Source organism: Actinomadura spongiicola (genome assembly GCF_003432485.1).
Lineage (GTDB): Bacteria > Actinomycetota > Actinomycetes > Streptosporangiales > Streptosporangiaceae > Spirillospora > Spirillospora spongiicola.
In genome coordinates this window covers 55,614-110,136 of sequence record NZ_QVNQ01000010.1, presented here as the reverse complement: position 1 = coordinate 110,136, position 54,523 = coordinate 55,614, and the positions used below count along the sequence as shown (strand labels likewise).

Annotated in this window: 59 protein-coding genes (2 of these 59 only partly in view); 34 read left to right on the top strand and 25 right to left on the bottom strand. The window is 70.4% G+C overall.

The annotated features are described in order from the left end of the window. A protein-coding gene (locus D0T12_RS28115) for a GNAT family N-acetyltransferase (protein WP_117403222.1) crosses the window boundary here: on the bottom strand, window positions 1–364 show its 5' portion. Its footprint begins 176 nt before the window's first position; the window shows 364 of its 540 coding nt (coding positions 1–364); it begins with the start codon at window positions 362–364; its stop codon lies off the left edge, out of view. Window positions 365–432: 68 nt separating this feature from the next. Here D0T12_RS28115 and D0T12_RS28110 point away from each other — a divergent pair, with 68 nt between their 5' ends. Next, window positions 433–912: an RrF2 family transcriptional regulator gene (locus D0T12_RS28110; RefSeq protein ID WP_233526329.1), complete on the top strand. Its 480-nt coding sequence runs from the start codon at window positions 433–435 to the stop codon at window positions 910–912. Window positions 913–985: 73 nt separating this feature from the next. Further along, on the top strand, window positions 986–1,435 hold the full coding sequence (locus D0T12_RS28105; protein ID WP_117403219.1) for a carboxymuconolactone decarboxylase family protein: 450 nt from the start codon (window positions 986–988) through the stop codon (window positions 1,433–1,435). Window positions 1,436–1,439: 4 nt separating this feature from the next. Here the strand turns inward: D0T12_RS28105 and fahA are convergent, their stop codons facing one another. The 4 genes from fahA to D0T12_RS28085 form a co-directional block, all read right to left on the bottom strand. Further along, a complete protein-coding gene (gene fahA, locus D0T12_RS28100) occupies window positions 1,440–2,606 on the bottom strand; it encodes a fumarylacetoacetase (RefSeq protein ID WP_117403217.1) in 1,167 nt (388 codons plus the stop codon). After that, complete coding sequence (locus tag D0T12_RS28095; protein WP_117403215.1) at window positions 2,603–3,448, bottom strand: hypothetical protein; 846 nt, start codon at window positions 3,446–3,448, stop codon at window positions 2,603–2,605. Before D0T12_RS28095 ends, fahA begins: the two co-directional genes overlap by 4 nt. After that, complete coding sequence (locus D0T12_RS28090; protein WP_117403213.1) at window positions 3,445–4,650, bottom strand: homogentisate 1,2-dioxygenase; 1,206 nt, start codon at window positions 4,648–4,650, stop codon at window positions 3,445–3,447. The genes D0T12_RS28095 and D0T12_RS28090 overlap by 4 nt, the downstream gene beginning before the upstream one ends. Before the next feature lie 112 nt (window positions 4,651–4,762). Beyond that, a complete protein-coding gene (locus tag D0T12_RS28085; protein WP_199487750.1) occupies window positions 4,763–5,302 on the bottom strand; it encodes a MarR family winged helix-turn-helix transcriptional regulator in 540 nt (179 codons plus the stop codon). A gap of 125 nt (window positions 5,303–5,427) precedes the next feature. On the opposite strand from D0T12_RS28085, the gene D0T12_RS28080 reads away from it, so the two are divergent. Beyond that, complete coding sequence (locus tag D0T12_RS28080; protein ID WP_117403209.1) at window positions 5,428–7,161, top strand: pyruvate dehydrogenase; 1,734 nt, start codon at window positions 5,428–5,430, stop codon at window positions 7,159–7,161. Window positions 7,162–7,164: 3 nt separating this feature from the next. Here the strand turns inward: D0T12_RS28080 and D0T12_RS28075 are convergent, their stop codons facing one another. Together D0T12_RS28075 and D0T12_RS28070 are read right to left on the bottom strand one after the other, a co-directional pair. Then, window positions 7,165–7,824 carry a response regulator transcription factor gene (locus D0T12_RS28075; RefSeq protein WP_117403207.1) on the bottom strand — a complete coding sequence of 220 codons (660 nt, stop codon included), beginning with the start codon at window positions 7,822–7,824 and terminating at the stop codon, window positions 7,165–7,167. Continuing rightward, window positions 7,821–8,957 (bottom strand): sensor histidine kinase, encoded by a 1,137-nt coding sequence (locus D0T12_RS28070; RefSeq protein WP_117403205.1) that lies wholly within the window; start codon window positions 8,955–8,957, stop codon window positions 7,821–7,823. Before D0T12_RS28070 ends, D0T12_RS28075 begins: the two co-directional genes overlap by 4 nt. A gap of 172 nt (window positions 8,958–9,129) precedes the next feature. On the opposite strand from D0T12_RS28070, the gene D0T12_RS28065 reads away from it, so the two are divergent. The 3 genes from D0T12_RS28065 to D0T12_RS28055 all read left to right on the top strand — a co-directional run bounded on the left by D0T12_RS28065 (window position 9,130) and on the right by D0T12_RS28055 (window position 12,016). Next, window positions 9,130–10,689 carry an FAD-dependent oxidoreductase gene (locus D0T12_RS28065; RefSeq protein ID WP_199487749.1) on the top strand — a complete coding sequence of 520 codons (1,560 nt, stop codon included), beginning with the start codon at window positions 9,130–9,132 and terminating at the stop codon, window positions 10,687–10,689. Between the two features lie 46 nt (window positions 10,690–10,735). Then, window positions 10,736–11,071 (top strand): hypothetical protein, encoded by a 336-nt coding sequence (locus D0T12_RS35020; protein WP_147339663.1) that lies wholly within the window; start codon window positions 10,736–10,738, stop codon window positions 11,069–11,071. 78 nt (window positions 11,072–11,149) lie between these two features. Then, entirely contained in the window at window positions 11,150–12,016 is an 867-nt protein-coding gene (locus tag D0T12_RS28055; protein ID WP_117403199.1) for an SCO6745 family protein, read from the top strand. Between the two features lie 7 nt (window positions 12,017–12,023). Here D0T12_RS28055 and D0T12_RS28050 read toward each other — a convergent pair whose 3' ends face one another. Next, window positions 12,024–13,274, bottom strand: a complete 1,251-nt coding sequence (locus D0T12_RS28050; RefSeq protein WP_117403197.1) for a coiled-coil domain-containing protein — start codon at window positions 13,272–13,274, stop codon at window positions 12,024–12,026. Between the two features lie 193 nt (window positions 13,275–13,467). On the opposite strand from D0T12_RS28050, the gene D0T12_RS28045 reads away from it, so the two are divergent. From D0T12_RS28045 to sigJ, 3 genes are all read left to right on the top strand, one after another. After that, the gene (locus D0T12_RS28045; protein ID WP_147339662.1) at window positions 13,468–14,091 is read left to right on the top strand and encodes a hypothetical protein; all 624 of its coding nucleotides are present in this window, start codon (window positions 13,468–13,470) and stop codon (window positions 14,089–14,091) included. Between the two features lie 118 nt (window positions 14,092–14,209). Further along, the gene (locus D0T12_RS28040) at window positions 14,210–15,142 is read left to right on the top strand and encodes an NAD-dependent epimerase/dehydratase family protein (RefSeq protein ID WP_117403193.1); all 933 of its coding nucleotides are present in this window, start codon (window positions 14,210–14,212) and stop codon (window positions 15,140–15,142) included. Then, window positions 15,123–16,034 (top strand): RNA polymerase sigma factor SigJ, encoded by a 912-nt coding sequence (gene sigJ / locus D0T12_RS28035; RefSeq protein ID WP_233526328.1) that lies wholly within the window; start codon window positions 15,123–15,125, stop codon window positions 16,032–16,034. The genes D0T12_RS28040 and sigJ overlap by 20 nt, the downstream gene beginning before the upstream one ends. Here the strand turns inward: sigJ and D0T12_RS28030 are convergent. Continuing rightward, on the bottom strand, window positions 16,031–16,615 hold the full coding sequence (locus D0T12_RS28030) for a MarR family winged helix-turn-helix transcriptional regulator (protein ID WP_117403191.1): 585 nt from the start codon (window positions 16,613–16,615) through the stop codon (window positions 16,031–16,033). The genes sigJ and D0T12_RS28030 overlap by 4 nt on opposite strands. 65 nt (window positions 16,616–16,680) lie before the next feature. Here D0T12_RS28030 and D0T12_RS28025 point away from each other — a divergent pair, with 65 nt between their 5' ends. Further along, the gene (locus D0T12_RS28025; RefSeq protein ID WP_117403189.1) at window positions 16,681–17,262 is read left to right on the top strand and encodes a protoglobin domain-containing protein; all 582 of its coding nucleotides are present in this window, start codon (window positions 16,681–16,683) and stop codon (window positions 17,260–17,262) included. Here the strand turns inward: D0T12_RS28025 and D0T12_RS28020 are convergent. Beyond that, entirely contained in the window at window positions 17,234–17,842 is a 609-nt protein-coding gene (locus tag D0T12_RS28020) for a hypothetical protein (RefSeq protein ID WP_117403187.1), read from the bottom strand. The genes D0T12_RS28025 and D0T12_RS28020 overlap by 29 nt on opposite strands. Window positions 17,843–17,972: 130 nt before the next feature. Here D0T12_RS28020 and D0T12_RS28015 point away from each other — a divergent pair, with 130 nt between their 5' ends. Further along, window positions 17,973–18,479 carry a hypothetical protein gene (locus tag D0T12_RS28015; protein ID WP_117403185.1) on the top strand — a complete coding sequence of 169 codons (507 nt, stop codon included), beginning with the start codon at window positions 17,973–17,975 and terminating at the stop codon, window positions 18,477–18,479. A 140-nt stretch (window positions 18,480–18,619) separates the two neighbouring features. On the opposite strand, the gene D0T12_RS28010 is transcribed toward D0T12_RS28015, so the two are convergent. Then, window positions 18,620–19,438: an MOSC domain-containing protein gene (locus tag D0T12_RS28010; protein WP_117403183.1), complete on the bottom strand. Its 819-nt coding sequence runs from the start codon at window positions 19,436–19,438 to the stop codon at window positions 18,620–18,622. Window positions 19,439–19,881: 443 nt separating this feature from the next. On the opposite strand from D0T12_RS28010, the gene D0T12_RS28005 reads away from it, so the two are divergent. Further along, entirely contained in the window at window positions 19,882–20,268 is a 387-nt protein-coding gene (locus tag D0T12_RS28005; protein ID WP_147339661.1) for a hypothetical protein, read from the top strand. 267 nt (window positions 20,269–20,535) lie between these two features. Here the strand turns inward: D0T12_RS28005 and D0T12_RS28000 are convergent, their stop codons facing one another. From D0T12_RS28000 to D0T12_RS27980, 5 genes are all read right to left on the bottom strand, one after another. Further along, a complete protein-coding gene (locus D0T12_RS28000; protein WP_117403179.1) occupies window positions 20,536–21,249 on the bottom strand; it encodes a DJ-1/PfpI family protein in 714 nt (237 codons plus the stop codon). A gap of 36 nt (window positions 21,250–21,285) precedes the next feature. Further along, window positions 21,286–22,617, bottom strand: coding sequence for a Dyp-type peroxidase (locus D0T12_RS27995; protein WP_117403177.1), 1,332 nt, complete (start codon window positions 22,615–22,617; stop codon window positions 21,286–21,288). Window positions 22,618–22,727: 110 nt separating this feature from the next. Further along, window positions 22,728–23,174, bottom strand: coding sequence for a MarR family winged helix-turn-helix transcriptional regulator (locus tag D0T12_RS27990; protein ID WP_117403175.1), 447 nt, complete (start codon window positions 23,172–23,174; stop codon window positions 22,728–22,730). 423 nt (window positions 23,175–23,597) lie between these two features. Further along, window positions 23,598–24,155, bottom strand: a complete 558-nt coding sequence (locus tag D0T12_RS27985) for an HAD domain-containing protein (protein ID WP_117403173.1) — start codon at window positions 24,153–24,155, stop codon at window positions 23,598–23,600. A gap of 154 nt (window positions 24,156–24,309) precedes the next feature. Continuing rightward, window positions 24,310–24,678 carry a winged helix-turn-helix transcriptional regulator gene (locus tag D0T12_RS27980; protein ID WP_117403171.1) on the bottom strand — a complete coding sequence of 123 codons (369 nt, stop codon included), beginning with the start codon at window positions 24,676–24,678 and terminating at the stop codon, window positions 24,310–24,312. A 132-nt stretch (window positions 24,679–24,810) separates the two neighbouring features. Between D0T12_RS27980 and D0T12_RS27975 the strand changes: the two genes are divergently transcribed. Both D0T12_RS27975 and D0T12_RS27970 read left to right on the top strand, forming a co-directional pair. After that, on the top strand, window positions 24,811–25,548 hold the full coding sequence (locus tag D0T12_RS27975) for an SDR family oxidoreductase (protein WP_117403169.1): 738 nt from the start codon (window positions 24,811–24,813) through the stop codon (window positions 25,546–25,548). Window positions 25,549–25,992: 444 nt separating this feature from the next. Beyond that, window positions 25,993–26,532 (top strand): DUF4360 domain-containing protein, encoded by a 540-nt coding sequence (locus D0T12_RS27970; protein ID WP_158581656.1) that lies wholly within the window; start codon window positions 25,993–25,995, stop codon window positions 26,530–26,532. Between the two features lie 500 nt (window positions 26,533–27,032). Here D0T12_RS27970 and D0T12_RS35015 read toward each other — a convergent pair whose 3' ends face one another. The 5 genes from D0T12_RS35015 to D0T12_RS27950 all read right to left on the bottom strand — a co-directional run bounded on the left by D0T12_RS35015 (window position 27,033) and on the right by D0T12_RS27950 (window position 30,115). Further along, complete coding sequence (locus tag D0T12_RS35015; protein ID WP_147339660.1) at window positions 27,033–27,464, bottom strand: hypothetical protein; 432 nt, start codon at window positions 27,462–27,464, stop codon at window positions 27,033–27,035. 100 nt (window positions 27,465–27,564) lie between these two features. Next, window positions 27,565–28,536, bottom strand: a complete 972-nt coding sequence (locus D0T12_RS27965) for an AraC-like ligand-binding domain-containing protein (RefSeq protein WP_117403159.1) — start codon at window positions 28,534–28,536, stop codon at window positions 27,565–27,567. 438 nt (window positions 28,537–28,974) lie between these two features. Continuing rightward, window positions 28,975–29,100: a DUF397 domain-containing protein gene (locus tag D0T12_RS27960; RefSeq protein ID WP_325050847.1), complete on the bottom strand. Its 126-nt coding sequence runs from the start codon at window positions 29,098–29,100 to the stop codon at window positions 28,975–28,977. 11 nt (window positions 29,101–29,111) lie between these two features. Beyond that, window positions 29,112–29,309: a DUF397 domain-containing protein gene (locus D0T12_RS27955; RefSeq protein ID WP_117403157.1), complete on the bottom strand. Its 198-nt coding sequence runs from the start codon at window positions 29,307–29,309 to the stop codon at window positions 29,112–29,114. Continuing rightward, window positions 29,306–30,115: a DUF5753 domain-containing protein gene (locus D0T12_RS27950; protein ID WP_117403151.1), complete on the bottom strand. Its 810-nt coding sequence runs from the start codon at window positions 30,113–30,115 to the stop codon at window positions 29,306–29,308. Before D0T12_RS27950 ends, D0T12_RS27955 begins: the two co-directional genes overlap by 4 nt. Before the next feature lie 109 nt (window positions 30,116–30,224). Here D0T12_RS27950 and D0T12_RS27945 point away from each other — a divergent pair, with 109 nt between their 5' ends. The 3 genes from D0T12_RS27945 to D0T12_RS27935 all read left to right on the top strand — a co-directional run bounded on the left by D0T12_RS27945 (window position 30,225) and on the right by D0T12_RS27935 (window position 32,218). Next, window positions 30,225–30,668 (top strand): ATP-binding protein, encoded by a 444-nt coding sequence (locus D0T12_RS27945; protein ID WP_158581655.1) that lies wholly within the window; start codon window positions 30,225–30,227, stop codon window positions 30,666–30,668. Window positions 30,669–30,703: 35 nt separating this feature from the next. Then, window positions 30,704–30,985 carry a hypothetical protein gene (locus D0T12_RS27940; RefSeq protein ID WP_147339659.1) on the top strand — a complete coding sequence of 94 codons (282 nt, stop codon included), beginning with the start codon at window positions 30,704–30,706 and terminating at the stop codon, window positions 30,983–30,985. Window positions 30,986–31,711: 726 nt separating this feature from the next. Beyond that, window positions 31,712–32,218, top strand: a complete 507-nt coding sequence (locus D0T12_RS27935) for a hypothetical protein (protein WP_117403137.1) — start codon at window positions 31,712–31,714, stop codon at window positions 32,216–32,218. A gap of 116 nt (window positions 32,219–32,334) precedes the next feature. On the opposite strand, the gene D0T12_RS27930 is transcribed toward D0T12_RS27935, so the two are convergent. Then, on the bottom strand, window positions 32,335–33,579 hold the full coding sequence (locus tag D0T12_RS27930) for a L,D-transpeptidase (RefSeq protein WP_233526327.1): 1,245 nt from the start codon (window positions 33,577–33,579) through the stop codon (window positions 32,335–32,337). Between the two features lie 523 nt (window positions 33,580–34,102). Between D0T12_RS27930 and D0T12_RS27925 the strand changes: the two genes are divergently transcribed. The 10 genes from D0T12_RS27925 to D0T12_RS27880 all read left to right on the top strand — a co-directional run bounded on the left by D0T12_RS27925 (window position 34,103) and on the right by D0T12_RS27880 (window position 45,970). After that, window positions 34,103–35,524: a sugar transferase gene (locus D0T12_RS27925; RefSeq protein WP_117403131.1), complete on the top strand. Its 1,422-nt coding sequence runs from the start codon at window positions 34,103–34,105 to the stop codon at window positions 35,522–35,524. Further along, entirely contained in the window at window positions 35,521–36,813 is a 1,293-nt protein-coding gene (locus tag D0T12_RS27920; RefSeq protein WP_117403129.1) for an O-antigen ligase family protein, read from the top strand. The genes D0T12_RS27925 and D0T12_RS27920 overlap by 4 nt, the downstream gene beginning before the upstream one ends. Further along, window positions 36,810–38,447, top strand: coding sequence for a lipid II flippase MurJ (locus tag D0T12_RS27915; RefSeq protein ID WP_233526326.1), 1,638 nt, complete (start codon window positions 36,810–36,812; stop codon window positions 38,445–38,447). Before D0T12_RS27920 ends, D0T12_RS27915 begins: the two co-directional genes overlap by 4 nt. Next, on the top strand, window positions 38,404–39,096 hold the full coding sequence (locus D0T12_RS27910) for a polysaccharide deacetylase family protein (RefSeq protein ID WP_233526325.1): 693 nt from the start codon (window positions 38,404–38,406) through the stop codon (window positions 39,094–39,096). Before D0T12_RS27915 ends, D0T12_RS27910 begins: the two co-directional genes overlap by 44 nt. Further along, complete coding sequence (locus D0T12_RS27905; protein ID WP_233526324.1) at window positions 39,093–40,226, top strand: glycosyltransferase; 1,134 nt, start codon at window positions 39,093–39,095, stop codon at window positions 40,224–40,226. The genes D0T12_RS27910 and D0T12_RS27905 overlap by 4 nt, the downstream gene beginning before the upstream one ends. Continuing rightward, window positions 40,210–40,866 (top strand): Wzz/FepE/Etk N-terminal domain-containing protein, encoded by a 657-nt coding sequence (locus tag D0T12_RS27900; protein ID WP_147339658.1) that lies wholly within the window; start codon window positions 40,210–40,212, stop codon window positions 40,864–40,866. The genes D0T12_RS27905 and D0T12_RS27900 overlap by 17 nt, the downstream gene beginning before the upstream one ends. Next, window positions 40,863–41,984 (top strand): GNAT family N-acetyltransferase, encoded by a 1,122-nt coding sequence (locus D0T12_RS27895; protein WP_117403123.1) that lies wholly within the window; start codon window positions 40,863–40,865, stop codon window positions 41,982–41,984. The genes D0T12_RS27900 and D0T12_RS27895 overlap by 4 nt, the downstream gene beginning before the upstream one ends. Further along, a complete protein-coding gene (locus D0T12_RS27890; protein WP_117403122.1) occupies window positions 41,968–43,200 on the top strand; it encodes a glycosyltransferase in 1,233 nt (410 codons plus the stop codon). Before D0T12_RS27895 ends, D0T12_RS27890 begins: the two co-directional genes overlap by 17 nt. A 220-nt stretch (window positions 43,201–43,420) precedes the next feature. Continuing rightward, the gene (locus D0T12_RS27885) at window positions 43,421–44,665 is read left to right on the top strand and encodes a carboxylate--amine ligase (protein WP_117403121.1); all 1,245 of its coding nucleotides are present in this window, start codon (window positions 43,421–43,423) and stop codon (window positions 44,663–44,665) included. Window positions 44,666–44,692: 27 nt separating this feature from the next. Further along, window positions 44,693–45,970 carry an NAD(P)-binding domain-containing protein gene (locus D0T12_RS27880; RefSeq protein ID WP_117403120.1) on the top strand — a complete coding sequence of 426 codons (1,278 nt, stop codon included), beginning with the start codon at window positions 44,693–44,695 and terminating at the stop codon, window positions 45,968–45,970. A gap of 66 nt (window positions 45,971–46,036) precedes the next feature. Here D0T12_RS27880 and D0T12_RS27875 read toward each other — a convergent pair whose 3' ends face one another. After that, a complete protein-coding gene (locus tag D0T12_RS27875; RefSeq protein WP_117403119.1) occupies window positions 46,037–46,279 on the bottom strand; it encodes a hypothetical protein in 243 nt (80 codons plus the stop codon). A gap of 308 nt (window positions 46,280–46,587) precedes the next feature. Between D0T12_RS27875 and D0T12_RS27870 the strand changes: the two genes are divergently transcribed. The 3 genes from D0T12_RS27870 (at window position 46,588) to D0T12_RS27860 (ending at window position 49,141) form a co-directional block, all read left to right on the top strand. Then, a complete protein-coding gene (locus D0T12_RS27870; protein WP_117403118.1) occupies window positions 46,588–47,493 on the top strand; it encodes a hypothetical protein in 906 nt (301 codons plus the stop codon). Window positions 47,494–47,687: 194 nt separating this feature from the next. Further along, complete coding sequence (locus D0T12_RS27865; RefSeq protein WP_117403117.1) at window positions 47,688–48,482, top strand: chaplin family protein; 795 nt, start codon at window positions 47,688–47,690, stop codon at window positions 48,480–48,482. Between the two features lie 113 nt (window positions 48,483–48,595). Beyond that, on the top strand, window positions 48,596–49,141 hold the full coding sequence (locus D0T12_RS27860; protein WP_117403115.1) for a class E sortase: 546 nt from the start codon (window positions 48,596–48,598) through the stop codon (window positions 49,139–49,141). A gap of 51 nt (window positions 49,142–49,192) precedes the next feature. Here the strand turns inward: D0T12_RS27860 and D0T12_RS27855 are convergent, their stop codons facing one another. Continuing rightward, window positions 49,193–50,200 (bottom strand): matrixin family metalloprotease, encoded by a 1,008-nt coding sequence (locus D0T12_RS27855; protein WP_117403113.1) that lies wholly within the window; start codon window positions 50,198–50,200, stop codon window positions 49,193–49,195. A gap of 385 nt (window positions 50,201–50,585) precedes the next feature. Between D0T12_RS27855 and D0T12_RS27850 the strand changes: the two genes are divergently transcribed. The 4 genes from D0T12_RS27850 (at window position 50,586) to D0T12_RS27835 (ending at window position 54,056) form a co-directional block, all read left to right on the top strand. Further along, window positions 50,586–51,578 (top strand): DUF2382 domain-containing protein, encoded by a 993-nt coding sequence (locus D0T12_RS27850; protein ID WP_147339657.1) that lies wholly within the window; start codon window positions 50,586–50,588, stop codon window positions 51,576–51,578. Between the two features lie 242 nt (window positions 51,579–51,820). Beyond that, complete coding sequence (locus D0T12_RS27845) at window positions 51,821–52,660, top strand: patatin-like phospholipase family protein (protein WP_233526323.1); 840 nt, start codon at window positions 51,821–51,823, stop codon at window positions 52,658–52,660. A 1-nt stretch (window position 52,661) separates the two neighbouring features. After that, window positions 52,662–53,639, top strand: coding sequence for a 1-acyl-sn-glycerol-3-phosphate acyltransferase (locus tag D0T12_RS27840; RefSeq protein ID WP_117403111.1), 978 nt, complete (start codon window positions 52,662–52,664; stop codon window positions 53,637–53,639). Between the two features lie 12 nt (window positions 53,640–53,651). Continuing rightward, window positions 53,652–54,056, top strand: a complete 405-nt coding sequence (locus D0T12_RS27835; protein WP_117403109.1) for an RNA-binding S4 domain-containing protein — start codon at window positions 53,652–53,654, stop codon at window positions 54,054–54,056. Here the strand turns inward: D0T12_RS27835 and D0T12_RS27830 are convergent. Continuing rightward, window positions 54,031–54,523 carry the end of an HEXXH motif domain-containing protein gene (locus tag D0T12_RS27830; RefSeq protein WP_117403107.1) on the bottom strand. The gene runs 857 nt beyond the window's last position, so 493 of the gene's 1,350 nt are visible here — the last part of the coding sequence; its start codon lies beyond the right edge, outside the window; its stop codon occupies window positions 54,031–54,033. The genes D0T12_RS27835 and D0T12_RS27830 overlap by 26 nt on opposite strands.

Sequence of the window (54,523 nt, the reverse complement as noted above, 5' to 3'; positions counted from 1 at the left end):
CGGGCGCGCCCCACTCGTCGCGGGCGATCCGTTCGGCCTCGGCGAGGAGGGCCTTGCCGAGGCCGCCGCCCTGGCGATCGGGACGGACCGCGAACGTTCCGAAGTAGGCGTGGTCGGCGCGTTTCTCCACCTGGCAGCAGGCGTCGAGGGCGCCGTCGTTCTCGGCGAGGAGCATCAGGCCGTTCTCGCTGTTCACCACGGCCTCGACCATGTCGGAGTCGATGCGCTGGCCGTCGAGGAGGTCGGCCTCGGTCGTCCAGCCGACGCGGCTCGCGTCACCGCGGTAGGCGGACTCGATGAGCGCGACGAGGGCGGGGATGTCGGCCTCGGTGGCCGTGCGGAAGGAGGGACTGACATGCGTCACGGGATGAAATTCTATGACTTTCCGGGTTGACCCGGTGATCCTGGACGTTTAATATCCAGGATATGCGGATGAGTGAGGGTGTCGAGTGGGCGCTCCACAGTTGCATCAACCTCGCCTGGCTGGAGCCCGGTGAGGCCATGCCGGCGGCCAAGCTGGCGGGGTTCTTCAGTCTCCCGGCGGCCTACCTGAACAAGCAGCTCCAGGCGCTGGCGCGGGCGGGGATCCTCACGTCCACGTCCGGGCCCAGGGGCGGATTCCGGCTCGCCCGGGCCTCCGAGGACATCACCATGCTGGACGTGGTGACCGCGATCGAGGGCGCCGAGCAGGCGTTCCGGTGCGAGGAGATCCTCCGCCGGATTCCCGGAGACCACGAGGGGGTCGACTACCGGAAGACGTGCGCCATCTCGCAGTCCATGTGGCGCGCGGAGATGGCGTGGCGCAGGGAACTGGCGGGTCAGACCATCGCCGACCTGAAGAGGACGGTCGAGAAGCGGGAACCGGCCACGCCCGGCAACGTCCGCAACCGGTTCGCGAACCTGCGGACCTGATCGTGCCGCCCACCAGGGGCGACACGCGCAAGGATCCTGGATATTCCATATCCAGAATAGGGAGGAATCGTCAATGCAGCCACGATTGAGCGTCAGGAAGTCCGCCGCCGAGGGGTACAAGGCGATGCTGGCGCTGGAGTCGTTCGTCTTCGCCAGTGGCGTCCCGCACCGCACCCTGGAGCTGGTCAGGCTGCGGGTCAGCCAGATCAACGGCTGCGGGTTCTGCGTGAACATGCACTCGCGGGACGCCAAGAAGGCGGGGGAGACCGATGAGCGGATCTGGTCCGTCGCGGCGTGGCGGGAGGCGCCGTTCTACTCCGACGAGGAGCGGGCGGCCCTCGCGCTCGCCGAGGCCGCCACCCGGATCGCGGACGAGCCGGACGGGGTCCCGGACGACGTCTGGGACGCGGCCGCCGACCACTACGACGAGAAGACGCTCGCCGGTCTGGTGATGGCGATCGCCGCGATGAACGCGTGGAACACGATCAACGTGACCCTCCGGAACCCGGTCCCCGCGCACTGAAGGGTCAGCGGGCGGGCAGGACGCGGCCCGTCACCTCCCCGAAGCCGATGCGGGTGCCGGGCGGGCCGGGCGCGGTCGCGGAGATGACCACCTCGTCGCCGTCCTCCAGGAAGGTGCGGGGCTCGCCGTTCACCTCGACGGGCTCCGCGCCGCCCCAGGTCAGCTCGATGAACGCGCCGCGCTGGTCCCGGTCGGGGCCGGAGACCGTCCCGGACGCGAACAGGTCACCGGTGCGGGACGACGCCCCGTTCACCGTCAGGTGCGCGAGCATCTGCGCCGGTGACCAGTACATCTCCCGGTAGGGCGGACGGGACACGACCTGCCCGTTCCAGGAGATGCTCAGATCGAGGTCGAGGCCCCACGGGTTCTTCTCGCGCAGGTACGGAAGCGGTTCCGGGTCCTGGGGTGGGGTCGCGACCCGGGCCGATTCCAAGGCGAGAAGCGGCACGACCCAAGGGGAGATGGACGTCGCGAAGCTCTTCCCGAGGAACGGGCCCAGCGGCACGTATTCCCACGCCTGGATGTCCCGCGCCGACCAGTCGTTGACGAGGACGACCCCGAAGACCCGTTCGCCGAAGTCGTCCACGCCGACCGGGGTGCCGAGCGGAGACCCGGTGCCGACGACGAAACCGACCTCGGCCTCGATGTCCAGGCGGCGGCTCGCCCCGTACGACGGCGCCGCGTCGGACGGGGGCTTGCGCTGGCCGCTCGGCCGGACGATGTCCGTCCCGGACGGCACGACCGTCCCGGCGCGCCCGTGGTAGCCGACGGGCAGGTGCTTCCAGTTCGGTTGCAGCGGCTCGGACCCGGGACGGAAGAGACGCCCGAGGTTGGACGCGTGGTGTTCGGACGCGTAGAAGTCGACGTAGTCGGCCACCTCGAACGGCAGGTGCAACGTGACCGCGTCGACCGGATGGACGGCCGCGTCGTCCACGTCGCCTGAGACCAGGTCGCGGATCCGTTCGCGGACCTCCACCCACCGCGCGTGCCCCTGCGCCATGAACGGGTTGAGGTACGGCGCGGCGAACACGTCGTCGAGGACGGTCAGGTCGACGACGGAGTCGGCGACGCGGACGCCGACGCGGGGCCGGGTGCCCGGCGTGGAGAACACGCCGTAGGGCAGGTTGGCGAGCCCGAAGAGCGAGTCCTCGGGTATCGCGACGCGGGTCATCGGGCGGACTCCTGGAGGATGGGCGTGAGCAGGCCGAGGTCGGTGAGTTCGTGCAGCGGATCGGTGATGCTGCACGTCCCGAACGACAGGAACCGGGCGCGGGCGGCGACCGTCCGCCGCTCCCCGAGCCCGGCGACCCGGGACGCCACGGACGCCGCGTCACGGTCGGCGAGAATGGCGGCCAACTCGTCCACCGGGCGGCCATCAGCGGCAGCGTCGGTCGCCAGCAGCAGGTTCAGGAACCCGTGCTGGTGGAAACCGGTCTCCGGGTCGGTGTTACGGACGGGATGGTGCAGCCCCGCCGTCGCCTTGAAGGGGACGCCCGCGTCCACCACCGCCTTGATCGCGGCGGCCAGCTCCTCCGGACTCGGATACAGCTGGGGTTTCACGCCGCCGGTGCGGAATTTCGCGCGGTGCCCGAGCTCGGCGACCGCCGCGATGATCGACGCACGCCGTTCGTCCCGGGGGACCTCGACGTAGACGGGCACGTCGACGCTGCCGAGAACCCGGAAGAACTCGTCAGACCCCATCCCCGGCGGGACGGCGACCTCCAGCCCGCGCACGTCGACGGGCAGGTGCGCGGCCGTCGCGACCGCCTTCGCGGCCTCGCACGGGCCGCCCGGCGCGGTGATCGACAGATCGAGGGGGTCGGAGTCGCGCAGGAGCGGTTCCAGCTCGTCCAGCGCCGAGGCGGGCAGGACGAGCGGGCCGACGAGCTCGGCGTACGAGGAGGAGCGGTGGGCGCGGTGCGCCGGAACGGCGACGGCGAGCGGGGCCAGGCCGGGCGGGAACACGGCCGCGTCGTCGCAGAGGCCGAGGGCGAAGGTCGGGAAGCCGGTCACCGCTGCCTCGCCCAGGTCCAGGCGTACGCGTCGTCCTCGCAGGCCAGACCGCCCTCACCGAGTTCGAGCGGATGGAAGGTGTCCACCATGACGGCCAGCTCGTCGAAGAACTCGACGCCGATGCTGCGCTCGTACGCGCCCGGCTGCGGGCCGTGCGCGAACCCGCCGGGATGGACGGACACCGACCCCTGCCCGATACCGGAGCCCTTGCGCGCCTCGTAGTCGCCGCCGCAGTAGAACATGACCTCGTCGGAGTCGACGTTGGAGTGGTAGTAGGGCACCGGAATCGACAGCGGGTGGTAGTCGACCTTGCGGGGCACGAAGTTGCACACCACGAAGTTGTGGCCCTCGAACACCTGATGGGCGGGCGGCGGCTGGTGCACGCGGCCCGTGATCGGCTCGAAGTCATGGACGCTGAACGTGAACGGGTAGAGGCAGCCGTCCCAGCCGACGACGTCGAACGGGTGCCGGGCGTACGTCATCCGCGTGCCGGTGAGGCCGCGCGACCCGCGATGCTTGACGAGGACCTCGACGTCGGTGCCGTCCACCTGGATCGGGTCGCCGGGGCCGTGCAGGTCGCGTTCGCAGTACGGGGCGTGCTCCAAGAACTGCCCGTACCGCGACAGGTAGCGTTTCGGCGGCGCGGTGTGTCCCGTGGCCTCGATGGCGTACGCGCGTAGTGGCTGGTCGCCGGTGGGCAGCCAGCGGTGCGTCGTGGACGTCGGGACGATGACGTAGTCGCCCGCCTTCACCTCCAACGACCCGAAGACCGTCTCGACGGTCGCGGTGCCGGACTCGATGTAGACGATCTCGTCACCGGTGGCGTTGCGGTACAGCGGCGAGTCGGCGGCGGAGACGACATACGACAGCCGGACGTCGCTGTTGCCGAGGATCAACCGGCGGCCGGTGACGACGTCGGTCTCGGCCCAGGTCTCCTTCGGGAACAGGTCGTGCAGCTTGAGATGGCGCGGCTTCAGCGGATGGTTCGGCGTGGTGGCCGCGTCCGGGATCTCCCACGGCTGCGAGTCGACGATCGCGGACGGGATCTCCCGGTGGTACAGGAGGGACGAGTCCGACGAGAACCCCTCCTCGCCCATCAGCTCCTCGAAGTAGAGCCGCCCTTCGCCACCCCCGTGATCGTTGTGACGATGTTGGGTGTGCCGTTTCGGCGGCACGTGGCCGACCCGGCGGTAGTGGGCCATGGTCCATCGCCTCCGATGATTAACGCGTTAACTATTTTCGTGCCGACACTACGACTCTTCTCCGGCAGAGGGAAGGGCCTAACCCGCTCCGCGGAACGGGCCGGAGGACGGACTACGTTCGTTCGCGGGCGTCGAAGCGGGTGCGGCCCGCGATCAGCTTGTCCAGCAGCATGATCAGCATTTGCTGTTCGGTCTCGGTGAGCGCGTCCGCCCACTGCCGTTCCCGCTCGTTCTGTCCGGCGAAGATGTCCAGCATCGCGCGTTGCCCCTCGTCGGTCAGGGACAGGATCACCGACCGGCCGTCGCGCTCGCCGGGGGAGCGGTCCATCATTCCGACCGCGATCAGCGTCTTCGTCAGGTTCGACACGGCGGCCCTGCTCATCCCCGCGAGCGCCGCGGCCCGGCCCGGCTCCAGCGGGCCTGCCAACCAGGTGACGAACAGCAGCCGGAACGCCGCCCACGAGTGTCCGCGCGGCCGGTGCACGGTGGACTCCAGGTCGTAGGTGACGATCGCCGCGGCCCGGTTGAGGGTCAGCAGCAGGCGGGTCGCCAGCCGGTGCGGGAAACCGTACTCGTCCGAGAGTCGGTGCCCGGCGAGGTCGACGAACGACCAGAAGTCGAGGTCGTCGCCGTTGCTCTCCGTGACCGTCACCTCGGGAACCTCCTTGAACTGGTTCAGGTATAAACCATTTAACCCGTCCGGGGCGCGAGTGTCAGCCGAAGATCGTCGGGCATGGGTGCAGGGGGAGCGCGTCGGGGCGCGTGTGGGGAGGGACGATGGCGACGGTCGCCGACCAGTTCATCGCGGTGTTGCGGCAGGCCGGTGTCCGCCGGATCTACGGGGTGGTCGGCGACAGTCTCAACCCGATCGTGGACGCCGTCCGCCGCACGGACGGCATCGACTGGGTGCACGTCCGCAACGAGGAGGCCGGGGCGTTCGCCGCCGCCGCGGAGGCCCAGACGACGGGACGGCTCGCCGTGTGCGCGGGAAGTTGCGGCCCCGGCAACACCCACCTCATCCAGGGCCTGTACGACGCGCACCGGTCGGGGGCGCCGGTACTGGCAATGGCGTCGCAGATTCCGAGCACGCAGATCGGCAGCGGCTATTTCCAGGAGACGCACCCCGAACGGGTCTTCGTCGACTGTAGCCATTACTGCGAGGCGATCAGCACTCCCGCGCAGATGCCGCGCATTCTCCGCACCGCGATCCAGCACGCGGTCGGCCTCGGCGGTGTCTCCGTCCTGACGCTGCCGGGTGACGTCGCCAGCAAGGACACCGCCAATCCGACCGGGGAACACGATTTCCTCGTGCGCAAGGGGATCGTCCGGCCTCCGTCCGACCAGGTGGAACGGCTCGCCGGTGCGTTGAACCGGGCCCGCAAGGTCATGTTGTTCTGCGGCTCGGGCGCCCAGGACGCCCATTCCGAGGTGATGGGGCTCGCCCACAAGCTGCTCTCCCCCATCGGCCATGCCCTGCGCGGCAAGGAATGGATCCAGTACGACAACCCGTTCGATGTGGGCATGAGCGGGCTGCTCGGCTACGGCGCCTGCTACGAGGCGATGCAGGAGGCCGATCTGGTTCTCCTCCTCGGCACCGACTTCCCGTACGACCCGTTCCTGCCGGGGAAGAACACCATTCAGATCGACGACGACCCGTCCAAGCTGGGCCGGCGAACGCCTCTCGATCTGGCGGTCCACGGCGACATCGGGGAAACGCTCCGTCTCGTCCTCGACAAGGTGCGGCAGAAACACGACCGGTCGTACCTGGACGAGATGCTGCGCCGCCACGCACGCGCCTTGGAGAACGTCGTCTCCGCCTACACGCGCGACATCGAGAAGCACGTCCCGATCCACCCGGAGTTCGTGGCGAGCGTCCTGGACGACCTCGCCGCCGACGACGCGATATTCACCGTGGACACCGGCATGTGCAACGTCTGGGTGGCCCGCTACATCACGCCGAACGGTCGCCGCCGCGTCATGGGCTCGTTCGTCCACGGTTCGATGGCGAACGCGCTTCCGCACGCCATCGGCGCCCAGTACGGCGCCCCCGGGCGGCAGGTCATCTCCGTCTCCGGCGACGGCGGCCTCGGCATGCTGCTCGGCGAACTCCTCACGGTGAAACTGCACCGCGTTCCCGTGAAGATCATCCTGTTCAACAACGCGTCATTGGGCATGGTTCGTCTCGAAATGCTGGTGGACGGTTTCCCGTCCTACGAGACCGACCACGAGCCCGTCGACTACGCCGCGATCGCGCAGGCCATCGGCATCGACTCCGCCCGCGTCGAACGTCCCTCCGACGTCCGCACGGTCATGGAACGGGCCCTCGCCGCCCCCGGCCCCTACCTCTTGGACGTCGTCACCGACCCGAACGCCCTCTCCATTCCCCCGCACATCACGCCACAGCAGGTGAAGGGTTTCGCGCTGGCCGCCGGAAAGACCGTCCTCACCGGAGGCGTCGGCAAGATGCTCGACCTCGCTCGCAGTAATCTCCGCAACATCCCCCGCCCCTGAGGCTCATTTGCCGAGTAGCCCGGCCTCGTGGGCGAGAATGGCGGCCTGGACGCGGTTGGTGAGGGAAAGCTTCGTGAGGATGCGGCTCACATGGGTCTTCACCGTCGCCTCGCTCATATGGTGGGTCGCCGCGATGTCGGCGTTGGAAAGCCCGCCGCCCACCGCGATGAGCACCTCGCGTTCCTTACCGGTCAACACCGAAAGGCGTTCCCGGGCCCGAGCCCGCCCCGGTTCGGCGTCCACGAAATCCTGGAGCAGCCGCCGGGTGACCTTGGGGGAGAGCATGGCGTCGCCCCGGGCCGCGCTCCGGACGGCGAGAATGATCTCCTGCGCGGAGGCGTCCTTCAGCAGGAAACCGGCCGCGCCGAGCCGCAGCGCGGAATGAACGTACTCGTCCAGATTGAACGTGGTCAGCACCACGACGTTCGGCGGGTGGGCGAGCCGGGCGAGGCGCTCGGTGGCGGTCAGGCCGTCGGCGCGCGGCATCCGGATGTCCATCAGAACCACGTCGGGACGATCCGTCAGCGCCCGGCGCACCGCCTCGTCGCCGTCCGCGGCCTCGCCGACCACCGTGATGTCCGGAGCGGTCTCCATGATGGTCCGCAGCATCGCGCGCACCATCCACTCGTCGTCCACGACCAGGACCCGGATCGGCTCGCTCATCGGCCGTGCTCCAGGGGCACCTCGGCGCTGATCTCGAAACCGCCCTCGGACGTCGGCCCCGCGGTGAGCCGCCCGCCGACGAGCCGGATCCGCTCGGCGACGCCGAGCAGGCCGTGACCTCCGCCGGGCAGGACGGAACCGCCGCCGCGTCCGTTGGTCACCGACAGCCGCAGCTCCGTGGGGGTCCGCCGAACGCGCACGTGGGCATGCGCGCCGCCCGCGTGTTTGTGCACGTTGGCCAGCGCCTCCTGGACGACCCGGTACACCGCGTGCCCGACCATCGCGGGTGGCGGGTCGCCGGACTCGTCGACCAGATCCAGCGTGACCGGCGTGCCCGCGTCGCGGGACTGGGCTATCAGGTCCCGCAGATCGGCGAGGCCCGGAAGCGGCGCCAGCGGCGCGCCTTCCTCGGCGCGCAGCACCTGCACCAGCGAACGCAACTCGGTCAGCGCCTCCCGTCCGATCCCGCCGATCCGCCCGGCGATCGCGACGGCGTCCCGTCCGGCCGCCGCCTCCAGCGCGGTGGCGTGCAGCACCATCAACGCCACCCGGTGCGTGACGACGTCGTGCATGTCGCGGGCGATCTGGGCGCGTTCGTCGCTGCGCGCCTGGAGGACGCGCTGGTGCTGCTCGCGTTCGGCCCGTTCGGCCCGCTCCCGCATCCTGGCGACCAGTTCACGGCGCGTCCCGACGTACAGGCCCAGCAGCGCGGGCGCCGCGCAGAGACCGAGGCCGAGCGGGACCGCGGCGTCGGGCCCGCCCTCCCGCCACACCGGCGAACCGACGAGCACCGCACCGACCAGCGTGCCGACCGACACCCTGCGCCAGGACTTGGTGCGCTCCGCCAACGTGTACTGCGCCAACAGCAGGGCGACGAACGCGCCCATCGTCACCCACGCCGCCAGGGCCAGGACGACCAGGCACTCCGGCCACCGGCGCCGCCGCCACACCGCGACGCCGACGAGCGCCCCGAGCGGCACCGCGAACCACAGCGGCGGCTCCCGGTCCAGAAAGGCGATGTCGTGGCCGCCCAGCGAGCGGCCCACGCCACCGTCCCCGGCCGCCGTGGTCGCGGCGACGGCGAGCGCCAGCACCGCGTCGAACACCGCGCGCCGGTGTCCCCACAGACCCATGAAGGTCAACTTAACCGGGTCGCGACCGCGCGGCGTCGGCAGAAAGTTGTACGCCGACCCCCGGAATTCGAGCCTTTCCATCGACCCGGATGCACCGGATCGCCCGATGCCCCGACCGCACCGCACGGTCCAGTCTGGCCGCGTACCGACGACTCGACCGGAGGAGCCGACCGTGGCCGACCATTCCCGACGGGCCGTCCTGCGCGGCGCCGCCCTCAGCGCGGCGGCCATCCCCATGGGCGGTACGGCCCCGTCCCCCCGGAAGGACCCGCCGATCACGGTGGGCCCCGACGATCCTCGCTACCGCTCCCTGGTGCTCCGGGGCTACAACCGGCGGTTCGAGGGCAGGCCCGACCAGATCCGCGTGGTCACGTCCACCCGCGACGTCGTACGGGCGGTCGACGACGCGGTACGGACGAGGCGACGCGTAGCCGTCCGCAGCGGCGGCCACGGCTTCGAGAACTTCGTCGACGACCCCGCCGTCCGGATGCTCGTCGACATCTCCACCATGACGGCCGTCGAGTACGACGAGCGCCGCGACGCCTTCATGGTCGAGGCGGGTGCCACGCTGGGCGAGATCTACCGGCGGCTGTACCTGGGGTGGGGCGTCACCATTCCCGGCGGCACCGGCTCCGACGTGGGGGCGGGCGGGCACATCACCGGCGGCGGCTACGGCGCCCTGTGCCGACTGCACGGCCTGACCGTCGACCACCTGTACGCGGTGGAAGTCGTCGTTGTCGGACGTTCCGGCAAGGCGAAGAGCGTGGTGGCCACCCGCGAGCCGTCCGACCCCCATCGGGAACTGTGGTGGGCGCACACCGGCGGAGGCGGCGGCAACTTCGGCATCGTGACCCGCTACTGGTTCCGTTCCCCGACCCGCTCCCTGCCCAGACCGCCCGCCACGGTGCTGGACTTCTCGCTCGACTGGCCGTGGGACGACCTCGACCGCGACTCGTTCATCCGGCTGCTCCGCAACTACGGACGGTGGACGGAACGCAACTCGGCGCCCGGCTCACCCGGCGCCGCCCTCTACGGCGAGTTCACCCTCACCACCAGACCGTCCGAGACCATCACCCTGTCCGGGCAGGTCGCCACCGACACCGGCGCGAACCGCCTGCTGGGCGACCTGGTGAACGCGCTCGGCCACGGCGTCGACGTCCGGCCGTGGCGCCAGACGTCGACCCTGCCCTGGCTCACCGCCGCCACCAAGGGCTGGGGCGGCGGCCCCGGCCCCTTCCACCGCATCAAGATCAAGTCAGGTCTGCGCCGCCGCGGCTTCACCGATCGGCAGCTCGCCGTCGTCCACCACCATCTCACCAGGTCCGACTACGGCCACCCGTACGGGCACATGTTCATCAACACGTTCGGCGGACGCGTCAACACCGTCGCCCCCGACGCCACCGCGGTGTCGCACCGCGACTCGATGTTCATCGTCGGCTTCCTCGTCGGCTGGGACGACCCCGCCGAGGACGCCCGCCACCTGGGCTGGATCCGCGATCTCTACCGGGACGTCTACGCCGACGGCGGCGGCGGCGTCCCCGCCGGAACCGCCGACGAAGGCGCCTACATCAACTACCCCGACACGGACCTGGCCGACCCGAAGCTGAACGGCTCGTCCACCCCCTGGCACGCCCTCTACTACGGAGCCAACTACACCCGCCTCCAACAGGCCAAACGCCGCTACGACCCGCACAACGTCTTCCACCACGCCCTCTCCATCCGCCCCACTTGACCTATTTCATCCGGCGTCGGGAGGATCGCACTGACAAGATCGGCTTATGTCTGATGAGAACGTGTGGCGGCCGTCCCGTGCGCGCTGGGCCGGACCCGACGGAGTCGTGTGGCGGCGGCAACAGAAATGGCTAACCGAGCGCGACGCGCGTCGATTCTTCCGCCGCAAGACCGGACGAGTGGCCGTCGAGGCGTCCGCCTCACAAGTCCTGACCTGGCTCCGGTCCGAGGAGCGCGCGGCTTTCTGGGGCGCCCACGTGGCCGGTCATGTCGACGACCTGCAACGGCACGTCCCCCGCAACGAGAAGGGCGTCACCTACCACGTGAGCGTCTGGAAGAGCGAGACCGGCGAACGGCTCACGCTGCTCTCCGAGATGTGCTGACCAAGGGAATGGTCGGGCCTGCGCGGAACGTTTTCTCCCTCAGGTAGTCTTGACAGTGACAAGATTCAAGGAGGTCGCATGACGGACGCTGGGCTGGCTCGACAGATGTGGCATCAGCTCGAACCCCTGCACGCCCTGTTCTGGTACTCGCCCGAGGTCTTCGCGGAGGCCGAGGCGCTCGGGTACGCGGTCGACGAACGATGGCCGAGCTACTTCGCGTGGCGTGCCGCGCCGCTGGGCGCGGCCGGCGCCGAGGCCGTCTCGGCCGCCTTCTACAGTTTCAGCCCGCGCAAGGTCGCCGAGTACGTTCCCGCGGCCTGGACGGTCGCGTCGCCCGACCGCGTCCTGGAGGCCCGCGTCCGGGCCGTCGACCGGATGTACAGGGCGTTGCTGGACGACCTGGACGTCGGTGAGGCCGCCGATCTCGCCCGTGCCGCCGCGGAGGCCGCGAGCGTCGTGGGACGTCCCCTCGCCGCCGCCAACGCCGACCTGCCCTGGCCGGACGAGCCGCATCTCGTCCTCTGGCACGCCATCGGCATCCTGCGCGAGCAGCGCGGCGACGGGCATGTGGCCGCGCTCCTCACCGCCGGGCTCGACCCGGTGGAGGCGCTGGTCTCGTTCGCGGCCGTCGGCGCCGCGTCGGTGAGGACGTTCGCGAGCCGTGGCTGGACGGACGCCGAATGGGCCGCGGCCCGTGACCGGCTCGCGTCCCGCGGGCTCGTCCACGCGGACGGCACCGCCACCGACCGGGGCCGCGAGCTGCGCGACTCCGTCGAGCGGACGACCGACGACCTCGCCTACGAGCCGTGGCGGACGCTCGGCCCCGCCAAGGCCGACCGTCTCGCGGAACTCACGATGCCCATTCTGATCAAGGTGCTGGAGACCGGTCTGATGCCCGCCGAGAACACGCTCGGCATCGGCAAGATCCAGGCCCCGCCGCGCTGACCCGGGCTCACTCGTCGTCGACCGGGGGCGCCTCGTCGTCGACGGCCGTTTCCGGGTCGTCCTCCACGGACCGGTGCGTGGCCTGGTGCACGCGGACGGCCAGGAGCGCGCGGGCGAACCTCGCGGCCTGTTCACCGTCCATGACGGCCGGGATCTGGTCCACGCCGATCAGGGCACCGGACAGCGCGGTGACCGCGCCGGAGTCGCCGACCCGCACCCCGTTGCCCTCGGGCAGGTCCTCCACGGACGGGAGGTCCAGCGCAGCGCGCAGCGTGTCCTGGAGGGCGCGGACGGTCGAGGCGTCGCGGTCGATGCGGATCTCGGCGCCGTCCGCGCGCAGCTCGGCCCGCTCGGCGCGGACCTCCGCGGCGTCGGCCCGCTCCTCGGCGCGGTCGGCGCGGGTGGCCAGTTCGGCGACGCGTGCGACGACGGAGTCACGTTCCACGGTGAGGCCCGCGATCTCGCCCTTGGCGGCCGCCAGCTCGGCGCGCAACTGCCGTTCGGCCTCGGTCGTGGTCTTGAGGAGGGCACGCGCCTCGGTCAGCTCGACCCGGAGGGTCGCGAGTTCGGCCTGCGCGGTGGCGAGCGCGGTCTGCTCGGCCGCGAGGCGGGTCGCGAGATCGTCACGTTCCCGTTCGGCGTCGGTGCGCGCCTGATGCTCGGTGCTCCACGCCGTCTCGGCGCGCTTGCGGAGACCCTCGGCGTTCGCGACCTCGTTGGCGGCGGTGGCACGGGCCTGCTGCGCGGCACCGGCCTCCTTCCACGCGTTCGCCTCGCTCTCCTGCGCGGCGCTGACGCTGGCGGCCGCGGCGGCGGTCGTCTTCTCCAACTCCTCCTGCGCGGCGGCGACCTCACGCGCGGCGGCCTCCGCCCGCGCCTCGGCCTGCCGGGCCCGCTCGTCGGCCTCGGCGGCCTGCCGGCGGGCGCCGCGCGCCTCGGCCAGCGCGGTCTCCGCCTGGTCGAGCGTGTCGCGCACCTCGCCGTCCAGCCGCTCACCGAGCGTGGACGCGGCGGCGGCGAGCTGGCCCACCAGCCCGGCGAGCCGCTCGACGTCCCTCGCGAACACCCTGACCGGTGCCGCTTCGACCGGCAGCGCGCGTTCCCCGCCACCGGTCGGCCCGGCGGCCGGTCCGTTGGCCGGCACGACGGCTGTTCCGCCCGCCGGCTCGTCTGTCGACCCGCTTCCCGGGCCGTCGATCGCCAGCCGGAGCGGCGCGGTCAGCATGCCGTCGTCCGGGACACCTCGCTCTTCGTGCACGTGGGCATCCTAGTGAAATGCCCCGATTTCGCACCTCCCCCTTACGAACGGGGTGCTATCACGTGACCTCGCCACCGATCCCCTTTATGATCGTCCGCCCCCGAAGACCCGCCGGGACGGCCGCCAGGTGAGGACGCGGCGACCCAGGGTAAGGCTGTAGGGCCGAGGGCGGTGGAGCGTGCGGGGGCGGGGGATGCCATTCCAGAGCAGGATGCACGTCCGGATCGCGCAGGGGAGAGCACGCGACCCGACGGGGCTCCATGACGCGCTCGACCGCTGGCATCGGGACCTGGCCCCGCGAGGGTGGCTGGGCTCGACCGCCGGAGTGACCGACGACGACGCCACGTTCATCTGGGTGGCGCGCTTCAAGTCCCCCCGGGCCGCCCACCGCAACGACAGGCGCCGGGCCCACCGCGAATGGTGGGCGGCCACCTCGGAACTGCTCCACGGCGAACCCACAGTCAACGAGAGCACCGACGTCGAGAAGTTCGGCGCGGGAGGCTCGGACACGGCGGAGTTCGTCCAGCTCATCCAGACCCGCGTCCGCGACCGGGAGGCCCTCCGCCCGTTCTGGACCGACGAGGAGGCGCGGGCCATGGCCGAGGCGCGGCCGGACACCATCGGCGGCCTGTTCATCGTCTTCCCGGACGGCGCCTGCACCATCGAGGTCTTCTTCACCACCGAGGAGGACGCGAGGGAGGGCGAGCGCAGACCGATGCCGCCCGACCTCAAGGAGTGGCGCGACGAGGAGATGACGCACTACGACGCGGAAGCGACCTTCCACGACCTGCGCGACCCCTGGCTCTACTCCCCCTGACCCTGGCCGCCATCCGGTCGCGGGTCCGCGACGGCGGCCGCGCCACTTCCCCTGGGTGTCACAGACCCGGGTAGTGCCCTGTCTATAAGGCAAAGCACCACGCGGAGAGGGAAGGATCATGCGAGTCTTCGTCACGGGGGCGACCGGAGCGCTGGGGCGGTATCTCGTCCCCGGCCTGGTCACGGCGGGGCACGAGGTCACGGCCACCACGCGGAAGCCCGGCAGGGTCGCGGGCCTGCGGGAGGCGGGCGCGGAACCGGTCGTCCTGGACGGCCTGGACCGCGAGGCCGTGATCGCGGCGGTCCTGGACGCAGCGCCGGACGTGATCGTCCACCAGATGACGGCGCTGACCGGCGGCATGCGGGACATCCGCAAACCGGACAAGTTGTTCGCCGCCACGAACGCGCTGCGCACGCGCGGCACCGACAACCTGCTCGACGCGGCGGAACGGGCCGGCACCCGCAGGGTCGTCGCGCAGAGCTACGCGGGCCTCGGGCCCGACCGGCGTCCCGGCCCGCCGAAGACGGAGGAGGATCACGACGACTGGCGGCCGATCCCGGCGGCCAGTGGCGGCCGGGCCGCGATCGAGCATGTGGAGGAGACCGTTCCGGCGCGGGTGCCGGAGGGCATCGTGCTGCGCTACGGCGGGTTCTACGGGCCGGGCGCCTCGGACGTCCTGCTGGACGCGGTGCGCAGACGGCGGATGCCGCTCATCGGCGGCGGCACGGGCGTCGCATCGTTCATCGAGATCACCGACGCCGCGCTCGCGACGGTCACCGCGATCGAGAGCGGGCCGCCCGGCGTGTACAACATCGTGGACGACGATCCGGCGCCCGTCCGGGAGTGGCTGCCCTACCTGGCCGAGATCGTGGGCGCCAAGCCGCCGCCGCGCGTGCCCGCCTGGCTCGCGCGTCCGGCCGTCGGGGAGTTCGTCGTCGCCCAGATGACCACCTCGCGCGGGTACTCGAACGCGAAGGCCAAGAAGACCCTCGGCTGGGAGCCCCGGTACGCGAGCTGGAGGGAGGGGTTCCGTGCCTGGGTCGCCGGATGAGACGTACCGGCCGCTGCTGTTCTCCATCGCCTACGGGATGACCGGGTCCGTGGGGGACGCCGAGGACATCGTCCAGGACGCGTTCCTCGGCCTGACCCGGGCGCGGCGGGCCGGGACCACGATCGCCGATCCGAAGGCGTACCTGACGACGGCGGTGACGCGGCTGGGCATCAACTATCTGAGTTCCGCGCGGGTGCGCCGGGAGACGTATGTCGGGGACTGGCTGCCGGAGCCGGTCGTCGTCGCCGCCGACGCGCCGGGCCCGGCCGAGCACGCCGAACTGGCCGACTCGCTGTCGATGGCGTTCCTCGTCCTGCTGGAGGCCCTACGACCGGTGGAGCGGGCGGTGTTCATGCTCCGCGAGGTGTTCGGGTACGGGTACGGGGACGTCGCGAGGATCACCGGCAAGACCGAGGTGAACTGTCGGCAGATCTTCGCCCGCGCCAGGCGACGCGTCGCCGCCGGGGCCCCACCGCGGCGGGACGACCCGGTGCGGCGGGCGGAAGGCGGGGAGTTCGCCCGGAGGTTCTTCGAGGCCGCCACGGGCGGCGACATGGAGGCGCTGCTCGGCATGCTCGCCCCGGACGTGATCCTCCGCGGCGACGGCGGCGGCAAGGCGCAGACGGTCACGCGCGCTATCGCTGGACGCGAGCGGGTCACGCGGTTGCTCATCGGCACTTTCGACCGGGCCCGGACCCTCGGCATCTCCATCCGCCCGGCCGGTGTCAACGGACGTCCGGGCGCCGTCCTCTACGACACCGAGGGGTATGTCGTCGGCGTGATCGAACTCGATGTCGCCGACGGCGAGATCCAGACGATCCGATCGGTGAACAACCCCGACAAGCTCGGCCACCTCGGCCCGGTCTCCACCCTGGCACGCCTGCGAACCTAGGCGCTCTCGGGCTGGTGCTCGGGGCAGTCGACGCGCAGATCTCCGGCGTCGAGGTGCAGGTTGAGCAGCGCGCAATGGTGGTCGCCGCCGTGCAGTTCGTGGAAGCGGCACGTCAGGCACGTCCGGGCCACGGTGATGACGCCCGCACGGTGGAACCGCTCGACAAGGACCAGCAACGAGTTCAGGACGGTCTCGCGCACCTCCACGGGCAGCGCGTCGACGACGGCGACCAGGTCCCCGCGCCGGGAGGCGATGCCGTCCGCGGTCTCCCGTCCCGCCGGGGTGAGGGACAGCCGATGCCTGCGACGGTCGGTCGAATCGGGCTGTCGGGCCACCAGGCCCTTGGAGATCAGGGCGGTGACCGCATCGCTGACGGTCGGTTGCGAGACCTGGAGTTCGCGGTGCAGCGCGTCGACGCGAGCCTCCGGCGGCGGCCCGGTCGCGAGCAGGGCGAGGAGCTGCGCCTGGAGGGGGCTGAGCCGCTCGGCACCGGCGACCTGCTGGCTGAAGGCCCGGTAGGCGACGGTCAGCCGCTCAAGAGCATCGACGGTTTTGTCGCCGACATCCTGATTGCTCCCCATGCTTGACACCCTATAGGACTCCTCTCTATATATGCATAGGAGTCCTATAGATGAGAGGTGGCACGATGACCACACAGGCACCGGCCGGATACACCTACGGTTCGACCCCGCCCAGCCCCGTCTCCCTGGAGGAGCTCGCCAAGCTGGAGGCGAGCGTGCTGTTCACCGCCGAGGACCGGGAGGCCCTGCGCATGGCGGGAGACGTCCTGGAAGGCCAGGTCGAGGACGTCCTGGACGTCTGGTACGGCTTCGTGGCGGCGCACCCGCACCTCGCCGCCTACTTCTCGACCCCGGACGGCACGCTCCTGGAGGACTACCTGACCCGCGTCCGGGGCCGGTTCGGCCAGTGGATCCTGGACACGTGCCGCCGCCCGCACGACCAGGAATGGCTTTCCTACGCCCACGAGATCGGCCTGCGGCACACTCACGAGAAGAAGAACCAGACCGACGACGCTCCGTCCGTGCCGCACATCCCGCTGCGCTACATGGTCGCCTTCATCTACCCGATCACGGCGACCATGCGTCCGTTCCTGGCGAAGAAGGGCCACGGCGAAGCCGACGTCGAACGCATGTACCAGGCCTGGTTCAAGTCGGTGACCCTCCAGGTCATCCTGTGGCTCAGGCCGTACTCCCCGGACAGGTGGTGAAAGCCCGCTGAACGTCCACGTCGGCGGGGCCGAAGGGCGGAAAGTACAACTCGTCCCGCCGGACGACGCGAACACCGGGGATGCGGGTGGTGTCGACGGTCACCTCGGCGTAAACGGTCAAGTCGGTGAGTTGGTCAAGCGGGGGCAGCTCACCGAAGTCGCCGTGCGCCAAAGTCAGGGACCGCAGGCCCGGAATCTCGCGCAGACGGTCGATGTCGCGCACGTCGACGACCGTCAACGCGAGGTGGTCGACGGGGGTGCCGCTCAACTCACCGACGTCGATCACGGCCGGACCGCCCAGGTGGAGCAGCTCCCAATGGCGCCCGGTCAGGGGGCCGAGGTCCATGCCGTTGTCGTCCCACAGGAGCGCCTCCGTCACCGCCGGAAGGTATCTGACCGGCTCGAACGTCCCGACCCAGGCGAAATCGGTGGTGAGACGCCGTCGCCGCAGGATCGGCCCGGCGGGCGGAGGCGTCGACGACTCGGTGCCCGCGAGAACACGTCGCCACACGGGCCAGAGGTAGGCCCAGAACTCCTCCCAATCCCGCTCCGCGTCGACCACGTCTTCGCTACGGGTCATTTGTCCCCCCAGCACATAGCTTCGCTCAAGCGAGACCATCGAACGGGCGTGGGTCCAGGGCGACGAGCGTTTGACGGCCCGATTCGAAGGCTACGGCTGACGTCGGCCAGCGGAAAGGCGAACTGAGCACATGAGCGACCTGGCCTTCACGACCGAGCTGACATCTTGGCGTGCGGAGATCGAGCGGATGCTCGGGCCGTTCTTAACGGGATTCGAGGACTCCCTCGGCTATCCGCCGGGCGACAACCACATCCGGGAACCCGACCTTCACGTGGTCGGATCGCCCAGACTGCGGGAACTGCCGCCCGCCTTGGCGGCCTTTTACCAGGTCATCGGTGAGGTCGTGCTGCCCGATATCGGCAACGGGCACTTCGTCCACGCAGCCGAAGACGTGCTCGACCAGCTCCGTGAGGAAGGCGCCGTAGACGTCTGCGACGGCGTCGGCGCCGTGGTTTTCGCGAGCAACGGCGGCGGCGTCCTGTACGCCATCGACAGCACTGGCGCGATCCTTCGGTCCCACGCCGCGTCCCGGGACAGCGCTTTCGAGCCCGTCGCCACCGACCTTGCCGACTACCTCCATCAGCTGCTGGGCGTGGTGGCCGAGTTCGTCCGGACCGGCGATCCCGGAAAGCTCTGAGCCCCGCGGAATAGCTGACCGCGACCGGTGACCCGGCCGGACACGTCGTCGAGCCACGATTCGGCAACCCCAGATCCGAGCCGCCGCTGTGATGCGACCGCCACGGCTCCATCGCTGTGGGTTCTCGGAGGGTTAGGGGGTCAGAGTTCGGATTCTTCCCACGAGGTGACGACGACCTCATCGCCCACGGCGAGTTTGCCCGGACGCACCACGGCGAATTTCGCACCGAACGCCACCCCGCCCGAGGACGCCCGGCGATAAGCGGCGAGCGTGCGGAGCGGCTCGGGACCCGACTTGACGCCGGTGTGCTGGTCGACCGTGGTGACGACGCACCGAATGGCGAGTTTGGCGTAGCCCAACTCGCCATTGCCGATGATGACCCGGCGGGCCTCGTCCTCGCGGTGCGGCCGGTCCCAGCCGTCGACCACGATGTTGGGACGGAACCGGTTCATCGGAAGCGCCGGGCCTTCGAGGCGGGCGTTCAAACCCTGCAGACTCGCTCGCGAAATGAGAAGCACCGCACTGCTGTCGGCGTAGCCGGAAGTGCCCGGGGTCCATCCGTCGGTCACCCGGTCGTGCTCCGGCGGTACCCGGACCAGCCTGCTCGGCTTCCCCAGCCACTCCGTCAGCCACCGTGCCGCGACATCGCCCTGGTCGATGCCCGGATACGGCGCACCGAACATCTCCACCGCCCGCCGATCGGCGCTCAGCTCGACATCGACGCGGAGCGCGCCGGCGCCCGGAGCGCGGAGCGTCAGCCGCGCCCCGCCGGTGTCGATCTCGGGTCGGACGACCGCCAGCCGCGGATCCCGCCGCTGCGTCCGCGCCACCCCATGCTCGTCGACCACCATGAAGGTGCGGTCGTGCGCCAGTCCGGCCTCCGTCAGCGCCGCCTCGGTCGACAGCACTCCCGCGCATCCCTTGACCGGGTAGCTGTACAGCTCGGTGACGACGGCCATCGCTCTCCTCACTGGTCGTGGACACCACGGTAGGGACTGGACGGCGTCGACTTCCAGGCGAGAAGGCGATACGTGACACAGATTCGTCAGCTTTGGCCGCCCACCGCGTCCCGCCGCCGAGGCAGGTGGAACCGGCGGTGCTCTTACAGGCCCCCCGATCGAGGACGGCGAAGGCGACCAACCGATGACAAGCCCAGGATTCGTCATGAAGACGAGGAATGCTCCGCCCTCGCAAGGAACGCGCCCGGCGGCGAGTCGCATCGAGATTCATGCACTTTCCGAGTGAATTCGGGCCGGACGTGGCTGTTTGTCGAGTTCGGAAGGACGGTGGTGGTGCTAGCCGTACCGGAATCCTCTCGTAGGCGGGGTCGACCGGCCGGGGCTTGTGAACACAAACTGCATTGCGTCAAGACCGTTCAACGGCATCAGAAGGAGAGCGTTTGATGCGTGCAAGAATCCTGGCGGGCCTTTCTCTCGCCGCCATCGTAACGGTGGGACCGGCCACCGCTCCGGCCTTGACCGCCACCGCCCTGGCCGCTCCGGCGCCGGTGTGCGACTCCGAGATCATCGGAGACGAGGTCACGGTTCCCCAATGGGGAACGAAGGCCGCCGCGGCCTGGTCCGTCCAATGCCCGGAGGCCCGCAACCTGAGGGCGGAAGTCACGTACGTCACCGGGCGCACGGTCGTCGCTGAGACCGATGTCGCCGCCGGGGAACAGTGGGAGGCCCTGGACTTCAGCCCGTCCTTTGACGGCAGCGGCGTGAACTCCGTCGTCGAGATCTACGAGAACGGCGAACTGCTGGACCAGCTCGCCATCAACTGGGACTGACCCTCACGTTAAGGCGACGTGGCGGGGTTATGCAGTGATGCATAACCCCGCCACACCGCAACGCGTCGAGCGGCGATCCGAAGCGGACCCCTGTGGGCAGGATGTGCGACGCGGTTCGAATAGGCGGCGTAAGATTAGAGATTTCCTCTGGGCCCCTTCACCTGGGGGTTGGAAAAACTCCTGCGGCCAACGCCGTCACTGCCCGGCCTGGCCCAAGGCCAGGCCGAGCGCAGAACCGGGTACCGAACCAGACCCCGGCGTCGTCCCCTACCTGGAGCGCCAGACGGTGCCGCGCCGCTCGTATTCGAGGACCTTCTCGGCGAACAGGGCGGACTCGGGGCCGTAGAAACGCTCGATGAGCCACAGCCCGAGATCGAGGCCCGAGGTCACGCCGCCGGAGGTGACCAGATCGCCGTCGTCGACGACCCGCGCGTCGACGACCTTGCCGCCCTGGGCTTCGAGGTCCTTCTTGGCGGCGTGGTGCGTCGTGCAGGGACGTCCGGTCGTGATCTTCGCGGCGGCCAGCAGGAGCGTCCCGGTGCACACCGCCGTGGTGATCAGGCCGGGCCGCTGCGCGCTCGCGAGCGCTCGGGGCAGGACTCCGCGGCGGATCTCCCCGCCCACCCCGCTCTCCGAGCCGACACCGCCCCCGGGAACCACGAGCACGTCGGCCGACCGGGGGGACCAGGGGGTCTGCACGGCGATCTTCATACCGTGAGCCGTGGTGACCGTACGCGGACCGTCGGCGGTGACGAAGCTCTGCTCCAGCCCGTGCCGCCCGGTGATAATGCCGAGGACCTCCACCGGGCCGGCGAAGTCCTGCTCCTCCACGCCGTCGAAGAGAACCGTGTGCACACGCAGCCGCTTGGGTGGACGAGGTGGCTGCGGTGACGCCGACGCCGCCGGGGACGTTGCGATGAGGCCCAGGCCGAGGCCGGTGGTGGCGACCGTGCCCGTGCGGAGAAGGTTCCGCCTGTCCATGTCATACCTCCTGGTGAGTGGGGGATGGAAAGGTCGTTAGCTTGGGAGCAGACCGGCGGCGACGTGCTTTCCGGGACGCGCGCCCGGGGGCATGGCGAACACGGCGCTTCCGGTGTGTCGGATGAAGGCGTTGAGCCTGTCGGACTCGGCCAGCTTGTGCTGGACGCGTACGAACTCGGCGGGATCGCGCAGGTAGGCGCAGAAAAGGGTCCCGGCGTCGTAGGCGGCGTGGCCGCCGCCCGAGTGTTTCGGCATGTCCTGGCCGTGGTCGTGGTCCTCGCCCGGGGTGTCGTGGTGATCGGCGACCGGCTGGCTGTTGGCCTGGAAACCGTAGTCGTAGTTGTACGAGCGGCGCAGCATGGGGACGTTCCGCACCAGGGCCAGATGGGAGTCGGCGGGGACGAGGAGGCCGCCGTGCGGTGCCGCCTTGCCGAGGTCGGGGGCGCTGAACTCGTGTCCGCCGCTGAGCGGGGCGCCGTTGTCGCGTCGCCGCCCGATCGTCTCGTCCTGTGTGCGCGTCGAGGAGGTGTCCCATTTCGGTAGATCCATCCGGATCTTGCGGAAGACCAGGTAGGTGCCGCCGGAGAACCAGGCGGGCTCGTCCGCGCCGTCGGACCAGACGGCGCGGTCGAACTTGGCGTCCCCGGGACGCGGGTTGGCGGTGCCGTCCTTGTGGCCGAAGAGGTTGCGCGGGGTCGCGTCGCCGAACCGGCCCAGGAACCCCTGCTGGGTCCAGCGCAGCCGGGCCACTCCCGGCGCGCGGCTGCGTAGGGTGCGGAACGCCCGGCTGATGGTCTGGAGGTCGTCGCCGCAGATCTGGACGAGGAGCTCACCGCCGCTCCATGCGGCCTCCAACCGGTCGGTGCGGAAGGCGGGAAGCGGTTCGAGCCGCCTCGGCCGTTGACGTTCCTGTCCGATGCGTGCGAACAGTCCCGGGCCCAGGCCGAAGGTGATCGTCAGGCGGGACGGTTCCAGGCCGTCGGCGATCCCGGAGTCCGGTGGCACGTCCGGTCGGCCGCCCGGTCTGGGGCCGGGGGCGTGTCCCTGGGTGATGCGTTCGGCGGCGATCGTCCACCAACCCATCAGCCGCTGGAAGTTGGCCGCGGCCTGTGCGGGGGTCAGACGCTCGCCTTTCACCGGGTCGGTGGATTCCAGGTCGAATGCCGCGAAGAACGCGTACTGCTGCTGCGGGGTCGCGATGCCCGCCTGGTGGGCTCCGTGGAACGGCACGGTTCCGGACGGACGCGGCGGCGCGCCATCCCGCTGCGTCGCCGCCAGCGCTCCGCCCGTCGCCGCCACACCGGCGGTCGCCGCGGCGGCGGTGATGACGGCGCGCCGTGAGAGACGGCCTCCCGTTCGTTCGGACATGAGACCCCCATTGCGAACCCAACCTTCAGATAACCTGAAGGCTAACCCAAGCTTCAGGAAACCTGAAGGCGGGGTCGGTCGAAGGCGGGGAGGTGCCGTCTTCTGGCAGGTCAGTCGGTGGCCGGGTCCGCGAACGCGGTGCGTATCGCGTCCCCGATCCGCTGATGCGCGCGGGGGGAGTCCGGGCCGAACACCCGCTCGTCGACCTCGGCCACCGCGCGCTGCGCCGCGTCCAGCAGCTCGTGCCCCTGCTCCGTCAGCTCGATCGTCGAGGCCGACCCCGCGCGGGCGTTGTGGTCACGCACGAGCCCCGCGGCGACGAGCGCCTTCACGGCCCCATGCGCGCTTTGCACGGTGATTCCCGACATTCGCGCCAGATCGCTGAACGACGCTCCCGGCACGGCGGCGATGTGGCCGAGCAACCCGAGCCTGCCGACCGTGAGCCCCAGCGGTGCGAGAACGGTGTTGAGCTCGCTCTCGATCCGCCGCGCCAGCGACAGCACCACGATGGAGGTGCTCGCGACGGGCGGCCTCGGACGGCCGTTCTCGGAGGTCACCGTCCCAGTGTCCCGCAGTCTCCCCGCCCTCCGGACGACCAATGTCCCGACCGGTGGGCGCGGTGCCCGACGACTGGGCAGCCTCGGAAAGCCGAGCCGCTGCACTCATCCGTGGCCGCGGGGCAACGCTGCGGGACGGCCAGGACCTCGGTGTATCGATTGCCAGTGGTGGGATCGTGCTGGTTCGGTCGCGTCCATCGCCTCGGCCTTGCCCTCAACAAGGTCAACGACGAACGCGAACGGCTCTGTGAGTACATCGAAGAGTCGCTCGCCGAGAATGGCTTCTGGGAAAAGCTCCGCGGATGACGCGCATTCGGCGTCAAGCCGGCCTGAGGCGATCTGTCGAGCTTCTTCGGCGACAAGTCGACGCCAATGTTCAGAGGGGCGAAGGGCCATGGGGGCCACCCGTAGCGAACCTGTCCGTCATTCTGGTTCGTGCGGCTTGCCAAGGTCGACCGCCGAGCCGGTGTTCATGCGTAGCCACTCCTGGAGAATGCGATAGTCGTCCTCGGTGAGGCCCCTGCTCGGGTTGACGCGGTGAAGGAGGGCCGGGCCGGGATGATGTGCGGATACCCAGGCACGGTCTCTGTCGGTGAGCTCGTCGTCTATCCAGGCGAATGAGCGTCCGGCCGCCCAGGCGACGAGGGTGCGGGTCTTCCAATGCAAGCCGTCACGTTCGTCGTGCATTTCGGTCTCCGGCGCGTTCGGCCAGGTCACTGTCACCAACCTGGGCAGACCGAGGCGTGGTGAGACGCACTCGTTCGCGTCGTCCAGCCAACTGGTGGCCCAGACCAGTTCGCAGCGGAGCGCCAGCAGACGGGTCCCGTGCTCGGGATTGATCCTGTCCAGGAGCGGATTCGCCTCGGTCTGCGGCGACGAGACCGCCTGGTAGGTCGGATAGTGATGTGATGCGGCCCCGAAGGGGATGAGGGGACCGTCAACGTCGAGGAAGAGCAGCGGACCCTGTGCGGCTTCGGTCACGGATGCACGATATCGACGGACGTCCCAGTGGGGTGCGCGGTAGTGGCCATCGCGCGGGACCCGTTTGTGCGAGGCCAGGTCCGGACGACGGCGACGACGCCGAGCACGCCAAGGGGGCGCCGCAACCCGAACCAGATGAGGTGGGCCGTGTGCGTCACCGCCCCGCGAGCGACGCGCCTGTTCGGTAGGTGGCTCGTGCGGCCTGGACGTCGTCCGCGTGCTCGCCGATCCAGGTCATCAGTCCGTGGAGCAGGTGTGTCAGGCCGTCGCCGAGTTCGGTGAGCCGGTAGCTGACCGCCGGGGGTGTCGACGGGTGCACCGTACGGGCGATCAGGCCGTCCTCCACCAGCGTGCGGAGGGTCTGGGACAGCATCTTCTCGCTGATGGCCTCGATTCTGGCGCGCAGCTCTGAGAACCGCAGTGGCCCGTCACGCAGTCCGGTCAGGATCAATGTGGCCCATCGGCTGGTGACATGCTCGAGGACGGCGCGCGCCGGGCAGTCGACATGAAATGCGTCACTCATCTCTTTGGTCGCCCTCTTCTCATCTGGAAACCACCCGGAACCTCATGGGCTTACCTAAAGGTATGTACTTTCCAAAAGTTAGCAGCCTCCGTACGTTCATCGAGCACGCAGCCCTCGACACGGAGGAAGCACATGAACCCGACCGCATTGATCACCGGTGCGAGCCGTGGAATCGGCGCAGCGACCGCGGCCCGCCTGGGCAGGCGCGGATACCACGTGATCGTCAATTACCACCGCAACGAGAGCGCGGCGCGAGCGGTGGTCGCCGATATCGAGTCGGCGGGTGGTACGGCCGAGGCCGTGCGGGCCGATGTCCGCGACCCGGCCGAGGTCGCCGACCTCATCGCCACCGGGACCCGGATCGACCTGCTCGTCTGCAACGCCAACATCGCCCCCACCTTCGCCCCGCCGAGCGCGATGAGCTGGACGGACTTCTCGGACAAGGTCATAGGCGAACTTGCGGCCGTCTTCCACATCACCCAGCGAGCCCTGGAGTTGATGCGTGAGCAGCGGTCAGGACAGATCGTCTACGTTTCGAGCGTGCTCGCCAACACGATCATGCCGGGCGCGCTCTCGCAGGCCACCGCGAAAGCGGCCCTCAACACCTTCGCCCGCCAGGTCGCGGCCGAGGCGGGCCGCCACGGGATCACCGTCAACACCGTCGCTCCCGGCCTGGTCAACACCGAGGCGACCCGCGCGATCCGCGATTCGGAACGCGACACATTCATCGCCGAGAACTCCGTCCTCGGTCGGATCACCGAACCCGACGACGTCGCGGCACTCATCGTCACGCTCACCGACGAAGGATTCCGCGCCGTCTCCGGCGCTCACATCTTCGTCGACGGCGGCCACCAACTAATAAAGGCCTAGCGCCTACGCAGAAGCGTTGTTCGTGACGCCGTGCCCGAGTGGCAGAGGCGGAGGAGCGTAGTCAGCGTGACCGGGCTGGGCGTGGTCAGGTTGTGCGTGTGGATCGCCGTGCTGTCCGCCTGACCGGGGCTGTAGGCGGCGCCTGAGATCTGCCCATCCCGGTTCGACTCCGGACCGCGCCCCTCAAGTTAAAAGGTGAAAGGAAACAGAACGAAATCAACATTGACATTGTTTGGTAATCGGAATTAGTCTGACCGTGGATTCCTGGCGCCAGGATCATCGCGGCTGTACCGGCCACCGGCACGGCCTTCGCTCACGCCTGGCCTGGAGTGCTGCCCAATGATGAATTCCGGACGCACGATGCTCGTGGCCCTGAGTGCCACTCTCGTCCTGCCCTGCCCGGCCTCCACCGCGGCATCCGCCGACCCGCTCCCGCCCGGGGAGATGACCCTGGAGGTGAGGCAGTACTCCGGTACAGGATGCCCGCCCGGACCGGCTGCAAAAGTAAGGTTCTCCCTTAAGAAGGACCACACCGGATTCACCGTCGGGCTGGGTTCGATGGTCGCCAAGACCGGCCCCGGTTCAGCTCCAGATGACTTCCGGAAGGATTGTGACCTCTTCCTTGATTACCAGATTCCGTCGAGCCACACTTTCGCCATCAGGCCGGTGACCTACACCGTTCGTGGACAGTTGGGGTCCGATGGCTCAGCCGATCTGACATCGCGAATCTTCTTCACGGGCGATCAAGGCGTGCCGATTAGATGGGAGAGGCTCAACGGCCCGTTCAAGGGGGTCCAGCAACTTCCGCCCGCAGACACCGAACCGTGGTACAAACCGTGCGGCGAGGATCGCCTCATCCGCATCCAGACGAGTCTGCTCGTCGACAGCTCGGACAAGTCCAGGAAGAACTTCCTGGAACTGCCCAACGACGACCTCTATGAATTCGCCTGGAAAGAGTGCCCGGAGCCATCCCGACCCCGGTGAACGGCGGGCCCGGCGCCCCTCTGCCTCCAACCAGCTCAGCGTCCCCCGCACTGATTCTCATGCCCAACGACGAATCGCCACGAAGGCCAGGACCCGACGACTCGATGCCGTCGGTGCCCTGGCGTGGTGGACACCCTCCTGTTGTTCGACGCGATCGAGGACGTCCGGGACGCGCCCCGCCCCTTGAGACGTCCTGGCCGACGTCGAGGCGTTCCCGGGATGTCTTCGCCAGCGCAACTCATCTCACAACAGTCCTGTGGCCGCCCATCCCTTCGCCGACCAAACGCAACGCCGGTGCCCCTAACAGTGGAGCACCGGCGCTTTCGCTCGATATCTGGCGTGAATCACGCTCAGGAATCCGAGTGAGACGCGATCGGTCGAACGCCAAGACGCTCGCGTAACGCAGCCCCCGGCGAGACTCCATTCGCAACTGCCGGCCCCCGGGCAGCAATGGAGTCCACGCCCGCGCTAACGCGAATCACAAGCCGATCAACGCATGCCTAGTACCGGCAGCGGGTGGTGATCGGATTTACGTCTGTGACGTTGTTTGCGTAGATCCAACCATGTGGAGCCGCGCCTCCGACGCTGACGTAGTACCACAGGTTGTTCGAATTACTGTAGTCGTAGCACCAGCCGCCGAGTCGCGTGCCTTTGCGGAGCGTTGCGGTCACGCTTTGGCAACCTGCGCCGGGACCGTTCCTGAGCCAGATCTCCTTATCGACGGTGGCACCGCCAGGGCCATTGGTATAGGGGGAAACGTCGCAGTTCAGATTGATGTTCGATGGTGTCCGGTTCGGCGGTTGGTCACTCTCGATCGACGGTAAGTTCTCCGATCTGGAGAGCGAGGCGTTCGCCGGGACGGCGGACGCCACCAGACCGAGTCCTGCGACGGTGAGGGTGATGGTGAGAGCTTGCATGGACTTTCGTGCCACTTTTCCTCCCATGTGAGTTTGGGCATTTAAGGGGAGTGTGGCAAACGGCGGCTGGGCGTGTCGTTGTCGAGGAGTGCACTCTGTGTGGGGCACAGTGCACTCAGCCGGTGGCACTGTGGACGGTCTGGCGGAACTCACCGGGTGTCATGCCGTAGGCGGTGCGGAAGATGCGAGTGAAGTGGGCGCGGTCGATGATTCCCCAGCGAGCGGCGATGGCGTGCACGGGGCGTGCGGCCAGTAGGGGGTCGGCGAGATCGCGGTGGCAGCGTTGTAGCCGTTGGCGCCGGATCCAGGCGCCTATGGTCATATCCTCGGATTCGAAGAGCTTGTAGAGGTAGCGGACCGATATGCGATGAGCTGCGGCGATGGCGGCCGGTGAGAGGTTGGGATCGGCGAGCTGTTGATCGATGAAGTGATAGATCTCGGCCAGCAGCACCTTCCGCCTGGTGGCATTGTTGACGGTGTTCTCGATGTCCAGCCGGTGGGCAAAGGCGGCCGCGGTCAAGTCGAGGGTGGTCTTGGCCAGTGCCGACCGGTCCGCGTTGGTGTAGGTATCGGCTTGGCGCAGCACCTGCTGTAGATGGCTCAGCAGTACCGCCCCCAGCCCGGTTCGCACGTCCAGCGAGCCCGGGATCATGTCGTCGATCGCACGAGTGGGCAGCCGTAGCGCGGTACGAGGAAAACCGACCATCAGTACCCGCCCGTACCGGGATTCCTGCCAGCCTTCCGCGGGGCGATGGGTGTCCAGAAGCACGGACTGCCCGGGTTCGAGCATCGATCGGTGATCCTTCGTGGCTATCCCGATGGTTCCATGGAGTACGAAGAAGAGCTCATAGCGCTCGGTGTCACCCGACCGGATCAGTTTGGCCGTGCGAAACGACTGCATCGGCGCGCCCTTCAGCTGCGAGATCTGTACCTCGCCCAGGTTCACGGCGTCCAGGGAAGCATGAAAGTCGGCAACCTTCGGGTTGCGGAGGTAGCAAGGAACTTGCGTACTCAGCGCCACGTCGTACCAGTACGGAAAGCGATCAGTCGGAGGCAGATCGTCGGTTGTCAAACGAAGCGTCGTCATGATTGCACTCCTGGTGTAGAGCGGCTCTTCGGAGATGCTCTATACACCAAAGCAGAACCACCAGTTCACTGACCAGAACTTGCCGCCCCCAACCGCAATTGGTGAGTGTCAAACCACCGCTCCGGCCACCAGACCGGTGCCCCACCCGCCGCTCTCACGCTGTGATCAGTTGCGATTCGTAGGATTCACCAGGGACGCGATCACGAATGCGCCCGCCATCCACCCGCACCGACGCCCCTTTCGCCCGAATAGACAAGCAGCCCGAGCAGGTCACCACCACCTGCCCCCACCCACAAGGCTGAGCTGGGCAGAGACGTCTCCAGAACGAGCCGCACCCGCCAAGAAGGTGATGGTCTCAGGCGCAGCGGCCACCTCAACGCAGGCCTCGCCGAACTCGCCCCGTTGCCTGAGCGAGGAGAGCCCCGAAGGCGTTGGGAGTCAGGGTGATTCGTGGACCAAGAGCAACCTTGCTGTCTCGTATGGCGATGGCGCCGGGAGCGCGGCAACCTCGACGCATTCGCCTCCGGTCTCGCCGCTGTAGCTGGACTGCCGCCATGTGGTCACGGCTTGCTCCGTCAAAGGTCCAGCTTGCCCTGTTTCGCCTGGGTGTAGAGGTTGGTGAAGGCTGCGGGGGTGAGGGTGAGGTGGGGACTGTGGGGGGCCTTGCTGTCGCGGATGCCGATGCCGGTGGGGAGTTGCGCGAGTTCCACGCAATCTTCGTTGGTGCCCTCTGGGCTTCGGCTGCTTTTGCGCCACGCAGGCGGAAGCGTCATCTTAGTTTCTCCATCGCGTCTCTGAGCGTCACCCGCGACAACTCCACGGGAAGGGCTACGGCACCGATCCGGTCGAACCTGTTACGCAGGCTTGCCACCTCTTCAGAGTCCAACTCTAGTCGGCCCCCGTTGGGGGCTACAAGGAATCCGATCTCCCCCTCCTTGACCTTTAGTACCTTGAACGGTCCGTCCAGTCCCTCGTTGGCTCCTGCACCGTTTGGAACGATGCGCAAGATCACGTTCGGAAGCTGTGAAAGTTGGAGCAGGTAGGCGATCTGCTCACGCATCGTGTGGGGGCCGCCTACGTGCGGGCCTAGCGCCGTCTCCGCCAACAAGACCCAGACTTCGGGCGCGTCCGGCTTGTGCAAGATCGCTTGACGTGCCATGCGAGCCTCGACGGCCTTTCCCAGGTTCTTAGGTCGACCAGCCATGAGCAGTGCACGCGCGTACTCGGGCGTCTGGAACATTGCGGGGATCACCTGGCCGTCGTACATGCGGATTTCGGAGGAGCGCTCCTCGAAGCCGAGGTAGTTCTTGTTCCAGTTGGGATCGTGTCCCAACCGGGCAAACCACAACAGAATCCCGAACAGGCCGCCTGTACTCCACTTCGCGTCCAAGATCGCAGCTTCGCTCTCCTTGAGTTGTGATTCGCCGCTCTCGAGTCTGGAAATCGAGGAGCGGGATCGGTTGAGCCAGCGCGCGACGATGTCGCCGGTCTGGCCGTGCTGTGTGCGGAAAAACCGCAGGTAGAACGCGATGGTCGCCCAGAGGTTGAGTCTCGGGTCAGGTGGCTCGTTGACGTTCATCCTGCTGACGCCCCTCTCATTCGACTTCCGGGTCTTTCACGGAATAGCGACAAGCTAGCTCACTGGCGCCACGCTTGTTCGAAGAATGCAAAGAAAGGAGGAGGGGGAAATGGTGGCGAAAGTGGTGCAGGCGGGCGAGTTGGACATTTCTTGTCGGGCGGACGTGACCGTGCCGGGGATGGTGCGGTCGTTGGTGGGGTTCCGGCTTGCGGAGTGGGGGCTGGAGCGGGTCGCCGGGGATGTGCTTCTGGTTGCCGGTGAATTGGTCGCCAATGCGGTGCAAAGTGCGCTGGACCGGGAAATCTGGGTCAAGCTCACTCGGGAGGCCGGGGCCGTCGTGGTGGCGGTGTGGGATCCCAGCGAGGGGATGCCGGTGGCGCGACCGGTCGTGGAGATGACCCTCGACGACGTGGATGGCGACGCCTGGGCGTTGGAGCCGGGATGTGAGGAAGGTGGGCGTGGGCTTCAGATCGTCCAGGCGCTCGCGTCCGGCTGCGGGGTCAAGGTGACGCCGCCGGTCGGGAAGTGGGTGTGGGCGGCGGTCGCGTGTTGAGCCGGTGGTGGACGTGGCGGAGGCGGAGGACCGCCGTGCGGTACCTGGACGTGCTGGCGCTCGCGGTCAGAGTGCGCGGGTGGCGGTGCGTGAAGTTGTACGGGCGCGAGTTCCCCAGGCCGCTGCTCTGGGTGTACGCGAGCGGCGTCGCCGACGATGTCGGAATCGTCGTCGACGTGCGGGTCTGTGCCCGGGGGCTCTGGGGCTATTACGACGTGCGGAAGGCCGCCTACCTGTGTCCGTGCGGGGACGCCAGGGCGGCGGCGGAGCAGATCGACCTACTCCTCAAGGGCCGCATGTACCCGTCCACCTGGTAGTCGCCAGAAGAGGTCGAGGACGATCGGGCCTGACCAAGGCTGGACGATCAATGGTGATGCTCTTCTGCGTAGCGGTCTGTGCCGAGGATGACCACGGGTGACCGTGGATGACAGCGGGAGAAACGGGCAGCCCACCACATCCTTCGCCTGGCAAGGGCTGATGCCCTCCAGGCCCTGCTCCGGAGAAAGGACATCTCTTTCGGCGATCATCTCTCATTCAGGTTCGATCCGGTGGGGAGGATGGGGGAGATATTGAAGGCTGACTGGGAGAGGTCCCCACTGGGTGCCGGTGATGATGCCGACCCAGGTGTCTTCGCTGGCCGGTATCTAGCCGGGTGACCCGCCAGGCCCGGCGTATCGGCACCTGTCTCCGGCCTGGGCGCGAACCGGCCCGATGAGGGCACCGAGAACCTTGCGCGCGCCACGGGAAGCACGCCCGCCCCACAAGCACACCCCACCCCTCCCTGAACGGACGCCTCCGGCCGGACCATGTCGCGTCCACCGACCGCTGCGGGCCAGAATTCAGGCGCCGGAGGAAATCCGCCGCCTTTTCCTGTAATGCGCGGGCTGCGGCGATCACGGTTGGTGTAAAAATCATCACCACGCGTCACCTGATACGCTCCTTTACAGCCACAGTCAAACCTGTGAAGATCAGTTTCTGGCATTCGCCTAGGCCAGTTAGAGGAGCGCGCCTGGACGACGCGCGTCCAAAGGAGGAACGAGGCCATGAAAGGCTCCCGTAAGGCTGCCATCACCATCGGAGGCGCCGCCGTCATTTTGATCGGCAGCGCCACCACGGCGTCCGCGCACGCGGCGCCCATCACCGGTGTCTTTGGAGCGGTCACCATCACATCCCACGCCCACGGCGTGTACACCGTGCACGTCACTCAACAAGCCTTAGTCTCGGTGCTCGCCCCGCCATCGACGTCACCGTCCGTTGCGCAAGAGTTCGTCAAGGACGGTGGCACCTTCACCTGCCCCTCTCAATACGCCTGCGCCGCCCTGCCCGGTTCGAGCGGCGCCCACGTTTTCAAGTTCTACAAATACGGCAGCTACTCGCTGAGCTACTGGCTCGGTAAGGGAAGCTTCGCCAACAACCAGGTGGACGGTGCGGCGGCACGATACGACAACGTCGAAGGCAGCCAGGTCGGTTGTGTCCCGGCGGGGATCCTGCGGAACGGAATCGACTGGTATCCCATCTGGCGCATCAGACTCACCGCGGCCCGCTGCTGACTCCGCCCGCCCTTCATTGGCGCTTGGACGCTCACCCACCGCGCGGCGGTGAGTGCCCCGACTCGCCCAGACCCGAGCCCGCCAAGTCACCCAAATGGGTGGGTACTTCGCGGTGATCAGGGGAGGCGGGTGGTGGTCGTGGGTTTGCCGAGGGCGCTGCCCTTGGTCCACTTGGTGAAGGGGAGTTGCCAGTAGCCCCAGCCGTTCCACCAGGTGAGGGGGCGTTTGGTTCCCGTGATGGTGACGATGTCGCCGCGGTAGGACCAGTCGTAGAACCATTTCGCGTCGGCGGACGGGGAGCGGACGCAGCCGTGGCTGCAGTTGCGGCGGCCCAGGCAGGACGGGTCGTCCATGTTCTGGTGGATGTACTCGCCGCTGTTGGAGATGCGGGTCGCCCACGGGACCTGTTCGTCGTACCAGCCGGGGTCGCCCTTCTTCTTGCCGGGCGGGCGCATGCGTTCCAGGCGGCTGCGGTCCATGGTGAGGTGGACGCCGCTGGTGGTGATCAGGTGGTCGACGCCGTCGCGCTGGACGTCGCCGCCCTTGCCGAGGCTGACCGGCCAGGTGCGGATGACGCGGCCGTTCTTCTTGACGACCGCGCGGTGGGTCTTGGCGCTGATGTTGACGGTGTGGGAGTCGCCGATCCGGAAGGTGCGGGTGACGTCGCGGTCACCGAAGACGTTGTCGCCGATCTTCAGGCCCGCGTAATGGACGGTGACGGTGACCTTCTGGTGCGGCTTCCACGGGCGGGCGGGGCGGAAGACCACCGAGGGGAGGCCGTTGAAGGACTCTCCGGCGGAGAGCCAGCGCCAGGAGCCCTCGGTGGGTGTTGTCGAGGAGATCTCGATGCTGCGCTCGACGGCGGCCCTGGCCTTGTCGGGGACGGCCTTGGTGAACTGGACGAAGACCGGCATTCCGGTGCCGACGGTCTCGTTCTGGCTCGGGACCACGTTGTTGATCCGGGTGGCGGCCGTGGCGCGGCTGGTGCGGAACGCGCTGGTCGCCGTGGTGGTCTTGCCGGTGGGGGACGTCGCGGTGGCCGACACCTCGTAGGAGCCGCCGGGTTTCAGGGTCCAGGTGGAGCGCCAGGTGGTCTTGTCGTCGGACAGGGCGCCGGGGACGTCGGCTCCCTTCGATTTCACCGAGACCCGGCCGAGTGTTCCGCCGGACGCCTTGACCGTCACGCCGGTGTCGGGACGGGCCTTGCCGTCGCCGTTCGCGGGGGTGATCGTCACCTGTGGGGTGCCCTCGTCGCCGCCCTTCGTGGTCGTCCCCCCGCCGCCGCCGCCGTCGCCGCCGCCTCCGCCGCATGCCGTCGCCAGCCCCAGGACCAGCGCCATCGCCAACGCCTTGCCTCGCACCGCTCTCCCTCGTCAGCCCGCCGGGCCCGCGCCCCGGCAACAAGATCGCTTACGGAACGGGCCTGGTGTTCCGGCCCGCTCGGTGGCGGGGCGGGCGGGTCGACACGTCCGATGGGGTCCATTGTCCCGCGAAGGGCGACCTCGGGGGACCGGTTCGGCGATCTGTCGCGCTTCGTGTCGGGCGTTCGGCGGAAAACAGCGGAATTCCGGCGTAGGTGGAAATGCCGCTGAGGGTGGGTGTTGGCTTTGGCGCGGTGATGGTGTTTTCCGGAGGTGTTTCCGCAGGCCGGGGGCCCGGTCTTGATCTTCTATTCAAGATTGGGAAGGCGGCGGTCAAAAGCGGCGATCCGCGTGCGGGGGCGCGCGATGCTGGATTGTGGCCGCCGTGCCGGTCCTTGTCGGAGCACCTGGTGAAAGGCGGGAAGTCCGACGCTTCGCGGCGGTCGAGTTCATTTGTGGTCCTGGCGGAGTCCGGGTTCCTCCCCGGCTTCAACGCCGGGGCATCCTGGTGAAGGGACGCGCGATGAGTACCCAGGGGCTGAGTCCCTCCATCGACTCCGGTGCGTCCGATCTCACCTCCGGCGCCGCGGTCGTCGCGCCGGTCGTTCCCTATCGCGGGGCGGGCGCGCGGGCGCTGGGCGTGCTTGGCCCGGCGTGCGTCGCCGTGGCGGACGGCTGGGCGATGGCGGTCGCGGTGGCGGCGCTGCGGCCGGTGCCGGGCGCGGTGCTCCCGGGCGCGGCGGCAGTGGCGATCATCGTGTGCAACGCGGCCGGTGGGCTGTACCGGGTGCGCCGGAGCCCGTCGCTGCTGGCCGACGCGCCGCGGGTGCTCGTTCGCACGGCGGGCGTGGGCGCGGCGGTGCTGTTGCTGGGCGCGGTTCGGGACGCGGCCGTCGCCTGGTTGTGGATCATGGTGGTGGCCGGGGGGTCGGCGCTCGGTGTCCGGGCGTTCGTGAACGCGGCGGTCAGGACGTACCGGTTTCGCCGGTCGTGGGCGCGGCCCGTGCTGGTCGTCGGGACCGGTGGGACGTCCGCCCAGCTCGTGGGGATCTTGCGGGATCGCGGGGAGTTCGGGCTCGCCGCGGTCGGGCAGGTGGCGGCCGGGGTTCAAGGGGAGCCCGTGGCGCCGCTGCTCGGGGAGACCGCCGATCTGCCCGCGCTTGTCGAGCGGCATGGGGTCGATGTGCTGGTCGTGGTCGCGGAGGACGTCCAGCCGGAGCAGTTGGGAACGGTCCTGCACGTCTCGTTCGGGTTGCCGTGCGAGACGCTGCTCGTCCGGCCGCCGTCGGACATGGTGCCGGTGCCGACGCCGCGGCGGGAACAGCTCGCCGGGCTGACCTGCGCGCGGGTCGGGTGGGGGCTGCGGGAGCCGTCCGCCAGGTTCGCGAAGCGGCTGCTCGACGTGGTGGTCGGGTCGTTGCTGGTTCTGCTGGCTTCGCCGGTGTTGGTGGCGTGTGCCGTCGCGGTGCGGTCGGACGGCCCGGGTGTGCTGTTCCGGCAGCGGCGCGTCGGGCTCGGCGGCAAGGAGTTCGTCCTGTTGAAGTTCCGGACGTTGCGGCCGGTCGACGAGAGCGAGTCCGACACCCGCTGGACGGTCGACGGAGAACGCGTCGGAAAGGTCGGGCGATTCCTGCGGGCCACGTCGCTGGACGAGCTTCCGCAACTGTGGAACGTCATTCGCGGCGATATGAGCCTGGTCGGGCCGCGTCCGGAAAGGCCGCATTTCGTGGAGCAGTTCTCCCGGACGTGCCCCGGATACTCGCTGCGGCACCGGGTGCCCGCCGGGTTGACGGGATGGGCGCAGATCCACGGGTTCCGGGGCGACACGTCCATCGAGCTGCGCGCCCGGCTCGACAACCACTACATCGACCACTGGACGTTCACCGGCGACCTGAAGATCCTGCTGCTGACCGTCCGGGCGATGATCCTCCGGGACGCGGGATGACGGTCTCCGCGCTCCCCCTCCCCTGGCGGCTGGTCAGCTTCCGGCGGCCGAGCTGGCTTGTCGCCGCGGCCGTGATCAGCGTCGGGGTGCCGCCCGGTTCGGAGTCGTTCGGCCCGGGTGTGCAGGTCACGTTCGGGGACGTCGCCAGCGCCGGGCTGGTGCTGGCCGCCGCGTTCCTGCTGGCCACCAGGCGGGTCGTGTTGCCGCGTGCCGCGTTCCTGGCGTTCGGGCCGCTGGTGGCCGGGCTCGGGATCAGCACGGTGTGCTCCGCCGACATCGCGTCCAGCCTGCCCGGGTTCGTCCGCGACTTACAGATCTTCGTGCTGGTGCCGCTGGCCGTCGTCGTGCTCGTCCGGGACCGCCGCGACCTCACGATCGTCTGCGCGTCGCTGCTCGGGCTCGGGCTCGGGGAGGCCGCGTACGGGATCTGGCAGTCGGCCACCGGGAACGGCGCGTCGATGGGCGGCCAGACCGTCCGGGCGGTGGGGACGTTCGGGTCGCTGGACGTCATGGCCATGTCGATCGTGGTCGGGTTCGCGTTTCTGGTGCTGACCGCGTTCGCGATGGCCGCCCCCGGACGCGGCGTCGTCACCGTCGTGGCCGCGCTCGCCGGGCTCGGGGTGCTCGCCGTCGCGCTGGCGGTCGCGTTGAGCCGCGGCACCTGGCTCGCGCTCGGCGCCGCCGCCGTCCTCGCCCTGGTCCTGTTCGACCGGTGGACGGCCGTCAAGGTGCTGACGTGCTGCGCGGCGCTGCTGTTCGTGATGGTCACCGTCGCGGGCGGCGGGTCGCAGACCGTCGTGGACCGGTCGAAGTCCCTGGTCGGCTCGATTCACGAGCCGGACCGGTCGGTGACCGACCGCTACCACCTCTGGGGCGCCGCCGTCCGGATATGGGAGGACAATTCCCTCACCGGGGTCGGGGTGAAGAACTTCCCGGCCTACCGCGACGCCTACGCGGGCATCGAACTGTCGTCGGGCAGCGAGACCGCCGACGCCGCGAACGGGTACGTCCGGCAGCCGCTCCTGTCGCCGCACAACGAGTACCTGCTGTTCCTGGCCGAGCAGGGCGTGGTCGGTCTCGCCGGGCTCCTGGCGCTGGTCGGTGTGCTGGTCGCCGGGCTGTGGCGGCGGCGCCGCGCCCGCGATCCGCTGTGGCTCGCGAGCGTCGCGCTGGTGACGTTCCTGCTGGTCAACTTTCTGTACGCCGATCTGGGCGGGCCGACATGCGCGCTCGTCGCGATCGTCCTCGGGACGGTGGCGGCACGGGCTTTCGGGACGGTGCGCGCATGACGTCGATCGGACGGGCCGCCGCGCTGTCCGGGGTGCTGATCGCCGCCGGGACCGGCCTCGGGTTCGCCCGCGACCTGACGGTGGCGCACCTGTTCGGCGCCGACGGCGGCACGGACGCGTTCCTCGTCGCCTGGACGATCCCCGAGACCGCCTCCCCGCTGCTCATCGAGGACGCGATGGCCCTGCTCATGGTGCCGCTCGTCACGCGGCTCCTCGCGAGGGGCGACGGGCTGCGTCCGCTCATCGGCACGGTGGTGCCGCGCATGGTCCTGGGACTGTCGCTGGTCACGGTCACGCTGATGGTGGCCGCGCCCGTCCTGGTGGACGTTCTCGCCCCCGGCCTGACCGAGCGGGGCCCGGCCGTCCAGGGCGTCCGGCTGACGGCGATCACCGTGCTGACGTTCGGTGTCGCGGGGTTCATGAGCGCCGCGCTGCGCGCCCACCACAGGTTCGGGCCGCCCGCCGCGATCTACCTCGCGTACAACGTGGGCGTGCTCGCCGTGATCGGCGGGCTGTCCGGCGTCGTCGGGATCACCAGCATCATGATCGGCGTCGCCTGCGGCAGCTTTCTGATGATCGCGGTTCAGGCGCCCGCGTTCCTGCGCTGCCTGCGCGCCTCCCCCCGCGAAGCCCCTCACGAACGCGGCACACCGGACACGGCCGAGGTGTGGATGGGCCTCGCGGCCGTCGCGCCCGTCGTCGTCTACACGGTCACCCGGCAGGCGCAGGTGTTCGTCGAGCGGTTCCTCGGCTCCGGGCTGGCCGCCGGGTCGATCTCCCACCTGAACTACGCGCAGAAGGTCGCGCAGGTGCCGATGATCCTGTCGCTGCTGATCGTGACGGTGACGTTCCCCCGGCTCGCGCGGGCCTCGGCGGACGGCGACACCCGGCTCGTCGCCCGCCGGATCCAGCGGGACCTCGTGGTCGCGAGCGCGATGGTGCTGGCCGCGACGGCGTTCCTCATCGCGTTCGCGCCCGCCATCGTCAGGGTGCTGTTCGAGCACGGGGAGTTCACGTCCGCCGACACCGACAGCACCGCGTCGATCATGCGCGTCTACGCGCTCGGGCTGTGGGGGCAGTCGGCCGTCGGGCTCGCCGCGCGGGCGTTCTTCGCGCAGCGGAGACCGACATGGCGGCCCGCGCTGGTGCTGGGCCTGGGCCTCGCCGTCACGGCCGTGATCGGCGGCGTGTTCGTCGCGTCCGCCGGGACGCGAGCGCTGGCCGCCGCCAACGCCGCCGGGATCACGCTCGCCGCCGTCCTGCTGCTGGCCGGGCTGCGCACGGGCGTCGCGCCGATCTCGCTGCGCCGGGTCGGCGTGGACGTGTCCCGGCTCGTGCTCGCGGCCGCCGGGGCGTGCTGTGTCGGCGCGTTCACCGCCGCGCTGTTCGACGGCGGCGCGGTCGTGGAACTCGCCGTGGGCGGGGTGGTGACAGGGGCGGCTTTCGTGGTGCTGACCGTCCTGATCGCACCCGACCTTCTCATCGCTTCATTTCGTCGTGGCAGAACCGAATCGGGGGAGAGCAGTGAGCCAGCCGACCGAACCGACAAGAGTGACGGCGCCGGCGCGTCCGGCGGAGGAGATCCGGCCGGTGCCGCTGGTGCTGATGTACCACTCGGTCGACCATTTCGATGAGGACCCGCACCTGGTGACGGTGTCGCCCGCGCGGTTCGCGCGGCAGATGGCGTGGTTGCGGGCGAAGGAACTGCGCGGTGTCGGCATGCGCGAGTACCTGGACGCGCACACCGCCGGACGGGCACGCGGCCTCGTCGGGCTGACGTTCGACGACGGCTACGCCGACTTCGCGACCCGGGCCCTCCCGGTGCTGCTGCGGTACGGGTTCGGCGCGACGGTGTTCGTCGTCACCGGACGGATCGGCACCTACAACGCGTGGGACGACGGCCCCCGCAAACCGCTCATGACGGCCGACCAGATCCGCACCGTCGCGGACGCGGGCATCGAGGTCGCGTCGCACGGACGGCACCACGTCTCCCTGCCCGGCACGGACGACACCGAGCTGCGCGAGGAACTGGAGGAGAGCCGCGCCGCCCTGGAGGAGCTGGTCGAGGGGCCCGTCACCGGGTTCGCCTACCCCTACGGGCACGCCACGCCCCGGGAGGTGGCGGCGGTGCGGGCCGCCGGATACGACTACGCCTGCGACATCAGCCCCGACGAACCGCAGCGGCACGCGCTGCCCCGCACCTATGTCGGCGACCGGGACGGGCCGCTGCGGCTCCGGGCGAAGGTCGTCCGGCACGAGCTGCGGCACCGGAGCCGTGTGTGACCCGGGTCCTGCACGTGATCACCGGGCTGGAGCGCGGCGGCGCGGAACGGCAGCTCGCGCTGCTGCTGCGCCATCTTCCCGTCGCGTGCGAGGTCGCGGTGCTGACGCGGGCGGGGACGGTCGGCGCGGAGATCCGGCGGGCGGGCGTGACCGTCCACGAGATCGGGATGCGCGGGAACCGGGACCTCGCGGCGCTGCCCCGGCTGGTGCGGCTGATCAGGCGGGGACGGTACGACGTCGTCCACACCCACCTGTACCGGGCGTGTGTGTACGGCAGGGTCGCGGCCCGGCTGGCGGGGACGTCCCGCGTCGTCGCGACCGAGCATTCGCTGGGCGACGGCCACATCGAGGGACGTGCCACGACGCGCGGCGTCCGCGTGCTGTACCGGGCGACCGAGCGGTTCGGGTCGGTGACCGTCGCCGTGTCGCCGACCGTCGCGGCCCGGCTGCGCGGCTGGGGCGTGCGGCCCGGCCGGATCGTCGTGATCCCGAACGGCGTCGACCCCGCCGAGTTCGCGTTCGACGCCGGAAGGCGCGCCGCCACGCGTCAGCGGCTCGGCATCGCGCAGGACGAACCGGTCGTCGGCGTTGCCGGACGGCTCGTCCCCACGAAACGGTTCGACCTGGCCGTCGAGGCGGTCGCCAGGCTGGACGGCGTCCGGCTGCTGGTCGCCGGGAGAGGCCCGATGCGGGACCCGCTCGAACGGCTCGCGCGGGCCCTCGGCGTCGCCGACCGGGTGACCTTCGCCGGTGACATGCCGGACATGCCGGGCGCGCTGGCCGCGATGGACGTGCTCGCCGCGCCGTCCGTCCAGGAGAGCTTCGGGCTCGGGGTCGTGGAGGCGCTCGCCGCCGGGCTGCCCGTCCGCTACACGGCCTGCCCGGCCCTCGACGACCTCCCGCCCGGCGAGGCCCCGGACGCCCGGCGCCTGCCCACCGACGTGCGGGCCTGGACCGTGGAACTCCGGCGGGTCCTGGAGTCGGCGGCGAACCGGGACAGGGCGCTCGTGCCACCGGTCGTCGGCCGCTACGCCATCGCCGAGCAGGCCGCCCGGCTCGCCCGGCTCTACCGGGCCGAGACGCCCGAGGCCGTTCCGACACGAGAAAGGGCTCATGATGCCGCCACTTGATGGCAGAGGGGGGAGGCGCGGCGCGCTCGCCGCGACGCTGCGCCGGTTCGGGGTGTCGATCGCGTTCGTCCTGGCCGGGCTCCTCGGCGGGCTCGGGTACGCGCTGTTCGCGCCCACCACCTACACCGCGAACGCGTTCGTGCTGGTCGTGGAGGAGACCGGCGACGGGCGGACCGCCCCCGCCGCCGTGAGCTTCGCGCAGGCGTACGGGCGGCTCGCGCCGCTGCCGGAGACGCTCCGGTACTCCACGCGCCCGCTCCCGAAGGTCAAGAAGGGCTCGACGCGCCGGCACGTCCGCGCGTCCACGTCGCCGGACACGCCGCTGATCCGGCTCACCGGCAGCGCGCGGACGTCCCGGGACGCCGCCGGGTTCGCCAACGCCGCCGCCGACGCGCTCGTCCGGTACGGGACGACCCACCGCGCCGAAACAGGGGTCCGGGTCACGCTGATGAGCCTCGCGGTGCCGCCGTCGTCGCCGACGTCGCCGAACCTGCCGCTCGGTCTCGCAGTCGGCACCGCGTCGGGCGTGCTGCTCGCCGGGCTGAGCGCCGCCGTGCTGAGCGGACGGCGACGTCCACGCGACGGAACCGGCGCGGACCGGCCCGAGTCAGCGCGCCGGCTCGTGGAGGTCGGGTCGTGACGGCCGTCGTGCCCGCCGCCCGGCTCGCCCCTTCGGCGGTCGACTGGACGGCGGAGGTCCACCGCGACGAACAGTCGCTCATCGGCGCGGCCGACGAACTGCGCGACCTGTACGACCGCAGCCCCGCCGCGACGCCGTTCCAGACGTACGAGTGGCTCAAGGCGTGGTGGGGCTGGTACGGGACACGTGGGCGGCTCCGGCTCGTCCTGGTCCGGTGCCGGGGACGGCTCGTCGCGGCGGCGCCGCTGATGGCGGGCGTCCGGCACGGGTTCCCGGTCCTGGTGCCGCTCGCGGCGGAGCAGAGCGACTTCACCGACTTCCTCCTCGATCCCGTGTACGCGGACGGCGCCGTCCGGCACCTCGTCAGAGCGCTGCTGGACGAGCGCGGAACGTGCGCCGTCGACCTGCGCGAGGTCCGTCCCGGGTCGGCGGCGCACCTGGTGGCGGCGCGGTGGCCGCACCGGGCGTGGCGGCTGCCGTCGTCGATGTGCCTGGAACTGCCCGTCGACGGCATCGACGACATCCTCGACCGGCTGCCGCGCCGCTCCGCCGGGAAGATGCGCGCCAAACTCCGCAAGATCGACGCGCAGGGCCTCACGGTGGAGTCCGTTCCGCCGGACGGGGTCGCGGACGCCGTCCACGCGCTACTGGACCTGCACGTTCGGCAGTGGCAGGGCCGCCCCATCAACCCCGAGCACACGCGGGAACGGTTCGGCCGCCACCTCGCCGAGGCCGCGAGCGGGATGGTCCGCGACGGGCGCGCCGCCGTCCTCCAGTACCGGTCGCGGGGCCGGCTCGTCGCCAGCGACCTCGTCCTGATCGGGCACCGCCACGTCGGCGCGTACCTGTACGGCGCGGTCCCCGACCTGCGCTCCCGCGTGGACGTCTCGCTGATGCTGCTGCGCGAGGACCTCGGCATCGCGCGGGAACGGCACCGGCAGGGTGTCAGCCTGCTGCGCGGCGTCGAACCGTACAAGCTGAAATGGCGGCCGGACTTCGTGCAGAACCAGCGGATCATCCTCGGGCGGTCGGCGTCGGCCGCCGCGTTCGCCGGTCTCGCTCGGACCCGGGCGCGCCTGTCCGAGCGGCGGCGGGCGGGCCATGGCCGACACGGCTGACACGGCTCAGGCGGACGCCGGGGCACCGGTTCGGGTGCTGCACGTCAGCCAGCCGAACGCGGGCGGGGTCGCCGTCTACGTCGGGCAGGTGGCCGGTGACCAGCGCGGACGCGGCTGGAACGTGGCGGTCGCCTGCCCGCCGGGCGGGGACCTGCCCGCGCGGTGCGCGGCGGCGGGCGTGCCGTGGTTCCCCTGGCAGGCCGGACGCGCCCCCGGGCCCCGGACCCCTCTGGAGGCGCTCGGCCTGCGTCGCCTCGTGCGGGGCTTCGAACCGGACGTCGTCCACCTGCACTCCTCGAAGGCGGGCCTCGCGGGACGGCTGCTCGGCCGTCCCGGCGGCACGCCCACGATCTTCCAGCCGCACGGTTGGTCATGGCTCGCCGCCACCGGACGCCAGCGCGCCCTCAGCCTCCGGTGGGAGCGGGCGGCGGCGCGGTGGACCGACGCGCTCGTGTGCGTCGGGGTCGGGGAGTTGAGCGCGGGGACGCTCGCGGGCGTGCGCGGGCCGTTCCGGGTCGTCCGCAACGGCGTCGACCGCCGCCGGTTCCGGCCCGCCGACGGCGCCGCCCGCCTCGCCGCCCGAACCCGGCTCGGGGTGCCCGCCGCCGTGCCGCTCGCCGTCTGCGTCGGCCGGGTGACCAGGCAGAAGGGCCAGGACGTCCTCGTCGCGGCCTGGCCGGAGGTCACGGCGCGGTGCCCGTCCGCGCGGCTCGCGATCGTCGGCGGCGGCGAGGACCTCGACGCGCTGCGCCGCGACCCCGTGGCGGGCGTGCTGCTCGTCCCGGCCGTGCGGGATCCGCGCGACTGGCTGGCGGCGGCGAACGTCATCGTCCTGCCGTCCCGGTGGGAGGGGCTGCCGCTGACCGCGCTGGAGGCCCTCGCCACCGGACGCCCCCTCGTCGGGACGGACATTCCCGGCATCGCGGAGGTCGTGCGGCCCGGGGTCGGCGCGCTCGTGCCCGTGGACGATCCCGCCGCGCTCGCCGCGGAGGTCGCCGCGCGGCTCCTCGTCCCCGGGGTCGCGGAGCGGGAGGGCCGGGAGGCGGCCGCCGCTGCCGCCGCCTACGACCTCTCCCGGACGATGGCGCACCTGGCCGACGTCACCCGCGACGTCGCCGCGCCCGGTCTCGCCGGGCCGCCGGTGGAACCCCGCCCGGACGGTCATGGCATGCCCGAGGAACGCCCACCGGCAATTCCCCGGCGAATGCGACAATAACGGGAAGGAATGGACGCGCCCGATGCTTTTGTTGTCCACGCCTTTTTCTCGGTTTGGGAAAGGACGTCTGTTGGAATGGATGATCGCGGCTCGGACTTGTATCGTAAGTCCTTGGGCGTCCTCGGCGAATATTTCGGCCCTGCCGGACGACGATAGAATTCATTGACAAGGAAGGTCGCCGTGCCACGTCATCATCCGCTGGAACGGAACCGCTGACCGCATGTTCCTCGACACGCACGTCCCGTCCACGACGCGGCTCGACCCCGGCCTTCCCGTCCTGCTGCTGCGCACCGACCGCAACGTCTTCCACCACGGGACGCTCGGGGTGATCCGGAGCCTCGGACGCGCCGGAGTGCCGGTGCACGCCATCCTGGAAGGACGCGCGAACCCCTCGTCCCGGTCCCGCTACCTGCATCGCGGGCATCCGTGGGCGCCGCCCGCCGCCCGTCCCGCCGCGCTGCTCAGCCATCTGCGGATGATCGGCGAGCGGGTCGGCGGCCCGGCGCTGCTCGTACCGATGGACGACGCCGGAGCGATCTTCATCGCCGAGCACGCGGACGCGCTGACGCCCCGCTTCGTCGTCCCCTACCAGGACCCGGAGGTCCCGCGCCGCGTCGCCGACAAGTCGTCGCTGGTGGCGGCGTGCGCCCGGTACGGCGTCCAGTGCCCGCGAAGCCTGACGCCCACCTCCGCCCACGAGGTGGAGGAGGCGGCGGCCGAGCTCGGCCTGCCGCTGATCGCCAAGTGGGCGCGGCCGTGGCGGCTCCGCCCCGGCCTGCGCAGCACCACGCTCGTGCGGACGCTCGGCGAGGCGCAACGGCTGTTCGCCGCGACCCGCGACCGCGACCCGGACGGCGACGCGGGCCCGCTGATCCTGCAACGGCGCGTCCCGCCCGCCGGGGGCGACTGGTTCTTCCAGGGCTACTTCGACGAGTCCCTCGACTGCCTGTTCGGCGCGACCGGACGCAAGCACCTCGCGTTCCCGCCGCAGGCCGGGCACACCGTCGCCGGGGAATGGGTCGCCAACCCCGAACTCGAACGGCTCGCGGTGCGGATCGTCCGGCTCCTCGGCTGCCGCGGGCTCGTCGACCTCGACTTCCGGCGGGACGTCGACGACGGCGGCTACCACCTGCTCGACTTCAACCCGCGGATCGGGGCGCAGTTCCGCCTGTTCACCGACCGGAACGGCCTCGACCTCGTCCGCGCCCTGCACCTCGACCAGTCGGGGCGCCGCGTCCCCGACGTCAGCCCGGCCACCGGCCGCAACCTGCTGGTGGAGAACCACTATCTCCGGCACTCCGCGGCCCGCCCCCTGCGCGTGACGGCGCGTCCGCTGCGCGAGACCCTCCGCCCGCTGCGCGAGGCCGACGAGCTCGCCTGGTACGCCGGTGACGACCTGCCGCCCTTCCTCGCGATGGGACGGCAGAGCGTGATCCGCGCCGTCGGAAGGCTCCGAACCACGTAAACACCACACTTCACGGGGGGAACGAACATGAACGACTCGGCTTGCGACGTCGTCATCGCGGGCGCCGGACCCTACGGGCTGTCCACGGCCGCGTACCTCCAGAACCTCGGCCTCGACGTCCGGATCATCGGACGACCGATGCGGTTCTGGGACGAGAACATGCCGGAGGGCATGTACCTGAAGTCTGAGCCGTTCGCGTCCAATCTCGGCGCGCCGCAGCGCGGCATGGGCTTCACCGACCGGCACCCCGACTGGGGCCTCGGCCGGCCGATCCCCCTCGACACGTTCGTGGCCTACGGGCGCTGGTTCGCGTCCGTGGTGATCCCCGGCACCGAGGACGCGCAGGTCGTGAACATCGAAGGCGCCCGCCGGGACGGCTACGTCGTCACGCTCTCCACCGGCGAGACGATCGCGACGCCGATCGTCGTGGTCGCCGTCGGCGTCGGACCGTTCGCCCACATTCCCGATGAACTGTCCGGGCTGCCGTCCTGGCTGGTCTCGCACAGCAGCGCCCACCGGGACCTCGGCCTGTTCGCGGGCAAGGAGGTCGCGGTGATCGGCGCCGGGCAGTCCGCGCTGGAGACGGCGGTGCTGCTCGCCGACGCTGGCGCGTACCCGCACGTCATCGCCCGCCGCGCCGAACTCGACTGGAACACGGTGCCGGAGCAGTCGCGGTCACCGCTGGAACTGCTGCGCGGCGGGCCCCGGTCGGGGCTCGGGACCGGGTACCGGACGTGGCTGTGGGCGGAGCGTCCCGGGCTCGTCCGGTACCTGCCGGAGCGGACGCGGCGGCGGATCGTTCGGGAGACGCTCCCGCCCGCGGGCGCCTGGTGGTTGCGCGACCGGCTGGACGACCGCGTCCGCGTCTCCACCGGCCGTTGCGTGGTGAAGGCGGCCGGGCGGGACGACGGCGTCGCCCTCACCACCATCGACCAGGCCGGGCGCCGCGTCACGACGGAGGTGGAGCACGCCATCGCCGCCACCGGATACGTCCCGGACATCGAACGCCTCACGATGCTGTCACCGGACCTGCGGGCCCGGATCGCCACCCACTCCGGTCCGAAGGGTGGAGGGACCCGGTTCGGCGCGCCGGTGCTCAGCCGGAACTTCGAGGCGTCGACGTCCGGCCTCTACTTCGCGGGACTCGCCGCCGCGGTCACGTTCGGGCCCGTCATGCGGTTCGTCCACGGCGCCGACTTCGCGGCACGCCGGATCGCGCACCACATCATCCGCCGCACCCCGGCCGTCCGGGAGCCCGCGGGGCGGGTCGAGACCGTCCTCGAACCGGACGTCTCGCCGCGGTGAAGAATCTTCCTCCGGTGTGACGGGGGCGCGTCCGGCCGGGTGGTCGCGGCCGGGCGGAGCCGGTGGTCACTCCCAGGGCGGACGGTACCTGCGGCGTTCACGCTCGGCGCGGGCGGTGGCCAGGGACCACTGCCAGCGCGAGTACAGCGTCCAGGCGAACGTCCGGTGGCCCCGCCCACGGGTGCGCTGACCGGCGGGAACGCTGGACAGCACAATGAATTGGATCTTCGGACGGTCGGCGAACCGGCGGGGCGCGCAGCGGCGTCGTGCCGGTCGCAGCCGCGCGATCGGGGACGAGGGGTCGGGCATCGCAGCTCCTCGGGAGGGCGGTCGTCGCAACCGCCCGTCCGCCGAATGTAGCGCACTCGATACCGTACGCCATGCGGCTCGTGAACTCCGGGTGAACATTCGATGTCCACGACCCCGCCGGCGATCACTAAAACGTTGAATTACCGGCGAATCGGGCGCGCTGCTAAAGGCGCGTTCATGCCCCGGTAAATGATCCGCAGACATCCGGGGAGGCCGGACAATGGCTCCTTGATCGCGTGTTCTCCGGTGCTACGTTCATGCCGTCCGCCCCACGTGGGGCATGGCCAGAGCAGAGGAGTGGACCGGGAATGGCACCAGCACCGATCCGTACCGGGGCGATTCGCCCCGACGGTCGGACGCCGCGTGCCCAGTCCCCCGTCCCTCCTCGTTGCGTCGTCCGGCTCGTCTTCCGTCTCGCCGCCCTCGCGGGCCTCGCGTTCGTCGGGTGGGTGGCGTTCTCCGCGCTCAACGGGACCGCCCACGCCGCGCGGCACGACACGCCGGACCAGGACGCCGCGACCGCCGCGGCAGCAGTGACCCGTCACGTCGACGTCACCGACCCGATCTCCGCCGCCGAACGCGTGGCGGACCGGGCGGTCGGCGACCGTCCCGTCCAGCGGCTCTCCGACCAGGTCGGAGAGCTCGGAGACGAACCCCTGCGGTACCTGCGGGACCGGCAGCGGGCCGTCCTCGACGGCAAGGACCAGGTCGTCCGCGACTTGGAGAGGCTGACCGACGCGGCCGGGGTTCCGCTCGTGCGGCTCCCGGACGTGCGGCGCGCGCCCGTCGTCGGGGTGGTGAGCGGTGTCGTCCGCGAGGACGTGCCACCTTCGCCGTCCGTGGTGGTCGAGGCGCCGACCCGGCAGCGCGAACGGTCGACGCGGGGGCCCGAGAAGGCCGTGGCGGGCGATGTCGCCCATGCTCGCGCCGATCTCGGTGCCGCCCCTTCCAGGACGTCCGCCGACGACGCGGACGAGTCGGACTCCGGCGACTGCGCCGGATGCCGCGGTGACCAGCGCGATCCCGTGCTGCCCAAGGGCCAGAGCGAGCCGGGCGGCGGCTCCGGTGGAGGGCACCAGCTCTCGCCGATCGCCGACCTGATGACCAGCGGCCGGTACCCGGCGGTGCCCGCCGCGCTGGACCCGAACACGTTCCACCGCACGGCGCTGACCGACGTGTCCGCGCCCGGCGGCCCTTCCGTCGTCCCTGACTAGGACCGCCGTCCCCTGACCGGGGGCGTGTCCCGGACGGCCCGCGCGATCTTCGGCGCCGCCCGTCCCTGCGGATTTCCACGATCTTTCCTCGATGGGCAACGGCCATGCCCGGCCGGCTGCCCGCTGCGCCCACCCGGACGGTGCCGCGCAGCGATCACACCGAAAACGACGAACACGACAGGAGCCAGAAAACCATGCGTTTGTGGACAAGGAACACCGGCCGCGTCGCCCTCATCGCCGTGGGCGCCCTCACCGCCGGAGCCGCCTTCGGCCCCGGCGCCGTCGCCGCCACGCGGTCCGGCGACATCGGCGCGCTCGGCACCGCGATCGCCGAGCCGGCGAGCGGGGCCAGGGCCGACAACGCCCGCCACGGCGACGGCGGGGACATGAAGACCTCCGGGATGTTCTCCATCCTCGGCGGCAACCAGATCAACGCGCCGGTCAGCATTCCGGTGGACGTGTGCGGCAACGCGATCGCGGTCCTCGGCATCGCGGCGGCCAAGTGCAAGGGCGGGGCGTCCGTGAAGCGCCTCGCCTCCGGCGACCCGAACATGGAGACCTCGGGGATGTTCTCCATCCTCGGCGGCAACCAGATCAACGCGCCGATCAGCGTCCCGGTGGACGTGTGCGGCAACGCGATCGCGGTCCTCGGCATCGCGGCGGCGAAGTGCAAGGGCGGGGCGTCGGTCAAGAGCGGGGAGCCGAAGCTGCCGCCCACGCCGCGGACGCCGCCGAAGAAGAAGCCGTACAAGCCGTCCAAGCACCGCCCCGGCGCCGGGCACACGAAGCTGCCGTCGACGATGCGGTCGCAGCAGAACTCGCGGCTGGCGCGTCCGGCCGCCATCGGCGCGGCGCCCGACTACCGGAAGGCGGACGGCCTGCCCGTCGTGCGGACCTTCCTGGAGTCGCTCAACCGGACCGCCCGGGTTCGCGGCGTGGACATCAAGCCCAAGAAGGTCGGCAAGGTCGGCACCCAGGTCCTGAGGTGAACCGGCGTCGGCGCGGGTGACGATCCGCCGCCGACCTGACGCGGAGAAGGGGCGGCAGACGTGCCGCCCCTTCCCTTTCCGCCAGAACCCGAGAATCTCGATGGAAGTGGACCATGCTCGATCGCAAGTCACTCCTCGCGGCCGCCGTCGCCGTCTGCTGCGCCCTGACCGTGACCGTCGTTCCGCACGCCCACGCCGAACCCCGGACGCAAGCCCGGACGCCCGTCCAGGCGCGGGCGCGGACCGGGGCGGTGATCGCTCACCTGTGGATCAAGCGGATACGGCTGAACACCACGGTGAGGACGGGCGTGGGCGAGTCGGTGCTGCGGCGCGGCGTCGGGCGCCATCCGGGGACGGCCCGTCCGGGACAGGAAGGCAACACGGTGCTTCTCGGCCACCGGACGACCTGGCACCGCCCGTTCAACCAGCTCGACAGGATGAGGCGCGGCGACAGGATCGTCCTGCGCGTCGGCCGCACGTCCTACGTCTACCGGATGCGGAGCAGGCACGTCATCGATCCGCGGAAGCGAAGCGTCCTCGAACCCGTGCCGTTCCGGCCGCGCAGCGCGCCCCACGGCCGGTACGTCACGCTCATCACCTGCACCCCGAAGGGCTCGGACCGGTGGCGGCTCGTCGTCGTCGGCACACTCGACCGTTGACCTGTTGACCTGTGACCTTTTGACCCGCTGCCCGCTGCCCGACGCCGCCGCTCAGCGTCCGCCGTACAGGGCGATCAGACCGGCGTGGTCGCCGCGGCCGAGCGTGGCGGGCCCGTTGTCGCAGGCCGCGACGGACGGCGCCATCGTCAGGTCGGAGTGCCTCGACCCCGCGACATGGGCCAGGCCGAACACATGCCCCGCCTCGTGCGTCGCGACCGCCTCGACCGAGAAGCTCCCGGGACGGCACGTCCCGCCGGTCCACCACCGCTTTCCGTGCTGCTGGAGCGCCATGTCCGACTCCAGCGTCCGGGACCCGCTGTACCAGATGCAGGTCGCCGCGAGGATGTTGCCGTTCGCGCCGGTCATGGACCTCCACCCGAACGTGTTGACGCGGTCCCGCTGAGCGCAGGTGGCGGTGTCGGTGACGTTGGGGCCGGTGGCCGACTGCCCGACATAGCGCCCGCCCACGTTCGGCGGCGGCGTGAACCTGCGCCGGCTCGTGCAGTCGGTGGCGCCGTTGACCATGTTGGCGACGCCCTCGGCGATGACGGAGCTCGGCAGCCCGGTCGTGCCCGGGTGGTATCTCCACGGGACGGCGCTGCCCGTCGCCCATTTGCTGGGTTCGAGGCTGTACGTGCCGTCCTGGCACGGGTTCAGCGGCGCCTGGGCCGCGCGAGGCCTGCCCTGGGGCACGTGCGCGCCCCGCGACGACAGGATGATCTCGCCCGCGACGCGGTTGACGCGGACGCTCAGGGCGGCGGATCCGCCGGTGCGCAGCGCGTGCGCGACCAGGGAGCTTCCGTCGGTGGGGACGACCGCGGTGAGCCCGTCGGCGCCGCGCACCGTCCGGCCGCGCAGATCGCACTGGGCGATCCTGATCTTCTGTGGCATCGCGCGGATGGACAGCGTCCCGCCCGGTTTGCACCAGGTGGGTGGGCGCCGGGGCCCGGTGTCGGCCGCCGTGGCGATTCCGCCCGTGGCCGTCAGCGCGCAGGCGAAAGCGGCGGTCATCACGGCCGGTACGGCCCCGACTCGGGCCGCGCGTGAGATTCCGTGCATATCAGTTCTCCGATGTGTGGGAACGTCCCTCCGCAGTCTTGCGCGTGCCGGGGAAAGAGAAACTGCCGCATTCTAAAATGATCACCATGTTGCGAGTGGCGCCATTTATGAATGGGGGAGATGTGGGTGTATTGCGGAAATGATCGAGGTGGGCGTTGCCGGTCACCGGCGTAATTCTTTCCTCAACCGTTCGTCATCCTTTGGCAAACGCGTTTATCGGGGGTCTCCACGGAAAAGCAGGGAGTAATCCGGCAACTCGGGATCAACAGAACAAGGCGTCGGTGTTCCGGCGCCCGGTCGAGATACACCGCAACCGAGTGGCGGGCCGCCGCCTCCCCTCACCCCCCGCCGTCCGGGTGCGTTCACGGAAGCAGAGGTGTTCAACGTGGAGACGCAGACACAGGTGCGGGAACTGATGGGCATGAGCGTGACCGACACCCACGGCACGAAGGTCGGCACGATCAAACAGGTGTACCTCAACGACGACTCCGGAGCGCCGGAATGGGTGACGGTGCACACCGGGTGGTTCGGGATGAGGGAGAGCTTCGTCCCCTTGGCCGGGACGCGTAAGAACGGGGACATGCTCCAGGTCCCCTACGACAAGGAGACCATCAAGGGCGCTCCCAACGTGGACGCGGACGAACACCTGTCGCATGCCCAGATCGTGGACCTGTACCGGCACTACGGCGTCCGTCCACCGGCCGGACGCGGCACGGACGAGACCGACAGCTCGCGCGGAAATCCCGAGGACCGCCGCATGGCCGGCGCCGAGGGCAAGAACGCGGAAGGCAAGGCCGCCGAGGGCAAGGCCGCCGAGGGCTCCGGCGAGAAGTCGCCGGGCATGGCGGGCGCGGCCGGTACCGCCGGGATGGCGGGTGCCGCCGGAATGGCCGTACGACCGGACAAGAACAAGCGCGGACAGGCGACACCGTCCCAGGCGCCGAGAGAGGGCGCGGAGCCGTTGACCGAGCTGACCCGGTCGGAGGAGCGGATGCGCGTCAGCACCGAGCGGAACGAGGCGGGACGCGTCCACGTGCACAAGTGGATCGAGACGGAGATGGTCGAGCGGACCGTCCCTCTCACCCACGAGGAGATCAGGATCGACCGCGAGCCGATCACGGGCGGGCGGCCGAGTCCCGACCTGGCCATCTCCGAGGACGACCTGGAGATCATCCTCTACGAGGAGCGTCCGGTCATCGCCAAGGAGACCGTTCCGGTCGAGCGGGTCCGGGTCCGGACCGAGCAGGTCCAGGACGAGGAGACCATCCGCGGCGAACTCCGCAAGGAGCGCATCGAGGTCACCCGCGACGAGGGCCGTGGGCCCGGGCGTCCAGCCGGATCCGAGCGCCGCGACGAGCGTGGCCGTCCTTCCGTGTGACCGAACCGGGCGACGCGCTCCCACGTCGTGAGATGCCATCCCGGATGGCGCCGCCCGGCCGGGCCGAACTCACCCGCCGCCCCGGCCGGGCGCGCGCCGTATTGCGGTGACGCCGTATGAGGCACACCCGTACGACGCGCACCCGTATGACGAACACCGCATGACGGACGCCGCGTTCGCCCGTTTATCGCCGTCCCCGGCGGAGAGGCTCCTCTCAGACCCGCGAGAGGAGGCCCGGACGCGTGGAACGGGAGCCCCGGGTCGCGTTCGTGCTCGGCGGCGGCGGTGTGCTCGGCGCGCACGAGGTCGGCATGTTGCGGGCGCTGGAAGAGACCGGCATCAGACCCGACCTGGTCGTCGGGACGTCGATCGGCGCGCTGAACGGCGTGTTCGTCGCCGCGGAGCCCGGCGACGCGGCGATCGAACGGCTCACCGGCCTGTGGTCGAACGACTCCGCCCGGTCCGTGTTCGGCGCGGGCGTCCTCGCGCGGCTGTGGACGCTCGCCCGCTCCGGAACGCATCTGCACTCGAACGAACCGCTCCGCCGGATGCTGGACGAACTGCTTCCCGTCCGGACGTTCGAGGAGTTGGCCGTCCCGTTCCAGTGCGTCGCCGCCGGAATCGAGACGGCGATGGCGCACTGGTTCACCGAGGGTCCCCTGATCCCGGCCGTGCTGGCCTCGTCCGCCGCGCCGGGGCTGCTGCCGCCCGTCCCGATCGGCGACCGGCACTATGTCGACGGCGGGCTCGTCCACAGCATCCCGGTCGGACGGGCCGTCATGCTCGGCGCCACCACCATCTACGTCCTGCACGTCGGGCGCATCGAGCGGGACCTGCCGCCGCCGCGCCGCCCCTGGGAGGTCGGCCTCGTCGCGTTCGAGATCGCGCGGCGGCACCGCTTCTTCGAGGAGATGGCGAGCCTGCCGGAGGACCTCACCGTGCACGTCCTCCCGGCGGGTGCCCGCCCGCAGAAGGCGGGCGTCGACCTCGCGCAGATGCGGTACCGGAACGCCACGGGCATCGCCGCGCACATCGAACGCGCCTACGAGGCATCCTTGACCTACCTCAAGGAACGAGCGTGACATGCCACTCCCGCCCTCCATCGTCCGCCGCGTGCTCCTCACGCCGCTGCTGTTCGTCCTGACCCTGCTGATCGTCGTGCTGTTCCCGGTCGTCCAGCCGGTGGCGACACTGGCCGGACGCGACCGCCGGCGCGCCGCCCGGCTGCTGTGGTTCGCGCTGGCGTGGGGCACGCGGGAGTCGGTCGCCGTCCTGGAGCTCGGCTGGCTGTGGCTTCGGCGCCGCGCCCGCGACGACCGGCACTACGACGTGATCCGCCGCTATGTCGGCGCCCTGTACGCGGTCGCGGAACGGCGGCTGGGCCTGCGCATCGTGATCGACGGCCCCCGGCCGGGGACGACGCCGGACGGCGACCGCCCGCTGATCGTCCTCAGCCGCCACGCGGGCCCGGGGGACGCGCTGCTCCTCGTCCACCATCTGCTCAGCGACTACCGGCGGCGGCCCCGCGTCGTCATGAAGGCGCAGTTGCAGCTCGATCCGTGCATCGACATCGCCGCGAACCGTCTGCCGAACGTGTTCGTCACGCCGGGCGGCGGCGCCGTCGACGACATCGGCCGCCTCGCCGACGACCTCGGCCCCCGCGACGCGCTCCTGATCTTCCCCGAGGGCGGCAACTTCACGCCGCGTCGGCGGCGGCGCGCGATCCGGCGGCTGGCCCGCCTCCAGCGGCGGGACGAGGCGAAACGCGCGGCGGCGATGCGGAACGTGATGCCGCCACGTCCCGGCGGGGTGCTCGCCGCGCTCGAATCCGCGCCGACCGCCGACGTCGTGTTCGTCGCGCACACCGGCCTCGACCACATGGCCACGGCCGCCGACGTCTGGCGCCGCGTCCCCCTCACCGAACCCGTCCGCGCCCGCTGGTGGCGGATCCCCGCCGAGGAAGTCCCCGACGGCCGCGACGCCCGCACCGACTGGCTGTACACGCAGTGGGAACGCGCCGACGCCTGGATCACCGCCAACCGCGCACCCGTCCCCGAGTGACATCATGGACGTATGGGCGACGAGGGGACGGTGCGGGTCGACCTGTGGATCTGGTCGGTGCGCCTGCTGAAGACCCGGTCGATGGCGACGACCGCCTGCCGCGCGGGGCATGTCCGCGTGAACGACGAACGCGCCAAACCGTCCACCACGGTGAAGCCCGGCGACGAGGTCCGGCTCCGCCATGACGGGCGGGAACGGATCGTCGTCGTGAAGCGGATCATCCGTAAGCGGGTCGGGGCGCCCGTCGCGCAGGAATGCCTGATCGACAAGAGCCCGCCTCCGCCGCCGCCCGAGGCCCTCATCCCGGTCGGCCGCCGCGAGCGCGGCGCGGGCCGTCCCACCAAACGGGACCGTCGCGAACTGGAACGCATCCTCGACCGCTACCGCGTCCTCAACGAGCCGCCCGCGCGGGACTGACCACCCCGGCTCCGGGGTGTGGGCGGCCGTTGCGCCGCGCCCAGCAGGCCCGGTGCCGCGCGGCCTTGCGGGACGCCGACCGCATCGCCTGGGCGGGCACCGGCTCCCGCGCCCAGAGCCTCAGGGTGTCGGCCATGCCATGGACGAAGTCGACACCGGCCGATGTCAGGCCGTCGCCTCGCAGGAGGCTGTCGCACGCCCACAGGGCCGCCGTGCGCCAGCGTTCGAACTCGGTGTGCGCGTGCATGTCGCCGGGCGTCCAGCCGCGCTCGCGCCGCCAGAACGCGGCGACGCCGAGGTGCGCGTACGTGCCCTGAAGCATTCCGTAGACGGGACGGGGATCGTTCCGCCACGGAGCGTAGTACAGCCGGTCGTGGCCGGGACGGATCATCGGGACCGCCTCGACCAGCGCGGCCAGCTTGATGTGCTGCGTCTCGTGGGCGAGCGCGAGGGCCAGCGCGCAGGCG

Excerpts from the sequence above, each read along its gene's own strand:
- D0T12_RS28070 (WP_117403205.1), bottom strand. The coding sequence starts at position 8,957 with ATGGGTCTGTGGGGACACCGGCGCGCGGTGTTCGACGCGGTGCTGGCG.
- D0T12_RS27885 (WP_117403121.1), top strand. The coding sequence starts at position 43,421 with ATGTTCCTCGACACGCACGTCCCGTCCACGACGCGGCTCGACCCCGGC.
- D0T12_RS27870 (WP_117403118.1), top strand. The coding sequence starts at position 46,588 with ATGGCACCAGCACCGATCCGTACCGGGGCGATTCGCCCCGACGGTCGG.
- D0T12_RS27995 (WP_117403177.1), bottom strand. The coding sequence starts at position 22,617 with ATGTCCGAACGAACGGGAGGCCGTCTCTCACGGCGCGCCGTCATCACC.
- D0T12_RS28030 (WP_117403191.1), bottom strand. The coding sequence starts at position 16,615 with ATGGGGAGCAATCAGGATGTCGGCGACAAAACCGTCGATGCTCTTGAG.
- D0T12_RS28025 (WP_117403189.1), top strand. The coding sequence starts at position 16,681 with ATGACCACACAGGCACCGGCCGGATACACCTACGGTTCGACCCCGCCC.
- D0T12_RS28015 (WP_117403185.1), top strand. The coding sequence starts at position 17,973 with ATGAGCGACCTGGCCTTCACGACCGAGCTGACATCTTGGCGTGCGGAG.
- fahA (WP_117403217.1), bottom strand. The coding sequence starts at position 2,606 with ATGACCCGCGTCGCGATACCCGAGGACTCGCTCTTCGGGCTCGCCAAC.
- D0T12_RS27975 (WP_117403169.1), top strand. The coding sequence starts at position 24,811 with ATGAACCCGACCGCATTGATCACCGGTGCGAGCCGTGGAATCGGCGCA.
- D0T12_RS27955 (WP_117403157.1), bottom strand. The coding sequence starts at position 29,309 with ATGACGCTTCCGCCTGCGTGGCGCAAAAGCAGCCGAAGCCCAGAGGGC.
- D0T12_RS27950 (WP_117403151.1), bottom strand. The coding sequence starts at position 30,115 with ATGAACGTCAACGAGCCACCTGACCCGAGACTCAACCTCTGGGCGACC.
- D0T12_RS28055 (WP_117403199.1), top strand. The coding sequence starts at position 11,150 with ATGACGGACGCTGGGCTGGCTCGACAGATGTGGCATCAGCTCGAACCC.
- D0T12_RS27875 (WP_117403119.1), bottom strand. The coding sequence starts at position 46,279 with ATGCCCGACCCCTCGTCCCCGATCGCGCGGCTGCGACCGGCACGACGC.
- D0T12_RS27860 (WP_117403115.1), top strand. The coding sequence starts at position 48,596 with ATGCTCGATCGCAAGTCACTCCTCGCGGCCGCCGTCGCCGTCTGCTGC.
- D0T12_RS28110 (WP_233526329.1), top strand. The coding sequence starts at position 433 with ATGAGTGAGGGTGTCGAGTGGGCGCTCCACAGTTGCATCAACCTCGCC.
- D0T12_RS28080 (WP_117403209.1), top strand. The coding sequence starts at position 5,428 with ATGGCGACGGTCGCCGACCAGTTCATCGCGGTGTTGCGGCAGGCCGGT.
- D0T12_RS28045 (WP_147339662.1), top strand. The coding sequence starts at position 13,468 with ATGCCATTCCAGAGCAGGATGCACGTCCGGATCGCGCAGGGGAGAGCA.
- D0T12_RS28020 (WP_117403187.1), bottom strand. The coding sequence starts at position 17,842 with ATGACCCGTAGCGAAGACGTGGTCGACGCGGAGCGGGATTGGGAGGAG.
- D0T12_RS28090 (WP_117403213.1), bottom strand. The coding sequence starts at position 4,650 with ATGGCCCACTACCGCCGGGTCGGCCACGTGCCGCCGAAACGGCACACC.
- D0T12_RS27855 (WP_117403113.1), bottom strand. The coding sequence starts at position 50,200 with ATGCACGGAATCTCACGCGCGGCCCGAGTCGGGGCCGTACCGGCCGTG.
- D0T12_RS27970 (WP_158581656.1), top strand. The coding sequence starts at position 25,993 with ATGACCCTGGAGGTGAGGCAGTACTCCGGTACAGGATGCCCGCCCGGA.
- D0T12_RS27840 (WP_117403111.1), top strand. The coding sequence starts at position 52,662 with ATGCCACTCCCGCCCTCCATCGTCCGCCGCGTGCTCCTCACGCCGCTG.
- D0T12_RS27865 (WP_117403117.1), top strand. The coding sequence starts at position 47,688 with ATGCGTTTGTGGACAAGGAACACCGGCCGCGTCGCCCTCATCGCCGTG.
- D0T12_RS27880 (WP_117403120.1), top strand. The coding sequence starts at position 44,693 with ATGAACGACTCGGCTTGCGACGTCGTCATCGCGGGCGCCGGACCCTAC.
- D0T12_RS28040 (WP_117403193.1), top strand. The coding sequence starts at position 14,210 with ATGCGAGTCTTCGTCACGGGGGCGACCGGAGCGCTGGGGCGGTATCTC.
- D0T12_RS27925 (WP_117403131.1), top strand. The coding sequence starts at position 34,103 with ATGAGTACCCAGGGGCTGAGTCCCTCCATCGACTCCGGTGCGTCCGAT.
- D0T12_RS28005 (WP_147339661.1), top strand. The coding sequence starts at position 19,882 with ATGCGTGCAAGAATCCTGGCGGGCCTTTCTCTCGCCGCCATCGTAACG.
- D0T12_RS27920 (WP_117403129.1), top strand. The coding sequence starts at position 35,521 with ATGACGGTCTCCGCGCTCCCCCTCCCCTGGCGGCTGGTCAGCTTCCGG.
- D0T12_RS27935 (WP_117403137.1), top strand. The coding sequence starts at position 31,712 with ATGAAAGGCTCCCGTAAGGCTGCCATCACCATCGGAGGCGCCGCCGTC.
- D0T12_RS27890 (WP_117403122.1), top strand. The coding sequence starts at position 41,968 with ATGGCCGACACGGCTGACACGGCTCAGGCGGACGCCGGGGCACCGGTT.
- D0T12_RS28075 (WP_117403207.1), bottom strand. The coding sequence starts at position 7,824 with ATGAGCGAGCCGATCCGGGTCCTGGTCGTGGACGACGAGTGGATGGTG.
- D0T12_RS28105 (WP_117403219.1), top strand. The coding sequence starts at position 986 with ATGCAGCCACGATTGAGCGTCAGGAAGTCCGCCGCCGAGGGGTACAAG.
- D0T12_RS28000 (WP_117403179.1), bottom strand. The coding sequence starts at position 21,249 with ATGGACAGGCGGAACCTTCTCCGCACGGGCACGGTCGCCACCACCGGC.
- D0T12_RS27965 (WP_117403159.1), bottom strand. The coding sequence starts at position 28,536 with ATGACGACGCTTCGTTTGACAACCGACGATCTGCCTCCGACTGATCGC.
- D0T12_RS27835 (WP_117403109.1), top strand. The coding sequence starts at position 53,652 with ATGGGCGACGAGGGGACGGTGCGGGTCGACCTGTGGATCTGGTCGGTG.
- D0T12_RS35020 (WP_147339663.1), top strand. The coding sequence starts at position 10,736 with ATGTCTGATGAGAACGTGTGGCGGCCGTCCCGTGCGCGCTGGGCCGGA.
- D0T12_RS27915 (WP_233526326.1), top strand. The coding sequence starts at position 36,810 with ATGACGTCGATCGGACGGGCCGCCGCGCTGTCCGGGGTGCTGATCGCC.
- D0T12_RS28010 (WP_117403183.1), bottom strand. The coding sequence starts at position 19,438 with ATGGCCGTCGTCACCGAGCTGTACAGCTACCCGGTCAAGGGATGCGCG.
- D0T12_RS27900 (WP_147339658.1), top strand. The coding sequence starts at position 40,210 with ATGATGCCGCCACTTGATGGCAGAGGGGGGAGGCGCGGCGCGCTCGCC.
- D0T12_RS27945 (WP_158581655.1), top strand. The coding sequence starts at position 30,225 with ATGGTGGCGAAAGTGGTGCAGGCGGGCGAGTTGGACATTTCTTGTCGG.
- D0T12_RS27980 (WP_117403171.1), bottom strand. The coding sequence starts at position 24,678 with ATGAGTGACGCATTTCATGTCGACTGCCCGGCGCGCGCCGTCCTCGAG.